Source organism: Williamsia sp., from assembly GCF_036566845.1.
Classification (GTDB): domain Bacteria; phylum Actinomycetota; class Actinomycetes; order Mycobacteriales; family Mycobacteriaceae; genus Williamsia.
Window position 1 is genome coordinate 1 of sequence record NZ_DATCVM010000132.1, and the last position, 42,369, is coordinate 42,369.

Sequence of the window (42,369 nt, forward strand, 5' to 3'; positions counted from 1 at the left end):
GCGACCGCCACTGGAACACACGGAACCGGGCTGCGGTTCGGTGGGATCAGCGCCCAGATCGTCGGGTTGAAACTGGTGACCGGCACGGGTGAACAGCTCACGGTGGGGCCGGCGCAATCGGGACTGCTCGCGGCAACCGCACTGGGCCTCGGCGCACTCGGTGTGGTCACCGAGGTGACGTTGCAGTGCGTTCCGGCGTTCGCGTTGCGGGCACAGGAGCGGCCCGAGCCGGTCGAGGAGGTGATCGAGTCGTTTCTCCACAACGTCGACACACACGACCACTACGAGTTCTTCTGGTTTCCGCACACCGGACACGCGCTGACCAAATGCAACACCCGGCTGCCGATCGACACACCGCGATCAGGCCCGGGAAGCCTGCGGCGCTACATCGACGACGAACTGATCAGCAACCAATTGTTCCGGGGGATCTGCGCGCTCGGTGCCCGGGTCCCGGCGGTGGTGCCGAAGTTGAATTCGCTGGCGGGCAACGTGTTGTCGTCGCGAACGTACACGGACAGCTCGACGAAGGTGTTCGTGTCGTCGCGCACCGTCCGGTTCCGGGAGATGGAATACGCAATCCCGCTCAACCGGGTGCCGACAGCACTGGAGGAGATCCGCCGGCTGATCGAGAAACGGCGATATCGCGTCAGCTTTCCGGTCGAGGTCCGTGCGGCCGCAGCCGATGATCTGATGTTGTCGACCGCGTCGGGCCGCGAGAGTGGCTACATCGCGGTGCATCGATACCACGCAGACCCGCCGGACGGCTACTTCGACGACGTCGAACAGATCATGGTCGATCATGGTGGCCGGCCGCATTGGGGGAAGATGCACACGCGCGACGACGCGTATCTCCGCTCGGTGTACCCGAGATTCGACGAATTCCTGGCAGTACGACAAGAACTCGATCCCGACGGAGTCTTCGAGAACCCGTATCTGGCATCGGTGCTCGGCCGGGGCGACTAACAGCGAACAAGGGGTGGGGTATGAACGGTGGTGGACCACAGCTGTCGAGGCGTCAGATGCTCGGCACGATGGCGGCGGGCACGGTTGTTGCGGGGGTGAGTGGGACGCTCGGGGCGACCGGAGCCGGTGTGGCCGGCGCCGACCCCGCCGCCGGATATCTGGTCGGGGCCGGGCGGGCCGACATGACCGGAGCCATCGCCGGACAGGGGATGATGGGTTACTCCCAGCCCCAGCAGATCGCCGAGGGTCTGCACATGCGTTATTGGGCAAGGGCTTACATCATCGTCGACAATGCGACGGGCAATCGAGTGGTGTTCGTCACCGCCGACGCCGCGTGCCTGTTCGAATCGATCCACTTCGGGGTGCTGGCGAAACTGAGGTCGCGATTCGGTGCGCTGTACACCGAGTCGAACGTCAATCTCAACGCCACACACAACCACAACTCGTGCGGTGGAACCGCCTGGGACTACGCGTACTCTCTGGCGGCGTTCGGATTCAAGAAGAATTCGTACCAGGCCGAGGTCGACGGGATCTACGACGCGATCTGCCGCGCACACGACTCGTTGGCACCCGGGACGATCAGCCTGGGCCGCGGCGAACTGCACAACGCCAGCGCACAACGGTCCCGATCGGCCTTCGACCTGAACCCCGACCCCGACAAACGCGAGTTCCCCGACGGGATCGATCCGGCGGTCACCGTCCTCCGACTCACCCAGGACGGCGGCGACATCGGCGTCATCACCTGGTTCTCCACACACGGCACGTCGATGGCCGATCACAACAAGCTGATCACCGTCGACAACAAGGGTTACGCGAGTCATCGATGGGAACTCGACGAACCGGGTGTGGTGGCGGCGTTTCCGCAGACCAACGCGGGGGACATGACACCCAACCTGAACCTGGTGCCGTTCTCGCCGTCGGGCCCCACCAAGGACAACCGGGCCAATTGCGCAATCATCGGTGAACGTCAATACCAGGCCGGACGCGCCGCATTCGCCGGCGCATCGCCGATGGCGCGGGCCGGTGTCGATTCGGTGATCCAATACGTGGACTTCGCCGATGTGGCGATCGACGGTTCGTACACCCCTGACGGCAAACCGGCCCGGACCTCTCCGGCGATGATGGGCGCTGGCGCTGTGGCCACGAGCACCGAGGACAACTTCGAGCAGCCATTGCCGTTCTTCTTCGAGGGGCAGGTCAATCCACTGGTCGCCGCGGTCGGCGGGCTCGACGCCCCGATATCGCCGTGGATGCGAGATGTGCAGGCGCCCAAGCTGATCGCCGCCCCGCTGGGACTGCTGCCCCCGGCGCCGTGGATCCCGCAGGTGATGCCGGTCCAGATCATGCGGATCGGCGATCTGGTGCTTGCCGCCGCGCCGGCTGAGTTCACGATCGTCGCCGGTCTGCGAGTGCGTCAGATCGTCGCCGGGGCGCTGCGGGTGTCGATCGACAATGTCTTGTTGCAGGGCTACGCCAACGGCTACAGCCAATACGTGACAACACCCGAAGAGTATGTGGCGCAACAGTATGAAGGCGGTGAAACCCAGTTCGGGAGGTGGACGCTGCCGGCGTACATGCAGAGCTTCGACAAGCTGGCCGGGGCGCTGGCCGCCGGGGCCGTGCACTCCCGTGGTCCGGCGCCGCTGAACGAATCGGGATTCCAGCCGGATCTGGTGCCCCCGCCCCCGCCGGATGCGCCGGTCGCCGGCCGTCGGTACGGGGATGTGCTCGCGGCACCGAGGTCCAGATACCGCGCCGGCGACACGGTTTCGGTCGAATTCGTCGGGGCGCACCCGAACAACAACCTTCGCCGGGCCGACACCTACCTGGAGGTCGAGCAATGGGTCGACGGGCAGTGGCAACGCGTTCTCGACGACAACGCGTGGTCGACGGAACTCCGATGGTCACGACCACCGGCAAGTCTGGATGCCTCGGTGATCACCACTTCGTGGAACATCGGTGCCGGAACGTCGGGGCGCTACCGGATCCGGTACCACGGCGACCACCGCACCGCCGCCGGGCAGATCCACGGGTTCACCGGCACATCGCCGGCCTTCGACGTCGACGCCTGAGCCACAGGCTCTCTGCGGTCGCGGCGTCAGGGCGCCACGGTGAACCATCCCGACACCGCAGCCGTCGGCAACGGTGTCGAGGTGGTCGGTTCGGGCTCGGGGTCGTCCAGTGGGGCAAAGGGGTTGCCGAACACCGCAGTTGTGGTGGGGCAGGAGAACGTGCCGGCCACGCCGGCCCCCGACAGCGCGCGCAGTTCCGTGCTGCAGCCCTGGCCCTGGAATGTTTGTCCATCCACCGCAACAGTCACGCGAGCATTGACCCTGGTGCTCTGGGTCAGGTCGCCGACCAGCATCTCGATCGTCACGCCGTCGGAGCCCGGTCCCTTGAACAGGAACAGCAGACTGTCGATGGGAACGGCGGGATCGACGTTGCCCCACCGTGGATAGTTGTAGCATTGGGCCTGCTGCCCCGGCAGCGTCAGCGAGACGGTGGCCGAGCCGGTGTGAAAGGCGAAGTCCTGCAAGCTGTGATCGACCGTCCCGCGCGGAGGTGACTCCTGGCATCGGGACGATGCGACTTCGGCGCTGACCGCCGCAGGTGGCGCGGCCACCGAGCCGGTGGACGCCGGCTGGTCCGCAGGTTCGGCGGGGTCGCCGCAACCGGCCAGTGCCGCCGCACAAATGACGATGACGGCGGCGGGGGCGGCAACCGACCGGTGCATCAATCTGCTGCCGCGACCAACGGTTCGAGGGTGAGGTCGGCGTGTTCCTTTTCGATGTACTGCAGGCGCCACTTGTCGCTGACGAGAGCGAGCAGAGCGCCGTCGCTGCGGGTGAACACCTCAACACCGCGCTGCCGGTTCAATTCGTCGACGCTGGTCTCGTCGGTGCGGCGGGCGAGAGTGAAAGGCAGCGGCTCGAACCGTGCATCAACACCGAACTCGGTCTTCATCCGGGCCGTCACGACCTCGAACTGCATCGGACCGACAGCGGCGAGCACCGGAGCGGCGTCACCGCGAATCTCGTTGCGCAACACCTGCACAACACCTTCGGAGTCGAGCTGGTCGATCGCCTTGCGGAACTGCTTGTACTTGCCTGCCGAATCGGCCCGGCACACCGAGAAGTGTTCTGGTGCAAACGATGGGATCGGCGGGAACTGCACTTTGACGTCGGTGAACAGCGTGTCTCCGGGCGCGAGCGCCATGGCGTTGACCAACCCGACCACATCGCCGGGATACGCGGTGTCGACCGTCGAACGGTCGCGGCCGAACACGGCCTGCGCGTACTTGGTGGCGAAGGGCTTACCCGTCTGTGCGTGCGTGACGACCATTCCACGTTCGAACTCGCCGGAGACGATGCGCATGTAGGCCAGGCGATCCCGGTGTGAGGAGTCCATACCGGCCTGCACCTTGAAGACGACGGCGCTGAACGGGTCGGTGACCTCGCGGACGGTGTCGTCGATCGCGGTGCGGCCCTCTGGCGGGGGAGCGAGCTCCACCAGAGTCTGAAGGAGCTGTCGCACACCGAAATTGAGCATCGCCGAGGCGAAGATCATCGGGGAGGTCTGTCCGGCGAGGAACAATTCCTGGTCGTGGTCCTGGCCCATCTCGCTGAGCAGTTCGCTCTCCTCGACGGCAGTGGTCCATTCGTCGCCCTCTTTGGCCATGGCGGCCTCGGCGCTGAGGAGTTCCTCGGGGGCGATGGTGGCGCCACCGGCGGTCCGGGTGAAGTGGATGTACTCACCGGACCGGCGGTCGAGCAGTCCCCGGAAGTCTCCGGCGATGCCCACCGGGACGTACAGAGGAGTGGGGGTCAGGCCGATGCGCTCGGTGATCTCGTCGATGAGTTCGAGCGGTGTCTGGCCCGGACGGTCCCACTTGTTGATGATGGTGATGATCGGGATTCCCCGGTGACGACAGACCTGGAACAGCTTGAGTGTCTGCGGCTCGAGGCCCTTGGCGGCATCGATCAACATGACCGCGGCATCGACGGCGGTCAGGACGCGGTAGGTGTCCTCGGAGAAATCGGCGTGGCCCGGGGTGTCGACGAGGTTGATCACGTTGACCACGTCGTCGCCCTCGAGGCGGTAGTTGAACTGCAGCGCGGTCGAGCTCACCGAGATACCGCGGGCCTTCTCCATCTCCATCCAGTCGGAGACGGTGGAGCGGCGGCCGGCCTTGCCGTGAATGGCTCCGGCCTCGCTGATCATCCGGGCATGCAGAGCCAGTGCCTCGGTCATCGTCGACTTACCGGCGTCGGGATGGGAGATGATCGCAAAGGTGCGGCGACGCGCCACCTCACGCGCCACCGTGGCCCGGACTGGTGCAGAACCGCTGGTACCGGACGACGTGCTGGCTTCAGAACTCACGTGGAAAGGTTACAGACCTCGCCCTGCGCAGGACCAATCGCCGCATACCCACCAACCCCGAGCGTGCCAAACCGACCATCGAGCGTGCCGAACCGACCATCGAGCGTGCCAAACCGACCATCGAGCGTGCCGACATCACGTCACGGGCGGGCACTGCCATGCATCTTCGGCACGGTCGGCGGTGATATCGGCACGGTCGACGGGTCGTGTGGGGGGGGGTGCCGGGTGGTGGCGGTGTGGCGACGGGCTACTCGAAGGGGACTGGCGGGAGCTTGACCACCTGTGCGGCGTAGCTCAGGCCGGCGCCGTAGCCGAGGAGGAGCGCGGTGTCGCCGGGCTTGGCCTTGCCGGTCGACAACAGGTCTTCCATCGCCAGCGGGATCGAGGCCGCCGAGGTGTTGCCGGTGTGCTCGATGTCGTTGGCGACCACTGCGCCCTCGCGGAGTTTGAGGCCGCGGGCCAGCAGGTCGTTGATGCGGGAGTTGGCCTGGTGCGGCACGAACACGTCGAGTTCCTGCGCGTCGATCTTGGCGGCGTCGAGCGCCCGCTGACCGGCCTTGCCCATCTCGAACGCGGCCCAGCGGAACACGCTGGTGCCCTCCATACGCAGGTAGGGACGCTGAACGCGGTCGCCGTCGAGGAAGGTCAGCCAGTCGATGTCCTGGCGGATGGCGTCGTACTGCGAACCGTCGCTGCCCCAGATGACCGGGCCGACACCCTGCTCCTTGGTGGCGCCGAGCACCACTGCGCCCGCACCGTCGCCGAAGATGAAGCAATTGCCGCGGTCGGTCATGTCGAGGGCAACCGAGAGCTGCTCCGAGCCGATGACGAGCACGCTCGACGCGCTGCCGGCGCGGATCATGTCGGCGCCGATGCCCATGGCGTAGCCGAAGCCGGCGCAACCGACGGTCACGTCGAAGGCCGGTACGCCGTTGGCGCCGAGCGCGGTGGCTACGGCGGTGGCCGCACCGGGGGTCAGCAGCAGGTGCGTGTTGGTCGCCACGATCACCGCGTCGATGTCCGAGCCACTGAGCAGGGCATTGGCGATGGCCTTGCGACCCGAGTCGATCGCCATCGTGGTGACGGATTCGTTCGGTGAACAGAAACGACGGGTCTTGATGCCGGTGCGGGTGTAGATCCACTCATCGCTGGAATCGATGTGCTCGCAGATCTCCTCGTTGGTGACCACGCGATCCGGTCGATAGGCGCCGATACCGAGAATCCCGACGTTGTTGATTCCGGTCTGGTCAGCGATGACTGGCATTCGATTCCTCTTTTCAGTGCGGCCTTGATCTGTGTATCGGCCAGCAGGTGATGCTTGTAACAGGCTAGTTCAATCCGATGTTGATGACCGCAGCCACCTCACCAGGCGTGGACGCGGTTCTGGGCGTCCTCCAGGCTGTACTCAATCAGCAACTCGATGGCATCGGCCGCGTTTTCGAGCAGAAGGGGCACTTCGGCCCGCTCGGTGGTGGCAAAGGGTTTGAGGACGAAGTCGGCGGGGTCCTGGCGACCGGGCGGACGACCGACACCGAGCCGAACCCGCAGGTAGTCCCTGGTGCCGATGACCGAGGAGATCGACCGCAGCCCGTTGTGGCCACCCTCGCCACCGCCGCGTTTGAGCCGGACCGCACCGAAGTCGATGTCGAGTTCGTCGTGCACCACGATCAGGGACTGCGGCGCGGCGGAATAGAACGCGGCCAGCGGTCCGACCTGACGTCCGGATTCGTTCATGAAGCAGGTGGGTTTGGCCAGGACCACCTGGTGACCTGCCAGGCGCCCGGCCGCCACGGCGGCCCCGGACTTCTTGTGGGCTCTGAACTTCTCGCCGAGTTTGCCTGCCAGATGGTCGACGGCCATCGCGCCCACGTTGTGGCGGGTCTTCTCATAGCGGCTGCCGGGATTGCCCAGCCCGACAATCACGATGGGATCTGTCACCGGGCCATTCTGTCATCCGGTGCCAGCAGTGCCTCGGCGGTCCGGCGTGCGAGCGACGAGGCATCACTCTGGGCGCCTGCCGTGCGCGTGACGATGCTGCCCTCGTGGAGCAGTGTCAGTTGTCCGGCGAGAAAGTGGGGATCGTCGTATCCGCCTGCGATGCAGATATATTCGAAGAGTTCTCGCACCCAGCTCTTCTCTTCGACGATCACTTCGACGCCGGGATGTTCGGTTCCGCCGAGTTCGGCGTAGGCGTTGATGAACCCGCAACCGCGGACCCAGGAATCCATCCATTCGTCGGTGGCATCGAATACCGCCAGGGCCTGGTCGTGCCCGGGGGACTGCTCTTCGATGCGGCCGATCACCAGCGATCTCCACTGCATGCTCCGACGGCGTAGGTACGCGACGATCAGGCCGTTCTTGGATCCGAAGCGGTCGTAGATCGTCTTCTTGGTGGTGCCGGCGGCCTCGGCGATCGAGTCCACGCCGACGGCGTGGATACCGCGGTTGTAGAACAGCGTGGTGGCGGCGGTCAGGATGCGATCGGCGGCCGGCGTCATCGGGGCCTCGACCGGTACGTGCAACGCGACGACTGGACTCATCATGAGGTCCTCTCGATCGGTGTGGGTAGACCTTCGGTCCGAACTACACTGTAAGTATACCGACCGGTGTGTTTATCTGTCGGCATGATCAAGATGTCCACCCTGCTGGTGTTCATGTGGAGTTCGGGATACCTCGGGGCCGAACTCGCCGCGCGGTATTCGTCCTGGCACATGTTGCTCGCCTGCCGGTTCGTGCTGGCCGCGGCCTTGCTGGTCGGGTTCTGCGTGATCCGGAATCGATGGAGACGCAGCGCAGCAGAACTCGAGCCCTGGCGGTTGACCCGGACAGGGCTGGCCCGGCAGGTGGCGCTCGGTGTGGTCATGCAGGGCATGTACCTGGGCGCGATCGGCGCCGCCGTGCAAGCCGGGCTCAGCGCCGGGATCACCGCGCTGATCTGTTCCTTGCAGCCGCTCGTGGTTGCGGCGGGCGCTCTGCCGATCCTCGGGGAGCGGATCGGGAAGCGCGAGTGGGGTGGACTTGTTGTCGGCATCCTCGGCGTCGGGCTGGTCGTCGGCGGAAAACTCGCCGTCGGTGACGCGCCGTGGTGGGCCTACCTGCTGTGCGTCTTCGGAATGCTGTCGCTGGTCGGCGGGACACTGGCGCAACGGAAAATGGTCGCCCCCGAGCCCGTGGTGGTGGCGCTCGCCATCCAATGCACGGTGGGCGCGGTCGTCTTCTGGGCCCTGAACGTGACGCTCGGTGACGTGATCCCGCCGCTGACAATCGAATTCGGGGGTTCGCTGCTATGGGTTGTCGCGTTGTCCACTTTCGGCGGATGGGGAGCCTACATGTGGGTGAACCGTGAGGCCGGCCCGATGCACGTGAGCACCCTGCTGTTGCTGGTCCCGCCCACGACCATGCTCATCGCCTGGCCGATGTTCGGTGATGCGATCGGGCCCTGGGAGATCGTCGGTGTGGTGGTGAGCACGGTCGGGGTCGCGGTCAAACTGGCCGGGGCCGGGGGTACTGAAAAAACTCCGGCCCGCAACACCGAAGTGTGCGGGCCGGAGCCGGTGGAACGGGTGGGGTAATGCTCTACTCTGCTGCCGGAGCTTCTTCGGCGGGCTCGGCCGGAACATCGGTGTCCGACTCGGTGTCGGCCTTCTGTGCCTCGTTGATGGCGACGATCAGGGTCTCGGGGTCCGAGATCAGGGTGACACCCTCGGGCAGCTCGATGTCGCCGGCGGTGATGGTGGTGCCGGTCTCGGCGCCCTCGACCGACACGGTGAGGGACTCGGGGATCGACAGGGCGTCGGCCTCGATCTCGATGACGCTGGCGTCGTTGGTGACCAGGCTGCCGGAGACGGCGTCGCCCTCGACCACGATCGCGACCTCGACGGTGACCTTCTCACCCTTGCGGATGATGACGAAGTCGGTGTGCTCGATGTAGTTGCGGATCGGGTGGACGTCGACCTGCTTGGGCAGAGCCAGCTGCGTCTTGCCGTCGATGTCGAGCTCGATGATGGCGTTGAGGCCGTTGTTACGCAGGATGGCTGCGAACTCACGGGCCGGGACGCTCAGGTGCTGGGGGTCGGCGCCGTGGCCGTACAGAACGGCGGGGACGTTGCCGGCGCGGCGCGCACGACGAGCGGCGCCCTTGCCCTTTTCGGTGCGGACGGTGACAGCAAGCTTGCTGGCGGTATTGGCGGTTGCCATGGGATGACTCCTCGATCGGGTACTGGGTTCGGGCCCGACAAGTTACCGAGGACAGCCACAGTGCACCCAAGAGGGAGAACTACGCCGCGCCGATTACGGTGACTCTGGTTCACCCTCGCCGAGACAACGGCGCAAACTATACCGCAGCGTCCGGGAAAATCCCGATTCGGGCGTTCTACCTGCGGTTACACCGCAGTGCCGGACCATCGCGGGTACCCTCGGGCGGCATGACGGGGAACACAGAAGCAGAAATCACTCAGGCGGGGAGCATTCCGGAGGCGATCACGCCACCGGACACGGTCCGGAGCTTCCTCCACGCCTTTGCGCTGGGCGACCACGTGTCGGCGCTGGCGCTGGTACATCCGAGCATCGAATACGCGAATGTCGGCTACACGTTCACGCGCAAGAAGAAGCGCATCGCCGGTATGTTCCGGGCGATGGACAAGGCGCACATCGGTTTCGGGGTGAAGTTGGTCAACGTCACGTCCGATGGCCCGGTGGTACTGACCGAGCGTGTCGATGAGATCTCTGTCGGCAGGTTCCGGATGCAGTTCTGGGTCTGCGGCCGGTTCGAGGTCGAGGGCGGTCTGATCACCGTGTGGCGCGACTACTTCGACCTCATCGACACGTTCAGGGGTGCGCTGCGGGGTCTGGTGGCGATGGCGTTGCCGCGTATTCAGAAACCGTTGCCGAAGCCGGCCGCGCAGTAATCGCGGCCGGATAGACAAAACCACCCGCTTCAGTCATCTCCACATGTTGCAACATGTGGAAACGACTGGAACGGGTGGTTTTGTCGTAGGTCAGAGAATCTCGTCGACCGACTCGACCGGGCGGGTCAGCCGGGTGCCCTTGTCGGTCACCACAAACGGCCGCTCGATCAGGATCGGGTTCGCGGCCATCGCGTCGAGAAGCTGATCGTCGGACGCGTCGGCGAGGTCGAGTTCTTTGTACAGCGACTCGCGCTTGCGGACCGCTGCCCGGACCTCGATGCCGGCGTCGGAGATCATCTTCTCGAGTTCGGCGCGCGTCGGCGGCAGGTCGAGATACTTCACGATGGTCGGTTCGACCCCGGCATCACGCAAGTGCTGCAACGTCTTTCGTGACGTCGAGCATTTGGGATTGTGATAGATCGTAGCTGCCATCGCTGAGCTTCTCCTATGCGCTTCCGTTGAAAAGACTTGTCACCGAGCCGTTTTCGAATACCTCGCGGATAGTACGTCCCAGGAGCGGGGCGATTGAGAGCACGGTGAGGTTGTCGAAACGTTTCTCGGGGCCGATCGGCAGGGTGTCGGTGGCGATGACCTCGCGGGCGCCGCAATTGGCGAGCCGTTCGGCAGCGGGGTCGGAGAACACGCCGTGCGTGGTGGCGATGACAACGTCACCCGCACCGGCATCCTTGAGGATCCGCACCGCGCCGGCGATGGTGCCACCGGTATCGATCATGTCGTCGATCAGCACGCAGGTGCGGCCACTGACGTCACCGACAACCCGGTTCGACTTGACCTGGTTGGGAACCAGGGGATCGCGGGTCTTGTGGATGAACGCCAGCGGTGCGCCGTTGAGCGAATCGGCCCACTTCTCGGCGACACGCACGCGTCCGGAGTCCGGGGAGACGACGGTGATGTTGTCGGTGCCGTACTTGTCCTTGACGTACTCCGACAACTGGCCCTGCGCATGCATGTGGTCGACGGGGCCGTCGAAGAAACCCTGGATCTGGTCGGTGTGCAGGTCGACCGTGATGATGCGGTCGGCGCCGGCGGTCTTGAGCAGGTCGGCGACGAGGCGGGCCGAGATGGGCTCGCGGCCGCGGTGCTTCTTGTCCTGGCGGGCGTAGGGGTAGAACGGCAGGATCGCGGTGATGCGCTTGGCCGATCCGCGCTTGAGCGCGTCGATCATGATCAGCTGTTCCATCAGGTGCTTGTTGAGCGGGAACGGGCAGCTCTGCAGGACAAACGCGTCCGAGCCACGCACCGACTCCTCGAAGCGCACGAAGATCTCGCCGTTGGCAAAATCACGCGCGGTCTGGGGGGTCACCTTGATGTCGAGCTCTTGTGCGACCGCTTCGGCCAGCTCGGGATGTGCACGACCAGAGAACAGCATGAGGCTCTTCTGGTTGTCGGTGGTGGTCCAGGTCACAGCAAGTCACTTTCTGGTTGCACGTTCTTGGCGGCGGTCAGCGCGTTGGCAGCGGCCCGGGCTGAGGGCGTGCCAGGCCTTCTGGCCTGCACCCAACCGTCGATATTTCTTTGTTTCCCACCGGAGACCGCGAGGGCTCCGGGGGGCACATCCTGCGTCAAGACGGTACCCGCTCCCGTGTAGACCCCATCACCGACGTTGAGAGGCGCCACGAACATCGTGTCGGATCCCGTTCGGCAATGTGCCCCGATTGTGGTACGCGTCTTGTTCACGCCGTCGTAGTTCACGAACACGCTCGAAGCACCGATGTTGGTGCCTTCGCCGATCGTCGCGTCACCGACGTAGGTCAGGTGCGGCACCTTGGCGCCCTTGCCGATGTCCGAGTTCTTCGTCTCGACAAACGTCCCGATCTTGCCGGACTCACCGAGAACCGAGCCGGGACGCAGGTATGCAAAGGGCCCGACCTGCGTGTTTGCGCCGATGACCGATTCTGATGCGTGGGTCCGGATGATCGATGCGCCGGCGCCCACGGTGACGTCGGACAGAGTGGTGTCCGGTCCGATCTCGGCGCCGGTGTCGACGCTCGTCCGGCCCAGCAGTTGTGTTCCGGGCGCGATCGTCACGTCGGCGGCCAGGGTCACGTCGACATCGACCCAGGTGGTCGCCGGGTCGATGATCGTGACGCCGCCCAGCATGTGGCGGGCCAGGATTCGCCGGTTCAATTCCGCGCCGAGCGTCGCCAACTGCAGCCGGTCGTTGCAGCCGGCCACCAGGGCGGCATCGTCGATGTGCTTGGCGCGCACCACTTTCGAGTGCCGGTTGGCGATCTCGATGACGTCGGTGAGGTACAGCTCGTGCTGGGCGTTGTCGGGGGAGAGTTCGGCGAGCGCACCGCGCAACGTGGTGGCGTCGAAGGCGTAGACACCGGAGTTGACCTCGGTGATGCGGCGTTGCTGTTCCGTCGCGTCTTTCTGCTCGACGATCGCGGTGACGGCACCGTCCTGGGTGCGCAGAACCCGGCCGTACCCGGTTGGGTCGGGGGCCGTGGACGTGAGAACTGTCACTGATGCGGCAGGCGCGCTGGTGTGATCTGCGATGAGATCACGCAGCGTGGGGCCGTCCAGGAGCGGGACATCGGCGGCGGTGACGAGCACGGTGCCGTCGAAGTTGTCGGGTAGTGCGGCCAGGCCGGCGCGGACCGCGTCGCCGGTGCCGTTCTGCTGCTCCTGGACCGCGGTGTGGATGTCGCGGCCGAGGGTGCCGGCGACATCGGCGCAGGCAGCGGTGACCTTCTCGCGGTCGTGTCCGACGACGACCACCAGGTGGTCGGGTTCGATATCGGATGCGGCGTGCAACGCGTGGGACAGCAGTGAACGCCCGCCGATCGCGTGCAGGACCTTCGGAGTAGCCGACTTCATGCGGGTGCCGGCGCCCGCGGCGAGGACCAGTACGGCGGTCGGCCCCGAGGCGGTGCGCTCGGATTCAGGTGCCACGGACATGGGACTCCCTTGGCGGTTGGAAGCGGGGAACGGCCCGATCCTACGCACCTTTGGAGGGCACTTGATACAACTGGTGGACCATCGGCAGGGCGTTTGAACCGTGGTTGTGGGTCACCTGGCGATCGTCATCCGAAAATCTTCGACAAGGGAGTTGTTGTGAGCGAGCAGAGAACAGCGATCGTCACCGGTGCGGCGCGCGGTATCGGCGCAGCGGTTGCGAAGCGTCTGTCGGCCGACGGGCACGCAGTTGCGGTCCTGGACCTCGACGAGTCGAGCTGTACCGACACCGTCAAGGCGATCACCGACGCCGGTGGCAAGGCGATCGCGGTGGGCGCCAACGTCGCCGACGAGGCAGCTGTCGCCGCAGCGGTCGAGAAGGTCACCGGCGAACTGGACGCGCCGACGATCCTGGTCAACAACGCCGGCATCACCCGCGACAACATGCTTTTCAAGATGACGGTCGACGACTGGGATTCGGTCATGAACGTTCACCTGCGTGGTGCGTTCCTGATGTCGCGGGCTGTGCAGCAGCACATGGTCGCGGCCAAGTTCGGCCGGATCGTCAACCTGTCGAGCGTGTCGGCCCTCGGTAACCGTGGACAGTCCAACTACTCGGCCGCCAAGGCCGGCATGCAGGGATTCACCAAGACCCTGTCGATCGAGCTCGGCAAGTTCGGTGTGACGGCCAACGCCATCGGACCGGGATTCATCGAGACCGAGATGACCGCCGCGACCGCCGAGCGTGTCGGCGTGCCGTTCGAGGACTACAAAGCCGCCGCCGCGTCGCAGATCCCGGTTGCCCGCGTCGGTCAGCCCGACGACATCGCCCACACCGTCTCGTTCCTGGCGAGCGAAGGTGCCGGGTTCGTCTCCGGTCAGGTCATCTACGTCGCCGGTGGCCCGCGCGACTGATCACCCTGCCGCACACGCTCCGTTTCTGCGAGGACGCTCCACATACATGTGGAGCGTCCTCGTATTTCCGGAGCGTTTGGGCAGGCGCCGCACAGGCGTCATGAGCCCGTTGTGGAATCCCGGTGGGCTCATGGCACAATCGTGAGCGCAATCCGCCATGGTGTAATCGGCAACACTCCTGATTTTGGTTCAGGCATTCTAGGTTCGAGTCCTGGTGGCGGAGCAAAGTATTGACGATATCCCGGATTCTGTGCACCGGCGTTGGCCCGGATCGTTCGCGGATCCGCCTATAGTTGATCAGCGATGGTGATCACGGCGAGGGAGATGCGGCAATGACGGTCGATCGCCCGACCACCAAAGCCGACCAGGTTCAGCGGGTACCCCGAGCGCGGATGACCGGTCCACAGCGGCGTCATCAGCTGATCGAGGTGGCTCGCGGACTGTTCGCGGAGAAGGGGTTCGAGGCCACCGCGGTCGAGGAGATCGCGCAGCGTGCCGGCGTTTCCAAACCCGTTGTGTATGAACATTTCGGTGGCAAAGAGGGCCTCTACGCGGTGATCGTCGACCGCGAGATGGAAACCCTGCTGGAGATGATCACGTCCTCGTTGAGCAAGAACCGGTCGCGGTATCGCGTGCAGCAGGTGGCGCTGGCGCTGCTGACCTACATGGAAGACCGCACCGACGGTTTTCAGATCCTGATGCGCGGTCCGTCCACCGCGGGCGGCGACGCAGGCAAGTATTCGAGTCTGCTCAATGATGCGATCAGCCAGGTCGAACACATACTGGGCAGCGACTTCGAGCGTCGCGGCCGTGACCCGGCACTCGCGCCGTTGTACGCGCAGGCGTTGGTCGGGATGGTGACCTCCACGGCGCAGTGGTGGCTCGACGTGCGCGAACCCTCGAAAGAGGTGGTCGCGGCGCATCTGGTCAACCTGTGCTGGAACGGTCTGGTCAACCTCGAGGACGACCCCCACCTCGTCGGACCGAACGAACCGTCCGAGTCCGAGAAGAAACGACAGACCTAGTGCGGCACTAGGTCAGTTGCAGGCTGCGCTTGCTCAGGCCCATCCAGAATCCGTCGATCACCTGATCGCCCTTCTGTTCGGGGTCGTCGCTGGCGCCGAGGGCCACGAACAACGGTGACCAGTGTTCGATCGTCGGATGGGCGTACGGCATACCGGGCGCGAGGTCGCGGAACCGGATCAGTGATTCCACGTCACCGGCGGCAAAGCGTTCGCCGGCCCATGCGTCGAACTCCTTCGACCACGTCGGTGCGATGGCGTCCGGGCGTGGGTCGCGCAGGAACGGCAGGCCGTGGGTGGTGAATCCCGATCCGATGATCAGCACGCCATCGTCGCGCAGCGGCCGGAGCCGTCGGCCGAGATCGAGTAGCTTCTCGGGATCGAGTGTCGGCAGGGAGATCTGCAGCACCGGGACCCGGGCCTCGGGGTACATGACGGTCAACGGCACGTAGGCACCGTGGTCGAGGCGTCGATGGGGGTCGTGCCGGACGCCCTCCGTGTCGGGCATCAGTGCCTCGATCTTGGCCGCGAGGTCGGCGGCGCCGGGGGCGTCGTAGCGCACGCGGTAGTAGTGCTCGTCGAAGCCGCCAAAATCGTAGGTCAGCGGCACGGTGGGGTCGGTGGCGCCGATGGTGAGCGGCGCCGACTCCCAGTGGGCGGACACCATCAGGATGGCGGTCGGTGTCGGCAGGTCTTTCGACCACTTCTCGAGCTCACCGACCCAGCGGACATCGTCGACCAGCGGGGGAGCTCCGTGGCTCAGGAACAGGGCGGGCATACGTGTCACGGACATGATCTTACCAACCGGACCTCGGTCCGCTTTGTTCCTGCCCCGAATTTCGGCAGTTCAGATGGGCGGTTGGTCGGAATCGACAACGTCGTACTGCATGACGATGCAGTCGACCCAGGATCCGTGTTTGAAGCCGACCCGTCGTAGCCGGCCGACCTCGTAGAACCCGGCTTTGGCGTGCAGCGGGACCGACCCCGAATCCGGAATGGCCGAGATCACCGACACGATCCGGTGGGCCGGTGACTCCTTCACCGAGTCCAGGAGGCCGGTCATCAGTGCTGACCCGTAGCCCTTTCCGGTGTGATCCGGGCTTAAGTAGATGGTGTTCTCCACTGTCCAGGCATATGCCTGCTTCTCCCGATAGTGGGTGACATACGCGAATCCGACCACCCTCCGATGCTCGTCTTCCGCGACGAGGAAGGGAAGTCTGTGCGATATCAGATTGGCGCGCTTGATCTTCCACTCCGCGGCAGTGGGTGAGACATAGTCGAAGGTGATGACCGTGTTGTCGACGTAATGCTTGTAGATGGCTGCGACGTCGACGCAGTCGGGCGCGGTTGCCGGCCGGATGGTCACGGTCATAGCGGATACCTCGTATCGGTTGCGAACTCGGCCAGCTCCCAGAGCAACCCGGCCGTTCGGGTGTCACAGGCGGCCGCCGACCTCCCGACGAGCACCGGACCGCCGCGCAGCCCGAACGGACCACCCGGACCCACATAGGAGCCGGACGGGATGTCCGGGGTGCAGGCGCGCAGGGTGATGGCGGCGCCGTCGGTCGGGGTGTTGGCCAGGACTCTGCCCGCGGCGGTGATCACGGCATCGATCGCGCGGATTCCGGTGACACCGAGAATTCCGGTGGTCGCCCATCCCGGGTGCGCGATGGCCGTGCCGGCGTTCGATCCGGACTTGCGCAGGCGGCGGTCGAGTTCCAGACCCCAGAGCATGTCCGCGAGTTTGGATTGTGAATACGCCGCCGGCCGGCTCCAGTGCCGGCGTTCGAAATGGGGGTCGTCCAGCCGGATCTGCCCAGCTTTGTGAGAACTCGACCCGACGATCACGACGCGGTCGCGGATCTGCGGCAACAGCAGGTTGGTCAGCGCGAACGGGCCGAGAAAGTTTGTGCCGAAAGAGGTTTCGAAGCCGTCGACGGTGAACGTGTGCTCGCGGGCCATGACGCCGGCGTTGTTGACGAGGATGTCGATGTCGCCGAGGCCGTCGGCGCACCGCCGCACAGACGACAGGTCGGCCAGGTCGAGCTGGACGACTTCGGCGTGCGAACCGCCTGTTTCGGCGGCGATCTCGGCTGCGCGCTGTTTGCCGCGGTCGACATCCCGAACAGCCAGAACCACGTGGGCACCAACCCGGGCCAGCCCGCGAGTGGTCTCCCAGCCGAGGCCGTTCGTGGCGCCGGTGACCACGATCCGCTTGCCGTCCAGGCGCGGTAGGTTGGCTGCCGACCAGCGTGATGTCATGCAGCCACAGTAAACGGCCGTCCGCGGTCGAGCGCTGGTCCCGGGATGATCAACCGGTCACACCATTCCGGTGGGGGCCCGGCGCGACCCCGGTTCCTGCGACGGCATCCTGTTCGGCGGCACCGGATAGGGCGCGCCGCGTCCGACGAACCCGGCCGCGACATTGGGCCCGCACTGGGCCGCCGCCAATTGGACGCGCTGTATCGGGTCCATCAGCCGGGGTGTGGTGGAGTTCGGCGGGAACCGAAGTCGAAGGCCGAGGTCATGTCGCCGGTGACGCTGCGTCGCCATGGCGTCAGGTTGGGGACCTCGACACGAACCGGGTTTCGAGCAGACGTAGTTGTGACGTGTGGTCGAATGTTTCGGAGGCCACCGGGCCACCGCGGCTGTACGGCGAAATGACCAGTCCAGGAACGCGATAGCCGAGTCCGATGGGCCGCGGATGCCTTGCGACGAGACACCGGCGGTCGGCCCGACTCCCGGCGCCCAGCCCCGCTGCTTCCACGCATCGGAAGGGTCGTCGAAGCCGCGGACACCCTGCAAGGTGCCGAAGTAGTGGTCGAACGATCGGTTCTCCTGCATGAAGAACACGAAGTGTTCGATGTCGTTCAGGGATCCCGTTCCGGTTCATGCCGGCGAATGGGCTGGTCGCCGTGCGGATCTCCTTGTCCTCGACTCGCTCACTGTAGGGGCGTTCGGACAGCCTTGGTCGGCGTTCGACCCGAACATCGGGTGCTACCGGTCACCACCGCGCAAGGCACCCGTAAACTGTTCCTGTGACTGGGCCCTCTGCTGCATTTTTCACCGGACAGCTATCTGGTTTGGCCCAGATCGCGGCCTCTGACGCGGCGCTGGCAGAGGTGAGCGCGCAACTCGGAACACCCGAACTCGAACTGGTCGGACCCCCGGCGGCGCGGCCGTTCCTCGTCGCCGCGCTGGCCGCGACCGCATCGAAACCGCTGCTGGTGGTCGCCGCCACGGGTCGCGAATCCGATGAACTGACCGCGCAGCTGCGCGACATCATCGGCAAACGCGTGACGCAGTTCCCGTCCTGGGAGACGTTGCCGCACGAGCGGTTGTCGCCGTCCGTCGACACCGTCGGCCAGCGGCTGCGGGTTCTGCACCGGCTGCGCAGTCCCGACGACGACAGCTACGGCCCACCGCTCAAGGTTGTGGTGACCACCGTTCGCTCGCTGGTGCAACCGCTCGCACCGGGGCTCGGTGAGCTCGACTCCATCACGCTGCGGGAGGGTGCCGAGACCGACTTCGACGAGGTGATCGCGAAGCTGGTCGAATTGGCGTACACCCGGGTCGACATGGTCGGCAAACGTGGTGAATTCGCAGTTCGTGGCGGCATTCTCGATGTCTTCCCGACCACCACCGACTACCCGGTCCGCGTCGAGTTCTGGGGCGACGAGATCACCGAGCAGCGGGCGTTCTCGGTGGCAGATCAGCGAAGTCAGCCCGAAGTCGACATGAAGCTGGTGCACGTTCACCCCTGCCGCGAACTCTTGTTGACCGACGGTGTGCGGGCGCGGGCCGCGGATCTGGCCGTGGACATGGCCGCCGATTCGTCGGTGGTCGAGATGCTGACAAAACTCTCGGAAGGCGTCGCCACCGAGGGGATGGAAGCGCTCATTCCCGCGTTGGTCCCCGGCCAGCTGCAGCTGCTCACCGAGGTGATGCCGGTGGGCACCCATGTGGTGATCCTCGATCCGGAAAAGGTCCGAACGCGGGCATCGGACCTCGCCCGTACCGGGGCCGAGTTCCTCGAGGCGTCGTGGACCGCCGCCGGCGGGGGTGGGCTGGCTCCGATCGACCTCGGATTGCTGCACCTCGACGACAGCTCCTATCGCTCCCTCGACGACGTACACCAACAAACCCTTGCGGCGCAGCGTACGTGGTGGACGTACAGCTCGATCGGTATCGGGACGGAGCTCAAACTCACGCCGGGTCCGGCACCTCGCGGTGATGAGGGGGAGATCGCCAAGACCTTCGCCGGACTGCGGGCACACGTCAGCTCCGGGGGACGGGCCGCAGTCGTTTCGGCCGGCGCCGGCACCGCCGAACGTATCGTCGAGCGGCTCGGAGATGCCGAAGTGCCAGTGCGCCTTGCCGATTCGGGCAGCACACCGGAAGCGGGTGTGGTCACCGTCCTGCGAGGCTCGCTGTCGTCGGGTCTGGTCCTGCCTGATGCGGCGTTGGTGATCATCACCGAATCCGACCTCACCGGCGCGCGGATCACCGGAGCGCAGGACGGGCGCAGGCTCCCGGCCAAACGCCGCAATCAGGTCGACCCGCTGGCCTTGAGCGCCGGCGACATGGTGGTCCACGACCAACACGGCATCGGCAAGTTCGTCGAGATGATCGAACGCACCGTCGGTGGTGCACGGCGCGAATACCTGGTCATCGAATACGCCCCGAGCAAGCGCGGTCACCCCGGCGACCGGTTGTTCGTTCCGATGGATTCACTCGATCAGCTGTCCCGGTATGTCGGTGGCGAGGCCCCGTCGTTGTCGAAACTCGGCGGCTCCGACTGGCAGAACACAAAGCGTAAGGCGCGCAAGGCTGTTCGTGAGATCGCCGGCGAGTTGGTGCAGCTCTATGCGGCCCGGCACGCCGCGCCCGGCTATGCGTTCTCGCCCGATACACCGTGGCAGCGGGAGATGGAAGACGCCTTCGGGTTCACCGAGACCATGGATCAGCTGACCGTCATCGGCGAGGTGAAGTCGGACATGGAACGGCCGGTCCCGATGGATCGTGTCGTGGTCGGCGATGTGGGTTACGGCAAGACCGAGATCGCGGTCCGGGCGGCGTTCAAGGCTGTGCAGAGCGGCAAGCAGGTTGCCGTGCTGGTGCCCACAACCATTCTGGCGCAACAACATCTGCAGACCTTCGCCGAACGCATGCAGGGCTTTCCGGTGACGGTGGCCGGCTTGTCCCGGTTCACCGACGCCGGTGACTCCCGCAAGGTCATCGACGGGATGGCCGACGGCAGTGTCGACATCGTGATCGGGACCCATCGTCTACTGGCCACCGGAATCCGCTGGAAAGACCTGGGATTGGTGGTCGTCGACGAGGAACAGCGTTTCGGCGTCGAGCACAAGGAACACATCAAATCGTTGCGGACCCACGTCGACGTCCTGACCATGTCGGCCACCCCGATCCCGCGAACGCTGGAGATGTCGATGGCGGGCATCCGGGAGATGTCGACGATCCTGACCCCGCCCGAAGAGCGGCATCCGGTCCTCACCTATGTGGGTGCCTACCAGGAGAAGCAGGTGGCGGCGTCGATCCGGCGTGAGCTGCTGCGTGACGGTCAGGTCTTCTACGTCCACAACCGGGTCAGCACCATCGACAAGACCGCCGCCGCGATCAAGGAGATGGTCCCCGAGGCGCGGGTTGTGGTGGCACACGGGCAGATGGGTGAGGATCTCCTCGAACGCACGGTCACCGGATTCTGGGATCGCGAATACGACGTCTTGGTGTGTACCACCATCATCGAGACCGGCCTCGACATCTCGAACGCCAACACCCTGATCGTCGACCGGGCCGAGGTGCTGGGCCTGTCGCAGCTGCATCAGCTGCGCGGACGAGTCGGTCGAAGCCGGGAACGCGGGTACGCCTACTTCCTCTACAACGGCGATAAGCCGCTCACCGAGACCGCGTATGACCGGCTGGCGACCATCGCGCAGAACAACGACCTCGGTGCGGGTATGGCCGTGGCGCTCAAGGACCTTGAACTCCGCGGTGCGGGCAACGTGCTCGGTGCCGAGCAGTCCGGACATGTGGCCGGTGTCGGTTTCGACCTCTACGTGCGGCTGGTCGGTGAGGCCGTCGAGGCCTACCGAGCCGCCGCCGATGGACGTCCGATCGCGATGGAAGAGGAGAAAGAGGTGCGGGTCGATCTCCCGGTCGACGCGCACATCCCCGCCGACTACGTCGATTCCGACCGTCTGCGGCTCGAGGCCTACCGCAAGTTCGCGTCGGCGAGCACCGACGACGAGATCTCCGGAGTGGTCGAGGAACTGATCGACCGTTACGGCCCGCTGCCCGAAGAGGTGTTGCGGTTGGTGTCGGTGGCGAAGCTGCGCCTGCTGGCGCGGCAGATCGGCGTGACCGAGGTCGGGGTCGCGGGCAACCAGTTCAAGGTGTCCCCACTGAAACTGCTCGATTCACAACAGGTCCGGCTCAAACGCCTGTATCCGTCTGCGACATACCGGGGCACCACCGGTGTCGTGGGCATCCCGATCCCGCGGACCGGTGGAGTCGGCAGCGACCGGGTGCGCGACGTCGAACTCGTCCAGGTTGTCGCGGATCTGCTGCTGGTCATCGACGGCCGCAATCCGGGCAGCGTCAACATGCGGGTCGATGCCGGTCAGAGTGCCGATGCCTGATCAGCCGAGCGGATGGGAGTTGCTGGCGTCCGTCGAGTTGATGGACCGGCTGCGCCGCGACGGTCCGTGGGAACGGGATCAGACACACGAGTCGTTGCGTCGGTACCTGGTGGAGGAGACGTACGAACTCCTCGATGCGATTGATTCCGGAGACCGGGACCATCTGCTCGAAGAACTCGGCGACATTTTGCTGCAAGTGCTGTTCCACGCCCGGATCGCGGCCGATCGCGACGACGACCCCTTCGACATCGATGATGTGGCACGGGCTTTCACCACGAAGGTCTCCGCGCGAACCCAGGGTGTGCTGAGCGGCGACAACATCGATCTGCAGACCCAGCTCGACGAATGGGAAACGCGTAAGGCCGCGGAGAAGGCGCGGGGGTCGGTGCTCGACGGTATCGCCACGAACCAGCCATCGCTGGCGTTGACGCAGAAAGTGCTGGAACGTCTTGCCGCAGCGGACTTCCCGGCCGATCTCATTCCGGCGGCCGTCACCGGGGTACGGATCACCGCGGACGGCCCCAGCGTCGAGGATCAGCTGCGCCGGGATGTGTTGGCCTTCATGGCCGATGTCCGCGTCGCCGAGTTGGCGAAGCCCGCCACCGCCGGCGATTGGCGCGCCGCCTACCCCCACTGACCGATCTTGGTGGGTTGTGGTGAGGCTGACCTGGGGTTTTGCTCGCCAGAACCCACCAAAATCGGGGGTGGCGGGGGGTCACTCAAACAGGCGCTGGCCCCAATACTCACCCTCGGCAAGACCGGGGGGACAGGCGTAGAGGGCACTGCCGGTGTGCATGAGGTACTCCATCATCGCGTCCTTCGTCGCCAGGGCGCGCTGCATCGGGACGAACTGGGTGTGGGCGTCACGGCAATAGGCGATGAAGAACAGTCCGGCGTCGAGGTGCCCGAACCCGTCAGAACCGTCGGTGAAGTTGTATCCACGACGCAGGATCCGGACGCCCCCGAGATTGTCCGGATGTGCCAGGCGCACATGGGCGTTGTTGGCGATCATCGGCCCGGAGCCGTCGCCGATGTTGAAATCGGGTTCATCGAATTCGTGGACCTTGCCCAGCGGGGCGCCATTTCCCTTGAACCGTCCGACGATCTGTTCCTGTTCGAGCAGCATCGCCCGGTCCCAGGGTTCGATGTCCATCCGGATCCGGCGGGCCACCAGATACGAACCGCCCGTCATCCACTGCGCGGCCGGCGGGTTGTCGCTCTCGGCAACCCAGACGTGGGCGTCGAGGGCCGCGGCGTCGTTCGACTTGATGTTCGCGGTTCCGTCCTTGAACCCGAACATGTTTCGCGGGGTCGCCTGGGTGGTGGTGGTGGACGAGGTGCGTCCGAATCCCAGCTGGGACCAGCGAACGCTGACAACCCCGAATCCCATCCGCGCCAGGTTGCGGATGGCATGGACGGCGACCTGAGGGTCGTCGGAGCAGGCCTGCACCCCGATGTCGCCGAAGCTGCGGGATCGTTCGATGGCATCGGCCACAAACGGCGGTAGGTCGGTGAGCGCCGCCGGCTTCTTGTCGGCGATACCGAATCGGTCTGTGCCGGTGTTGTTCGCAGCATTGGGTCCGAACAGACCGGGACCGAATCCGATCGTGATCGTGAGCGACGACGCCGACAGTCCCAGGGCCTCACCGGTGTCGGCGGGTGGTGTGTAGTCGCCCATTTCGAGCGCCCCACCCTCGACGGTGTCGAGGCCCTTGGTCATGCGTTCGGCGGCCGCGGTCCAGCGTTTCAGCATGTCGATCAGGTCGTCGCGGTTGTCGGTGATGACGTCGAACGACGCGAAATGGAGGCGGTCCTGGGCCTCGGTTGTGATGCCGGCCTGACGCGGACCGCGGAAGGGGACGATGTGGTCGGCCGGATCAGGGCGTGACTCCGGCGCGGTGACGCGGCCGACGGCGAAGCCCCCGGCGGCCACCGCGGCTGCCGCCCCCACACCCGCGGTCCCGAGCAGCACACGGCGACTGACGCCGGTGCGCTCGGTGCTCGTATCGGGTGTGGGTGCGGTGCCGTCTGGTTCGGTCATTACTGCGTCATCACCAGCCCGGGAACGAGTGACAGTGACTGCGAGAGCGCGTCGATCTGATCGGAGAAGGCTTTACGGGCCTCTTCGGGGACCTGGTCGTAGGACTGGTATCCGTCTGCGGTCTGGTACTGGTCGATGGAGGCGCGCACGGCGGCGAACTGTTCGGTGATCTTGTCCATCAGTTCGGGGTTCTTGGCCGAGATGATGGGTTCCATGGCCGCGATCAGGGTTTCCGATCCGTCGACGTTGGCCGCGAAGTCCCACAGGTCGGTGTGGCTGTAGCGGTCTTCCTCGCCGCCGACCTTGGTGGCCGCGACCTCGTCGATGAGGGCTTGGGGGCCCTTGACAAACGAACCGGTCTCGAACACGAAGTCGGGTTTGTCGACCTCGGTCTTGAGCGAGTTGACGTCGACCAGCAGCTGATCGGCGGCCGTGTCGGCGGCGGCCTTGTTGTCGGTGGCGACGGCGTTGTCGTAGTCGGCCTGGGTCACATCGCCCGGGTTCTCGCCGATGTCGGTGGTCTGCGGAGGCCACAGGAATCGCTCGAGGCGGTGGAATCCGGTGAACGGCGCGGCGCCGTCCTCGGTGTCGTCCCAGCGCATGTCGATGGCGGGGTCGAGGTCGGGGAACGACTCGGCGACCGGCTCGATGCGCTCGTAGAAGGTACGGGTCTGCCCGAACTGGGCCTTGGCGGCCTCGAGGTCACCGGCCTTGATGGCGGCGACGAAGACCGCGGTCTGGGCGGCGAATCCGTTGACCTGGCCGCGTACGTAGTCCAGGTAGGAGGCCTTGGCCTGTTCGACGTCGGCCGGGGCCTTGGCTTTTTCCTTGGTCTCGCCGGTGACGGTGAGGTCCTGGCGGATGCCGGTGCCGACCATGCCCGGTTTGCACGCGGTCTGGTAGGTGCCCGGCTCGACGATCTCGACCGTCAGCTTGCCGGTCAGTCCGGGGCCGATGTTCTCGACCTCACCGAGCACACGATTGTTGTTGCCGTAGACGTAGAACTCGGTGATCTTGTCGCCGTTGTTGGTGACGTTGAACGACACGTTGCCCGTCTGAGCATCGGCGGTCGCCAGATCGCAACTGTCGTCGGTCGAGGTCACTGCGATGTCGCCTTCGGAGGCCTCGGTCTTGTCGGTACACGCCGACAGGACCAGCGGGCCGGCCAGCGCCGCGCACAGCAGGACCGCAGCCTTGGCGGATCGGGTGGGGTTCATGGGATGGGTGGTGCCTTTCTCGAAAGGTGATGATTCAAACGGGTGCGGGAGTTGTCCTCGCCGCGGCGGGTGCGGGTGTGCGCGGCCACAGGAAGTACGTCATCACGATGAGGAGATAGGCCGACCAGCCGATCACCTGCAGCACGGTGGGGTCGGGACGGAAGTTGAAGATGCCGGCCAGAATCGTTCCGTACCAGGACGACTGGTCGTAGTGCGCGGTGATGTCGAAGGCGGTGTTCGACAGACCGGGCAACCAGCCGACGGTTTGCAGCGCCCGGATCGCGTAGGCCAGCATCCCGGCGGCGACCACGATCAGGAACATTCCGGTGTATTTGAAGAACTTCTGGAAGTTGATCCGGACGGTGCCCTGGTACAGCAACACGGTGACCGCCACGGCTCCGACGACGCCGAGGATCAGTCCGACCAGGGGCCAGTTGCTGCCCGAGGTGTTCTCGGCGTATCCCACCATCAGCAGCGCGGTCTCGACACCTTCGCGGCCGACCGCGAGGAACGACAACAGCACCACCGCACCGGCACCGACCTCGAGGGCTCGAGCCATCGACTCCTTGAGTTCGCCGGAGATCGAGGCGGCCGCGGTGCGCATCCACAGCACCATGAACGTCACGATGGCCACCGCGGCCAGCGAGCTGACCCCGGCAATGGCTTCGGCGGTCAGTCCGGTCACCGTCGACGTGCCGTAGTGGATCACGGCGAAGATGACGAGCACCATCGCGATCGCTGCACCGACCCCGAGCCAGACCCACTTGAGGGCGTCGCGCCGGTCCGACTTCACCAGGAAAGCGACCAGGATCATGACGACGATCCCGGCCTCGAGTCCTTCGCGGAGTCCGATCAGTCCACTCCCGAACAGTTGTGTCGCCACCGAGGGTGCCGAACTGCCGTCAGCGACGTTCACCTGAGCTCCTTCGATATACCTGGATCCGGAAGGCCTGACGGTAAGGATCGGGTTACCTAAATGCCTGTCCAGAGGCCGACTGTACAACGGAATCCCGGGAACTCAGAAGGGCTCTTGGAGAGTTGGGACATGTTGGGGACTTGGTTCACGAACCGGCCGCGACCTGCGCATTCGGTCATATCGGACAAATGCGAACGATCTTCGGTGTGTCGTGCGGCGTTTCGATTCGGGGAAGTCGGCGAGGTTCGGGCACAGTGGAGCAGTGGCCGCATACTTGGCGCCATTGTCGAAGATGACGAAGTGAGGATTACGGTGGTGTCTGGGCGCGGGCGAGAGTCGCGGAGTGGCCGGCGATCGATCGCCCGACGGGCGGCGCTCGCGGGTATCGCCGCCGGCGTCTTGGTCATGACGGCCGGATGCCTCGATCTGCCCTCCAAACCGGACGTTGTCATCCCGGAGGGGATTCCGCCCAATCCCGGTGCGCCGGTCCCATATTTCGACATCAACGCACCCGGCCGAACCGCCGAGCTCGTTCGCGAATGGGCGACCCCGATCTCCGAACAGACCAGCATCCCGCTCGTCGCGGTCGAGGCCTACGGCAACGCCGCGGAGATCCAGCGTCAGCAGCACCCCGAATGCGGTATCGCCTGGACAACTCTCGCCGGCATCGCCGGTGTCGAGAGCAAGCACGGGCAGTACCGCGGGGCGCAGGTGGCCGCCAACGGCGACGTCTCACCGGAGATCCGCGGGGTACCCCTGGACGGGACCGCGGGGAACGCCAAGATCCACGACACCGACGGCGGTCTGCTCGACGGCGACGATCAGCTCGACCGGGCGATGGGACCGTTCCAGTTCATCCCGGCGACATGGGAACGTTTCGGGGTCGACGCGAACGGAGACGGCGTGGTCGATGTCGACAACATCGACGACGCAGCGCTGTCGGCCGCGCGTTATCTCTGCGTCTCCGGTGGCGACCTGACCACGCCGGAAGGGTGGGAGAAGGCGGTCAAGGTCTACAACAACTCGATGCAATACGTCCTCGACGTCCGGGACCACGCAAACGCCTATTCGGTGAACGTCGCCTACTGAGCAGATCGATATCTCGCCGGCATCGGTGCGTCAATCGATGTCTGGCCCGGTTGGGCACTACTCTCTAAAGCGATACGCGCCACCTCCTCGGTGCGGGCGTGAACGTGCAGTGATCAACAGCTGAAGGAGATGAGCCGTGGCCAGCATCGATCAGGTCGGAGCCCGCGAAATTCTGGACTCGCGGGGCAACCCGACAGTCGAGGTCGAAGTTGTACTGGACGACGGGACATTCACCCGCGCGGCCGTGCCCTCGGGCGCGTCGACCGGAGAGCACGAGGCAGTGGAACTCCGGGACGGTGGCGATCGTTACGGCGGCAAAGGTGTCCTGAAGGCCGTGGAGGCCGTTCTCGGTGAGATCGCCCCCGCCGTGATCGGTATCGAGGCCGACGACCAGCGACTGGTCGACCAGGCGCTGCTCGATCTCGACGGAACCCCCGACAAGTCCCGTCTGGGTGCCAACGCACTCCTGGGTGTCTCCCTGGCCGTGGCCAAGGGCGCTGCGGAATCGGCCGGACTCCCGTTGTTCCGCTACGTGGGCGGACCGAACGCACACATCCTGCCGGTCCCGATGATGAACATCGTCAACGGTGGTGCCCACGCCGACACCGGCGTCGATGTCCAGGAGTTCATGGTCGCTCCCATCGGTGCGCCCACGTTCAAGGAGTCCCTGCGCTGGGGCGCCGAGGTGTACCACTCACTGCGGTCCGTCCTCAAGTCCAAGGGTCTGTCGACCGGTCTCGGTGACGAGGGTGGCTTCGCGCCGGACATCGCCGGAACCCGCGCAGCGCTGGAGCTGATCAGCGAGGCCATCGGCAACACCGGCCTGAAGCTGGGAACCGATGTCGCGCTCGCACTCGACGTCGCGGCCACGGAGTTCCACACCGAGGGCAAGGGTTACGCATTCGAGGGCAGCACCCGCACGGCCGCGGAGATGGCCGAGTTCTACGCACAGCTGCTCACCGAGTTCCCGCTGGTGTCAATCGAGGACCCACTGTCTGAAGATGACTGGGACGGCTGGATCGCGCTCACCGAGGCCATCGGCGACAAGATCCAGCTGGTCGGCGACGATCTGTTCGTCACCAACCCCGAGCGTCTCGAGGACGGCATCAATCGTGGCGCCGCCAACGCCCTTCTGGTGAAGGTCAACCAGATCGGCACCCTCACCGAGACTCTCGACGCGGTGGCTCTGGCACACAACAGTGGCTACAAGACGATGATGAGCCACCGTTCGGGTGAGACCGAAGACACCACCATCGCCGACCTGGCTGTGGCGTGTGGTTGTGGCCAGATCAAGACCGGCGCGCCGGCTCGCAGCGAGCGTGTGGCCAAGTACAACCAGCTGCTCCGCATCGAAGAGGGCTTGGGAGATGCCGCCCGGTACGCCGGTGATCTTGCCTTCCCGCGCTTTTCGTTCGAGGGCTGAGCGGACCCTTCCGAGAAGTTGACGAAACGCGCAAGCCATGGCTGAAAGACGAAGTCGCCGAACGGGATCTCCAGAGGGACCCCGTCGTGGACGTGGACCGGCCGACGGCGGAGCGGGCCCGACCCGGTCGGGGACACGCAGTCGCGGTGTCCTCGGCCCCACCCGGGCTCGTGAGAGCACGCGTACCTCTGCATCGCCGACGATGACGTTGCCGCGTACCGCGGCAGCGTTGTCGTCGCGGTGGGAGGCGATCAACCCTAAGCGTGCTGTGGTGCTCGCGGCCGTTCTCAGCCTGCTGGCGCTGTCACTGGCCGTTCCCATGCGGACGTACCTGTCGCAGCAGACCGAGTTCGACCAGGTGCGGGCGAGCAACGCGCAACTCGAACAAGAGGTTCGGGATTACGAAGAGAAGGTCGCAGAACAGAGCGACCCGGCGTACATCGAAGCGCAGGCGCGCGAACGGCTGCAGTTTGTGATGCCAGGGGAGAATGCCCTGCTGATGCAGTACCCGGTACCGCCGGGCAAGACGGACGAAGAGCGTGAGGCGGAGAAGCAGGCCGCGAACCCCTGGTACACAAACCTGTGGGATTCGGTATCGGTGCCCGAGAAAAAATGAGCAATACAGAAGCCAATCAGTCAGTCTCCCAAGGTGACCTGGACGTCATCGCCAAGCAGCTCGGACGGTTGCCGCGCGGAGTCCTCGAGGTCAGCTACCGCACCCCCGACGGACGGCCGGCGGTGGTCAAGACCGCGCCCCGGTTGCCGGACGGCACACCGTTTCCCACGCTCTTCTACTTGACCGATCCACGGCTGACCGCGGAGGCGAGTCGCCAGGAATCGGCCGGTGTGATGCGGGAGATGACCGCCCGTCTCGCGGCCGATCCGGACCTGGCGGCGCAGTACCGCCGCGCACACGAGTCGTACCTGGCCGAACGCGACGCCATCGAATCGCTGGGCACCGACTTCACCGGCGGCGGCATGCCGGACCGGGTGAAGTGCCTGCACGTGCTGATCGCGCACTCGCTCGCGAAGGGGCCCGGCGTCAATCCCTTTGGCGACGAGGCGGTGTCGCTGGCGGCCGCGGCCGGCCTGCGCGGCAGTGCCATCCCGGCGGATTGGCCGGAACTGGCTCCGCGCGAAGAGGATTCATGACCGACATTGTCGCGGCGGTTGATTGCGGCACCAACTCGATCCGACTGCTGGTCGCCCGTGCCGGCGATGGCGGGCTGATCGATCTGCACCGCGAGATGCGTGTTGTCCGGCTCGGGCAGGGTGTGGATGCGACGGGCTCGTTTGCCGAGGAGGCCATCGAACGGACCCGCGTCGCGCTGGCCGACTATGTGACGATCATGCAGTCCCACGGCGTCGGTGCGGTTCGGATGGTCGCCACATCGGCGACCCGCGATGCCGCCAATCGCGACGAGTTCTTCGCGATGACCCGCGAGCTGCTCGGCGCCCTCGTCCCGGGTGCGATGGCCGAAGTCATCTCCGGTGACGAGGAGGCACGGTTGTCGTTTGCCGGTGCTGTCGGTGATCTCGACCCCGCAGAGGGTCCCTTTGTGGTTGTCGACCTCGGCGGTGGATCCACCGAGGTGGTGATGGGCGATGCCGACGGCGTGCATGCCGCGTATTCGGCCAATGTCGGCTGTGTCCGGTTGACCGAACGATGCCTGCACAGCGATCCGCCTACCGATGCGGAGATCGACGATGCCACCGACATGATCAAAGATCTTCTCGGCGAGGCATTTTCACACGTCGACATCAACGGCGCGAAGACATTTGTGGGTGTTGCCGGAACGATGACCACGTTGGCCGCACTGGCCGCAGAGATGCCGGAATACGACTCCGAGTTGATCCATCTGTCGCGGATCAGCTTCGAGGACTTGTCGAAGGTGTGCTCGGATCTGGTCCGGATGCCGCGCGTGCAGCGTGCGGCTCTCGGCCCGATGCATCCCGGACGCGTCGACGTCATCGGCGGTGGATCGCTCGTCACCCTCGAACTCGCCCACATGATCGGCGCACGGACCGGTATCACCGATCTGGTTGTCTCCGAACACGACATCCTCGACGGAATCGCGCTCTCCCTGCTCGATTGACCTCGACCGGGTTCGCGTCAGGATTGCTGGCCGACCGGCGGGCGCAGCGGGATGTTATTGCACGCCTCGCACACACTCTCCGGGATCACACCGGCGCGCTGCAAGAATCCGAAGATGGTGCAGCCCAGGCAAAATCCGAATACAGCTTCCAGCAGCGCCGCGACCACGAGCAGTCCGGTCACGATCTGCGCGGCGAGTCCGAAGCCGAGGAGCGAGAGGACCAACGCGGAACCGCTGAACACCAGCCCGATCGTCTGGGCGAAGCGTTTCGGCGGCCCGGGGACCAGCTTTGTCTTCTTGATGAGGTGCGGGACGATGACGCGCACCGACAGTTGCCCGAACGGTGAGAGCGTGGGACCCGACGCCACCCGCAGGGCGAAACCGATCGCCAGCAGCGAGTAGACAACGGGATTGTTGATCACGATCGCCACGATGGCGAGCACCACCACCAGGCCCGCGGTCGACCGTGCGGCGTAGTCGTTGACCGGGTTCGGAAAAGTCAGCACGATCCCTAGGCTACCCATCGGTCAGCGGCACCCCAACACTTGGACCCACCGCGCCCCAAACCCGATGATGTGCCGTTTTGGCGAACAAAAGGCCAGGTCGGCGCCGCCAAAAGACCACATCATCGGGTTTGGGAGGGGATCAGGCGGGGGTGGGTTCTTCGAGTTCGGCGAGGCGTTCTTGTTCTTCGGCGTGCTTCTTGACGGCACCGAGTCCGGGGAGCAAGAAGCTGGCCGCGGCACAGAGTGCGTAACCACAGATCGGGACCCAGGCTGCGACCGTCAGCGCGTGCAGAAGTTCTGGCTGGGTGTAGGTTCCGGCCTCCCCGAAGAAGAGGACGCCGGTGACGGCCACCCCCACGGCTCCGCCGACCTGGGCAAACGTGTTCAACGTGCCCGATGCCGCGCCGGAATCGGACACGTCGACCGTGGACAAAGCGATATCGAGAAGGGGGACCAGCATGATGGTCAGGCCAAGGCCGGCCAGGGCCATCGGCACCACCGTGTCCCAGCTCGAGAAGTCTGCGTCGGCGGACCGGATCACCAAGATCGTCCACGCGGTGCCCGAACTCATCATGATGCCGCCGATCAACGGCAGCGTCCGTCCGAGTTTGGTGGTCAGAGCCGCGCCGATGCCGGCGGCGATCACCGCACCGATACTGAACGGCAACGTCATCGCGCCGGCCGTGATCGCCTCGAAACCGAGTCCGACCTGTACGTAGAGCGCCAGGATCAGGAAGAAGGACGTGATGGAGCCCTGGAACAGAAATTGGATGGCGGAACCACCAACAAATCCACGGTTGCCGAACAGTCGCAACGGGATGAGCGCGCTGCCTTCGGCCGTTCGCTGGCGTTGCTGGAAAACAAAGGCCGTCAACACCACCGGAGACAGTGCCATCAACACAAACGACCAGGCGGGCCAGCCCAGCTGACGTCCCTCGACCAATGGATAGACGAGCAACAGGACACCGCCTACGGCAAGCACAACACCCACGAGATCAAGATCGGTGACCGACTCGGACTTGGTGTCGGGGATCAGGAGCCATCCGGCCACTGCGATGATCACACCGATCGGCACATTGATGAAGAAGATCGCGCGCCACTCACCACCCAGCGGATTCTCGGTGACAAGCCAGCCACCCAGGACCGGACCGATGACGGCCGCCATGGCGGTGATGGTCCCGAGGATCGCAAACACTGGTGCGCGCTCTTTGGGACGGTAGAGCACCTGGACGTTGGCGAGTACCTGCGGCACCATCAGCCCGGCGAAGAACCCCTGGAGTACCCGCGACGCCACCAGGATGTCAGCGGTCTGCGCGGTGGAGGCCAGGACCGACGCCAGGGTGAAACCGATGATGCCGACAAGGAAAACCTTCTGGCGCCCGTAGCGGTCGCCGAGGCGTCCGGCCGTGATGAGGACTGCCGCGAACGCGAGCACATAGCCCCCGACCAGCCATTCGATCTGCGCCGGTGACGCGTCGAGGTCGTCACGGATCGAAGGGATCGCAACATTGACGATCGTGACGTCCATGAGATCCATGAACATTGCGAAGGCCAGGATCGCCATCGCAAGATTGCGCCGAGCGTATACCGGCGCGTTCACTATGTGACCGGACGGTCTGTGGGGTCGACCTCGTCGAGGCGAGCCCGCTTGGCGGCCTCGCGCATCTCGAAACCGTCTGTGACCAGGTCTCCGATCTCCCGGGTCACGTCGATGACGGCTCCGGTGATGATCGACGCGATCCGGCCGACCCGATGGGCGGTCTGCTCGATCAGCTCCTGGGCCATGTCTTTGTTGCGTTCGAATTGCGAGACCATGAGGGCCTTCCGTGGCGATGTCGGGATTGTCCCGATTCATCGGATTATGCGGTGTCAGGCGGCAACTTTCGCTTCGACTTTAACACTGAACTGCGCGTCGTCAGAGACCCAGGAGTTGGGGAGTGAGAGCCGGGCGATCTTCCGCCAGGTCGACCCGATCTGGTGGCTGAAACTGCCCGTGTTGTAAGGCAATCCGTAACGTTCGCACAGCTCACGAACCTCCCCGGAGATCTGCGGGTAGCGATTGGCCGGGATGTCCGGGAACAGGTGATGTTCGATCTGGTGGGAGAGGTTGCCGCTCATGATGTGGAACAGCGGGGTGCCGGTGATGTTCGCCGAACCCAGCATCTGTCGCAGGTACCACTGGCCACGGGTCTCGTCCTTGGTCTCCTCCTGAGTGAAAGTCTGTACACCAGAAGGGAAATGGCCGCAGAAGATGATCGAGAACGTCCACAGGTTGCGGGCGATGTTGGCGCCGGCATTGCCCACCAGGGTGCTGACGAAGAACGGTCCGGTGAGCGCGGGGAAGATCACGTAATCCTTGAGCACCTGTCGGCTGGCCTTGCGCCACATGCCCTTCACCAGTCCTTTGACGTCGGTCCACTTGCGTTTGCCGCTCAGGAGGTTCTCGGTCTCGAGGTCGTGCAGCATCACGCCCCATTCGAACAACATCATCAGGGCACTGGCCCAGGCGAGGTTGCCGAGGTAGTAGGGGTTCCACTTCTGGTCGCGGTCCATGCGCAGGATGCCGTAGCCGATGTCGCGGTCCTGGCCGAGGATGTTGGTGAAGGTGTGGTGCATGTAGTTGTGGCTGTGTCGCCACTGATCTGCGGGGCACACTGTGTCCCATTCGAATTCCCGTGAGTTCAGGTCGGGTTCGCGCATCCAGTCGTATTGGCCGTGCATGACGTTGTGCCCGATTTCCATGTTGTCGAGGATCTTCGAGACACTCAGTGCCCCAACGCCTGCGAGCCAAGCCGGTGGGACGAACGGGAAGTACATCAGCGCGCGGCCGGCGACTTCGAGGGCCCGCTGCGTCTTGATGATGGAGTAGATGTATTCGCGATCGGCATCGCCGAGATCGGCAACGACCCGGGCGCGCAGTGCATCGAGTTCGCGGCCGAGTTCTTCGACCTGGTCGTGGGTGAGTACGAGTTCTTTGGTCATGGTGACTCCTGAGGGTGTCGAGGGAGAAGGCAAGGCCGGCGTCGCGGCGTCAGATGTCGATGACGCAGTCGCCGACCGGCTTGCTGATGCAGAGCTGGATGTGTTGGTCGGATTCGGCGTCGGTGTCGCCGGTGAGGATGTTCTTGGTCAGACCGGATCGTTTGACCGCGGTGCACGAGAAGCAGATGCCCATCCGGCAGCCGAACTCCGGCTGAAGGCCCACACTCTCGGCCTGCTCGAGAATGGAACCGCCGCTGTTGGGGGTGTCCTTCCCGCTGGCCGCGAAGCTGAGCTGTCCGTGTGCCGGTGCGTCGTCGTCGGCAGCCGGTGGGATCAGCACGAACTGCTCGGTGTGCAGGTTGTCGAGCGCGCCGATCTCGGTCAGGTGCTCGCGCACGCTGCTGTGGAGGGCGGATGGGCCACACAGGAAGATCGGGATGGCCGGCGTCAACGGGCTGGGGAGGTGATCGGGACGGAAGTGTTCCGACAACGAGGCGTCGCCGGCCGGGCGCGTGAAGCGGGTGTCGATGTTCCATTCGGGGTGGTCGGCGGCGATCGCCTCGAGCTCACGCGCGTACGGATGATCGGTGGTGTCGCGGGCGTAGTGGATGAAATCGACGTGGCCGCGGTAATTTTCCGCTACAAGTGTTCGCAGCATTGAGAGCACAGGTGTGATGCCGCTTCCGCCACTGATGAACGTCATCTGCGAGGGTCGCGTGGCTGGCATCGTGAACGTTCCGGCTGCGGGGGACAGTCCGACGACCTGTCCCGGACGCGCATGGTTGCGCAGGTGCCGGGACACGAAGCCGTCGTCGTGTGCGGTCACTGTCAGTTCGATGTGATCGCGATGGGTGGCACTGCCCGCGGGCGAGTAGCACCGGGTGTGTCGAACGCCGTCGATCACGACGCTGAGCTGGATGAACTGCCCGGCGTCGAATCCGGTCCACTGTCGGGTCGGCCGCAGCAGCAGTGTCACCGACCGATCGGAGCGATGTTGGACGGCGATCACCTGCGCGCGCAGTTCGGACCAGGTGATGCGAGGGTCGACCAACTCGAGGTAGCGATCGACGGGGTGAGGGGTCAGGGCGGCTTCGAGTACGGAGCCGAGGAGCTTGGAAATAGTTCTCGACATGCTCGCGTCCTTTCATTCAGTGCACGACTGTTCACCAATAGTGTGGCACCACCGCACCCCCTGCAGTCAAGAGGTGTTTGTGTAACGCCCAGCACGTTCCGGGCAGGTGTCGCCGAAGTTGCTGGTGTACGGACGTACACTCAACTGCGTGTCACGGAGTTCCAAACATCACAGCCCGAGCGTCCATGCCGGAGCCCGGCGAGGTGCTGCGTCATCCGAGCGTGTTGCCGAGGTGACCCGGACCCGCGCGGAGCAGAAGAGCCGGACACGGCAGGCGTTGCTCGACGAGACGCTCGAACTGGTGGGTGAACGCAGCTTCGCGTCGATCAGCCTGCGAGAGGTGACCAAGCGGGCCGGCATCGTCCCGACCGCCTTCTACCGGCACTTCGCCTCGATGGAAGAGGTCGGCGTCACACTCGTCGAAGACGCGATGCGGACCCTGCGGCGCATGTTGCGTGACGGTCGCCGCGACCTCGCCGCCCGCGCCGCCGTTCCCACCGCGAAGGAATCGCTGGCCGTGGTGGTCCGTCAGGCCCGCGCCAACGAATCGCAGTTCCGGTTCCTGGTTCGCGAGCAGTACGGCGGGATCACCGAGGTCCGCCGCGCCATCGACACCGAGCTGAAGCTGCTGTCCCGTGAGCTGGCCATCGACCTCTCCCGTATACCCGAACTGGCTGACTGGCCGGCCGACGACCTCGAGATCGCCGGCGACCTGATCGTCACGGTGATGCTCCACGCCGTTGCCGAGCTCGTCGAACTGGATCCACGGAACACCCGCGAAGAAGAAGAGCTGATCCGCCGGACGGAGAAACAGATCGTGATCACGTTCCTGGGAATGGGAGTGTGGCGTCCGTCCGAAGGATGAGATCAGGGTCATTCGTCGACCCGGGCACGATGGACACCTGCCAAACGCCGTCGATTTCGACGTCGCCGCGACAATCCTCGGTACAGTCGCCACGTGAATATCAGAAAACCTCGACCAGTTGCCCGCGGGCGCGTGCTGAACCTTCGCCGACACCGCCGCCAGGCCGTCCTCGCCGTTGCCGGTTCGGCCGTGTTGATGCTCGGGCTCGCGGCGTGCGGTGACGACAAGCCGTCGGATCCGGTGAATCAACGGTCGGTGACGGTGGTCGGCAGCGGAGAGGTCAAGGGCGCCCCCGACACACTGCGCGTGGACATCGGTGTGGAGGCAACCGGAGACGACGTCTCGAGCGCGATCAACGCGGCCAACTCCCAGATCACAGCCGTGACCGATGCGGTGGTCAATGCCGGTGTGCCGCGGGAAGATGTTCAGACCCAACAGGTCACGGTCTCACCCGACTTCACCAATCCGGCTCCGGGTGGTTCGAGCCAGATCTCGGGTTACCGGGCCACCAATTCGATCCGGGTGAACATCCACGAACTGGCGAAGGGCTCTGACGTGCTCAAGGTTGCGGTGGAGGCCGGCGGGGATGCCGTGCGGATCAGCAACGTGTCGTTTGTGATCGAGGATGATTCCCAGCTTGTCTCGAACGCCAGGGAAGAGGCCTTCAACGACGCCCGTGGCCGTGCCGAGCAATACGCGAATCTCTCGGGTGACGACCTCGGCGCGGTGCTCACCATCGACGAGACAACATCAGGACAGGCGGTGCAGGCGTCCGAGCAACAGCGATCAATGCTCGACAGCTCGGTTCCACTCGAACCCGGCCAACAGACAGTCAGTTTCTCGGTCACGGTGAAGTTCCAGTTGAAGTAGCGCCTAAATCGGCGATCCGGGCACCCAGGCGCCGTGTAGTCCGGCCGGCACCCTGATCGGGAGTTCCACCGAGCACAACGGACCGGAGGCCGGATCGTCGGTGGGGAAGACGTAGAACGCCGACGTCATGGTGGCCCGGTCGGTGCCGATGGTGCCCCAGTAACCGTGCGCGTCACCTGACATGAAAATCGGCTCACCCACGCACACTGTCCCTGAGTCCCAATGGGTTTGGCGACCGGCGGCCAGGTCGTGGACAAACAGAGTGTCGGTGCCGGGCAGCCCGCCGGGGAGTTGTCCGGAGCAGGCGATGGCGTTGTGCGGCCGCGTCAGCGCCCGGTCGTCGATGCGGGGGAACTCGACCATCGAGTCGCTGAGCGTGGTGTGGCTGATCCGGCCGGTGGCCGGATCGAGCACGGTCCGGGTGATGTTGGCGACCGCCGGTGCGGCCGTGAAACCGAGGTGCGTCGGCTCGTTCCAGCGAACGTAATCGACTGCCACCTCGCCGTTTTCGGTGTCGAATGCGTTCGCGAAGTGCCATACCCAGAACGGGTCGGCGTCCACCCACTTCACGGGCGAACCGTCGCGGGGGACCAGGGCGATCCTGGTTCCCCGCTCGGGAAGCCATTCCAGGGGCGACGCGCCGGTGGTGAACGAGGCGATGATGTCGAACTTGAGCGGGCACACAAAGATCACCACGTAGCGCGAAGTCAGGGCCATGTCGTGGATCATCATCGGCATGTCGACACCGCTGATCGCGGTGGGCGGGCGCGTGCACCGACCGTCCGGGCCGACCACAGACCACGTCAGGTACGGGGCTTCGAACGCATAGTTGAACAGCAACATCTCGCCCGTTGCGGGATCGATCTTCGGGTGCGCGGTGCTGCCGCCGAGCATTGCGCCATCGCAGGATTCGGCACCGATGGTCGACAGATCGGACGGATCGAGCGCATAGGGCCGCGCGGCTTCGGCCATCGCCAGCAGTCGGCCGCCGTGTCTGACGACGTGGATGTCGGGGAGGTCGCGGCCGGTGTTCTCGGCGCCGTCGAGGTCGTCTTCGTTCGGGAAGTACGGATCGAACAATCCCGACCACAACGCCCGCCCGACCTCCTCCTCCGCGATCACGGCCGGTGTGCGGACGAACCGGTTACGGTACGACACCGTGGAGCCGTCGAAGTCGATCTGATGGATCATGCCGTCACCGTCGATCGGATAGGTGTAGCTGCCGACCGGATCGAACCGGGGATTGGGGCCGTTGCGCAGATAACTGCCGACCAGGTCTGCCGGCAGGTCGCCGACGACTCTGAGCCCGGTGACGTCGACCTCTTGCCGTTGGGGCGCAAACACTCCCGACAGGAATGGGTGCTCGGCCATGTCGACGGGCGCCGGTTGGGTGGGCTGTGAAGGGGTCATGGTCGGCTCCGAAAGTCAGCTGTCCAGGCTTCTCAGCGACGTTACTCTTCCTCGCGCGGACGTGGCAGACCCGGCAGTCGCCAGGGAAATGGTGCAGAACGGGGTGATAGGTGGAACCGTGGGAGGGATGAGCACACAAACCCCCGAGCTCGTTCTCGGGCCGATCCTCCGATACGTCGACACCAGCCGCGCCACCATCTGGGTAGAAACCGATGGCGAATGCACCGTCGAGGTCCGGACGTCCACCGGCCACAGCGGAGTGGAAAGCACATGGGCCGTGCACGACCACCACTTCGCCATCGTGCGGTTGGTCGACCTTCCGTCCGGCACCGCCATCGACTACAGGGTCTCGCTGACGACCTCCGACACCTCGGCCTCGACGGAATCCGCCGAGGCCGGCGGAACGCTGCGGACCGCCGCACGCGACGACGCATTGACCGTGGCCTTCGGTTCGTGCCGTCGGGGCGACACGTATGACACCGACCGACTCGATGCGATCGGTGCCGACGGGCTCGCCGGGTTGGCTGCACGGGTGAAGGAGCAAGACGCCGAGTTGTGGCCGCAACTGCTCCTACTCCTCGGAGATCAGGTGTACGCCGATGACCCCTCGCCGGAGATCAAGGAGAAGCTGCGACAGCGGCGGGAGTCGCAGAACGATCCCGAACTCGGGGAGGAAGTCTTCGAGGAGATCTGCGATTTCGAGGAGTACACGTGGCTCTACCGGGAGTCGTGGGGAGCCGAGCAGGTGAGCGGGCTGATGGCAACCATCCCTAGCTGCATGATCCTCGACGACCACGACCTGCGCGACGACTGGAACTCGTCGCTGGACTGGCGGGAGGACATGGAGCAGAAGTCCTGGTGGCCCAGACGCATAGTCGGTGCATTCTCGTCGTACTGGATCTATCAACATCTGGGCAACTTGTCCCCGGACGAACTGGAGAAGGACGAGCTGTACCGTGATGTCCGATCGGCGAAGACCCCGCAGGATCGGGAAAAGCTGCTGGCCGACTTCTCACTTCGGGCCGACAGCGAACCGAGTTCGGCCCGCTGGAGTTACGTCCGGGATCTGGCCAACACCCGAATCATCATGATCGATTCCCGGTGCTCACGCGATCTGACCCCGGAGCGGCGAACGATGCTCGATGAGTCCGAATGGACGTGGTTGCGTGAGCAGGCCCTGACCACGGAGGCGCGGCACATCGTATTCGGAACGTCACTGCCGTACCTGATGCTGCCTGCGCTTCATCACCTCGAACAATGGAATGAAGCTGTGGCACAAGGTGCTTGGGGTCGCCGCTGGGGCAAGATCGGGGAAAAGTTGCGCCTCACGCTCGATCTCGAGCACTGGGCTGCGTTCGGAAAGTCATTCGAGGACATGGCTGGTCTGGTCGGTGAGGTCGTCAGCCGTCCGCGACCGCCGGCGACAGCGATGTGGTTGTCCGGCGATGTGCATTGTTCCTACGTCGCCGAAGCGGATCTGGGGGAGGGCGTCCCGAAGACCACCAGGTTGTATCAATTGACGATGTCGCCGTTCCGAAACCCACTGGACCTGCCGATCCGCGTGGTCAATCGCCTTGCGATCAGGCGGCCTGTGGTGAAGTTCCTGCATTTCCTCGCGCACCGGGCGGGCCTCGACGACCACGCGATCTCTTGGCAGACAAAAGCCGGGCCGTGGTTCGACAACGGCGTCATGTTGTTGCGGCTGGAAGGTGAGACCGCGTCAGTACAGATCGAACATGCTCGGACAGGCCCGGGTGGTTCTCAGGAACTCTTGCAGACACACGAGATGGCGCTCACCGGCGATTGACATCAGTTAGGTCAATGCCTGTGCGGGCGAACCACTTTGGGTGGTGCGTGCGGCGAGGTCGGTAGTCACGCTACCGACCTCGCAGATGCAAAAAAAGTGGGCGACCGGCGATTTCTCGCTGGTCGACCCACTTCTTTGAAGTCTGGCGATCTTAGATCGCGGTCACTCCGGTGGCCTGGGGGCCCTTGGCGCCCTGGCCGATCTCGAACTCGACTCGCTGGTTCTCCTCGAGGGTGCGGAAGCCGCCGCCCTGAATCTCGGAGTAGTGAACGAAGACGTCATCCGAACCGCCGTCGGGGGCGATGAAGCCGAAGCCTTTTTCGCCGTTGAACCATTTCACAGTTCCCTGTGCCATATTAAAGTACTTCTCTCTTTTTTCCTGCAGAACGCATTAACACGCCCCTGCACATAGTGTTGCACGGATTGGCTGAAACCGATAGCGCAACGGCGAATTTTGATCCGAAACTATTCGTGCGGTGCGCTGACCTGCGGTTATGCGCGAAGTTTCTGGTGGTCGAAGCCTTGGGCGAACGTGCAAGTTCTTTGTTCGGACCTGGCCGTGACGCGAATCGGCCGGTGCATCGGCTCCGACCTATGCGCTCGGCCGGGATACGTCGACCGCCGGAGGGCTGTCACGCGCGCGACTGAACACCCGATGTTCGGGTTGCTGATCATGATGTGTGACAAGGATTTTCGAATGGCCGACCAACTTTGCGTGCCTCGCCGGCCATCCGCTTCGTTCAGATGACGGTGCCGACGTCCTCGCGGACCAGGTAGTCCATCGCGCGTTCGGCGACAGCCGCGATGGTCATCGACGGGTTGCACGCTCCGGAGTTGCCCGGCATCAGTGCGCCGTCGAGGACGTAGAGACCCTTCTGGCCGTGGACCCGGCCCTCGAGGTCGCAGACCGAACCCATGCTCGCGCCGCCGAGTGGATGCCACGTCGACGGGAAGACGAGGTTGGTGTCGGTCAGCACGCTTCCGGGGCCGGCGATCTTTTGTACCGCCGGTCCGATGTGACCGTTCTGGATGGCGGAGTCACCGTCCCTGGGCCAGTGCAGTGTCGCGTTGTCCGTTGCCGCGTCGTAGGCGAAGCGCCCACGGGAGCTGCTGACGCCGAAGCCGACCATCACCGTGGTGCGTGCGTCGATCCCCAGATTGGGAATCGATGCCTGGATGACCGTGAACGCGGATGTCGGGCTGTCCCAGTTACGGCTGCCGTAGACCACCGGGCCGCCCTGCGGGGTGCCGAAACCGGACGCCGGTTTGGTCCACAGGTAGATGCGGTCCGCATTGGAGCCCCAGTTTCCGCCGAGTTCGTCGGGCATGTCGCCGATCGCTCCCTTGCCGGCGGCCCTCATCAGCAGGTTTGTTGTGTTCATGCTGCCTGCCGCCATCACCAGTGCGGTTGTCGTCAGGATTTTCGTCTCGAGCACGGTGCCGTCGGTGTCGGTCCGTTCGACGTGCAGTCTCCACCGGCCATCAGTGGTCTTTTCGATGTCGATGACCTCATGGAGGGTGTGCAGGGTCGCCAGGCCCGTTGCCTCGGCAGCGGCGATGTACGTGACATCAACCGAGTGTTTGCCGCCGTTGTTGACGCCCAGTGCGCCGTCGCCGTTGGTGTACGACGGCTTCATCTTGCCGCGGAGCTCGTCGAGTGCGTAGTTCCAGTCGATCGGCATCGGGATCTTCGACACCGGGAGGCCCGCGCGTCGTGCGCTCTCGGCAAACATCCTGGGAGCTTGGTAGTTGGGGGTGGCGATCAACTCATCAGGCGCCACCTGGAGCTTCAGCATCTGCGCCACACGCGGATAGTGGATCCGATCCATTGTCTTCCAGTCGAGGGCCTCGGGGAAGTTGGCATTGAACACGGATTCGGCGGGCTGCAGTGTCATTCCTTGGTACACAAGGGATCCGCCGCCGACGCCGGCGGCGCACAAGGTGGTCATGTTCTCGCCGATCACCGCCTCGATCAATCCGGTGTACGGCTCGAAGACGGCCGGTTTGCCGAACAGTTGTGGTGCGCCTTTGTGCCAGAGAATGCGTTTGTCGGGCGCCGTCGCAACTGGGAACGTCGTGGAGTTCGGCCCAGTCGGCCACCGCCGGCCGCGCTCGAGAATGGTCACCGGTACGCCCGCTTCGGTCAGACGTAGGGCGGCCACACCGCCGCCGAAGCCCGAACCGATCACGATGACCCGGTGGTCTTCGCGGGTCACGGGTGTGCGGGCGACCGGGGTGCGTGGTAGC

The 42,369-nt window shown here is 65.0% G+C and carries 39 protein-coding genes, 1 tRNA gene and 2 pseudogenes; 17 read left to right on the forward strand and 25 right to left on the reverse strand.

Features of this window, described 5'->3' with window-relative positions:
• Together VIQ49_RS12390 and VIQ49_RS12395 are read left to right on the forward strand one after the other, a co-directional pair.
• A partial coding sequence (locus VIQ49_RS12390) for a D-arabinono-1,4-lactone oxidase (RefSeq protein ID WP_331884935.1) occupies positions 1 to 963 on the forward strand: 963 nt, incomplete at its 5' end.
• A gap of 20 nt (positions 964 to 983) precedes the next feature.
• Positions 984 to 3,035 (forward strand): neutral/alkaline ceramidase, encoded by a 2,052-nt coding sequence (locus VIQ49_RS12395; protein ID WP_331884937.1) that lies wholly within the window; start codon positions 984 to 986, stop codon positions 3,033 to 3,035.
• Between the two features lie 26 nt (positions 3,036 to 3,061).
• Here the strand turns inward: VIQ49_RS12395 and VIQ49_RS12400 are convergent, their stop codons facing one another.
• The 5 genes from VIQ49_RS12400 to VIQ49_RS12420 all read right to left on the reverse strand — a co-directional run bounded on the left by VIQ49_RS12400 (position 3,062) and on the right by VIQ49_RS12420 (position 7,883).
• A complete protein-coding gene (locus VIQ49_RS12400; protein ID WP_331884939.1) occupies positions 3,062 to 3,697 on the reverse strand; it encodes a hypothetical protein in 636 nt (211 codons plus the stop codon).
• The gene (locus tag VIQ49_RS12405) at positions 3,697 to 5,283 is read right to left on the reverse strand and encodes a peptide chain release factor 3 (RefSeq protein WP_331885016.1); all 1,587 of its coding nucleotides are present in this window, start codon (positions 5,281 to 5,283) and stop codon (positions 3,697 to 3,699) included. The genes VIQ49_RS12400 and VIQ49_RS12405 overlap by 1 nt, the downstream gene beginning before the upstream one ends.
• 307 nt (positions 5,284 to 5,590) lie before the next feature.
• Positions 5,591 to 6,607, reverse strand: a complete 1,017-nt coding sequence (locus VIQ49_RS12410) for a beta-ketoacyl-ACP synthase III (protein ID WP_331884941.1) — start codon at positions 6,605 to 6,607, stop codon at positions 5,591 to 5,593.
• A 98-nt stretch (positions 6,608 to 6,705) separates the two neighbouring features.
• Complete coding sequence (pth, locus tag VIQ49_RS12415) at positions 6,706 to 7,281, reverse strand: aminoacyl-tRNA hydrolase (RefSeq protein ID WP_331884943.1); 576 nt, start codon at positions 7,279 to 7,281, stop codon at positions 6,706 to 6,708.
• Positions 7,278 to 7,883, reverse strand: a complete 606-nt coding sequence (locus VIQ49_RS12420) for a TetR/AcrR family transcriptional regulator (protein ID WP_331884945.1) — start codon at positions 7,881 to 7,883, stop codon at positions 7,278 to 7,280. Before VIQ49_RS12420 ends, pth begins: the two co-directional genes overlap by 4 nt.
• Before the next feature lie 84 nt (positions 7,884 to 7,967).
• Here VIQ49_RS12420 and VIQ49_RS12425 point away from each other — a divergent pair, with 84 nt between their 5' ends.
• Complete coding sequence (locus tag VIQ49_RS12425; protein WP_331884947.1) at positions 7,968 to 8,915, forward strand: DMT family transporter; 948 nt, start codon at positions 7,968 to 7,970, stop codon at positions 8,913 to 8,915.
• Between the two features lie 4 nt (positions 8,916 to 8,919).
• Here VIQ49_RS12425 and VIQ49_RS12430 read toward each other — a convergent pair whose 3' ends face one another.
• On the reverse strand, positions 8,920 to 9,540 hold the full coding sequence (locus tag VIQ49_RS12430) for a 50S ribosomal protein L25/general stress protein Ctc (RefSeq protein ID WP_331884949.1): 621 nt from the start codon (positions 9,538 to 9,540) through the stop codon (positions 8,920 to 8,922).
• A 227-nt stretch (positions 9,541 to 9,767) separates the two neighbouring features.
• Between VIQ49_RS12430 and VIQ49_RS12435 the strand changes: the two genes are divergently transcribed.
• Positions 9,768 to 10,250 (forward strand): limonene-1,2-epoxide hydrolase family protein, encoded by a 483-nt coding sequence (locus tag VIQ49_RS12435; RefSeq protein WP_331884951.1) that lies wholly within the window; start codon positions 9,768 to 9,770, stop codon positions 10,248 to 10,250.
• Between the two features lie 90 nt (positions 10,251 to 10,340).
• On the opposite strand, the gene arsC is transcribed toward VIQ49_RS12435, so the two are convergent.
• From arsC to glmU, 3 genes are read right to left on the reverse strand one after another with little or no spacing between them, the layout of a single operon-like run.
• Positions 10,341 to 10,682: an arsenate reductase (glutaredoxin) gene (gene arsC, locus VIQ49_RS12440; RefSeq protein WP_331884953.1), complete on the reverse strand. Its 342-nt coding sequence runs from the start codon at positions 10,680 to 10,682 to the stop codon at positions 10,341 to 10,343.
• 13 nt (positions 10,683 to 10,695) lie between these two features.
• Positions 10,696 to 11,676, reverse strand: coding sequence for a ribose-phosphate diphosphokinase (locus VIQ49_RS12445; RefSeq protein ID WP_331884955.1), 981 nt, complete (start codon positions 11,674 to 11,676; stop codon positions 10,696 to 10,698).
• A complete protein-coding gene (glmU, locus tag VIQ49_RS12450) occupies positions 11,673 to 13,175 on the reverse strand; it encodes a bifunctional UDP-N-acetylglucosamine diphosphorylase/glucosamine-1-phosphate N-acetyltransferase GlmU (protein WP_331884957.1) in 1,503 nt (500 codons plus the stop codon). The genes VIQ49_RS12445 and glmU overlap by 4 nt, the downstream gene beginning before the upstream one ends.
• A gap of 156 nt (positions 13,176 to 13,331) precedes the next feature.
• Between glmU and fabG the strand changes: the two genes are divergently transcribed.
• The 3 genes from fabG (at position 13,332) to VIQ49_RS12465 (ending at position 15,112) form a co-directional block, all read left to right on the forward strand.
• Positions 13,332 to 14,087, forward strand: coding sequence for a 3-oxoacyl-ACP reductase FabG (gene fabG, locus VIQ49_RS12455; protein ID WP_331884959.1), 756 nt, complete (start codon positions 13,332 to 13,334; stop codon positions 14,085 to 14,087).
• Positions 14,088 to 14,238: 151 nt separating this feature from the next.
• Positions 14,239 to 14,310, forward strand: a tRNA-Gln gene (locus VIQ49_RS12460).
• A 109-nt stretch (positions 14,311 to 14,419) separates the two neighbouring features.
• Positions 14,420 to 15,112 (forward strand): TetR/AcrR family transcriptional regulator, encoded by a 693-nt coding sequence (locus VIQ49_RS12465; protein WP_331884961.1) that lies wholly within the window; start codon positions 14,420 to 14,422, stop codon positions 15,110 to 15,112.
• 7 nt (positions 15,113 to 15,119) lie between these two features.
• Here the strand turns inward: VIQ49_RS12465 and VIQ49_RS12470 are convergent, their stop codons facing one another.
• The 5 genes and pseudogenes from VIQ49_RS12470 to VIQ49_RS28940 all read right to left on the reverse strand — a co-directional run.
• Positions 15,120 to 15,887, reverse strand: coding sequence for a dioxygenase (locus VIQ49_RS12470; protein ID WP_414731626.1), 768 nt, complete (start codon positions 15,885 to 15,887; stop codon positions 15,120 to 15,122).
• A gap of 69 nt (positions 15,888 to 15,956) precedes the next feature.
• On the reverse strand, positions 15,957 to 16,481 hold the full coding sequence (locus VIQ49_RS12475; protein ID WP_331884965.1) for an N-acetyltransferase family protein: 525 nt from the start codon (positions 16,479 to 16,481) through the stop codon (positions 15,957 to 15,959).
• Positions 16,478 to 17,371 carry an oxidoreductase gene (locus tag VIQ49_RS12480; RefSeq protein ID WP_331884967.1) on the reverse strand — a complete coding sequence of 298 codons (894 nt, stop codon included), beginning with the start codon at positions 17,369 to 17,371 and terminating at the stop codon, positions 16,478 to 16,480. Before VIQ49_RS12480 ends, VIQ49_RS12475 begins: the two co-directional genes overlap by 4 nt.
• A gap of 57 nt (positions 17,372 to 17,428) precedes the next feature.
• A pseudogene (locus tag VIQ49_RS12485) lies at positions 17,429 to 17,807 on the reverse strand (alkaline phosphatase family protein); the annotation flags it as partial.
• An 86-nt stretch (positions 17,808 to 17,893) separates the two neighbouring features.
• Positions 17,894 to 17,953 (reverse strand): annotated as a pseudogene (locus VIQ49_RS28940) (alkaline phosphatase family protein); the annotation flags it as partial.
• 194 nt (positions 17,954 to 18,147) lie between these two features.
• Between VIQ49_RS28940 and mfd the strand changes: the two are divergent.
• On the forward strand, positions 18,148 to 21,768 hold the full coding sequence (gene mfd / locus VIQ49_RS12495) for a transcription-repair coupling factor (RefSeq protein WP_331884969.1): 3,621 nt from the start codon (positions 18,148 to 18,150) through the stop codon (positions 21,766 to 21,768).
• Positions 21,761 to 22,405 (forward strand): MazG family protein, encoded by a 645-nt coding sequence (locus VIQ49_RS12500; protein ID WP_414731625.1) that lies wholly within the window; start codon positions 21,761 to 21,763, stop codon positions 22,403 to 22,405. Before mfd ends, VIQ49_RS12500 begins: the two co-directional genes overlap by 8 nt.
• Positions 22,406 to 22,483: 78 nt before the next feature.
• Here VIQ49_RS12500 and efeB read toward each other — a convergent pair whose 3' ends face one another.
• From efeB to efeU, 3 genes are read right to left on the reverse strand one after another with little or no spacing between them, the layout of a single operon-like run.
• Positions 22,484 to 23,809, reverse strand: coding sequence for an iron uptake transporter deferrochelatase/peroxidase subunit (efeB, locus tag VIQ49_RS12505; RefSeq protein WP_331884971.1), 1,326 nt, complete (start codon positions 23,807 to 23,809; stop codon positions 22,484 to 22,486).
• Complete coding sequence (gene efeO, locus VIQ49_RS12510; RefSeq protein ID WP_331884973.1) at positions 23,809 to 25,026, reverse strand: iron uptake system protein EfeO; 1,218 nt, start codon at positions 25,024 to 25,026, stop codon at positions 23,809 to 23,811. The genes efeB and efeO overlap by 1 nt, the downstream gene beginning before the upstream one ends.
• Before the next feature lie 34 nt (positions 25,027 to 25,060).
• On the reverse strand, positions 25,061 to 25,942 hold the full coding sequence (efeU, locus tag VIQ49_RS12515) for an iron uptake transporter permease EfeU (protein WP_331884975.1): 882 nt from the start codon (positions 25,940 to 25,942) through the stop codon (positions 25,061 to 25,063).
• Positions 25,943 to 26,347: 405 nt separating this feature from the next.
• Here efeU and VIQ49_RS12520 point away from each other — a divergent pair, with 405 nt between their 5' ends.
• The 5 genes from VIQ49_RS12520 to VIQ49_RS12540 all read left to right on the forward strand — a co-directional run bounded on the left by VIQ49_RS12520 (position 26,348) and on the right by VIQ49_RS12540 (position 30,550).
• The gene (locus tag VIQ49_RS12520) at positions 26,348 to 27,031 is read left to right on the forward strand and encodes a lytic transglycosylase domain-containing protein (protein ID WP_331885018.1); all 684 of its coding nucleotides are present in this window, start codon (positions 26,348 to 26,350) and stop codon (positions 27,029 to 27,031) included.
• Between the two features lie 136 nt (positions 27,032 to 27,167).
• A complete protein-coding gene (eno, locus tag VIQ49_RS12525) occupies positions 27,168 to 28,454 on the forward strand; it encodes a phosphopyruvate hydratase (RefSeq protein ID WP_331884977.1) in 1,287 nt (428 codons plus the stop codon).
• A gap of 202 nt (positions 28,455 to 28,656) precedes the next feature.
• Positions 28,657 to 29,070 (forward strand): septum formation initiator family protein, encoded by a 414-nt coding sequence (locus VIQ49_RS12530; protein WP_331884979.1) that lies wholly within the window; start codon positions 28,657 to 28,659, stop codon positions 29,068 to 29,070.
• Positions 29,067 to 29,606, forward strand: a complete 540-nt coding sequence (locus VIQ49_RS12535; RefSeq protein WP_331884981.1) for a DUF501 domain-containing protein — start codon at positions 29,067 to 29,069, stop codon at positions 29,604 to 29,606. Before VIQ49_RS12530 ends, VIQ49_RS12535 begins: the two co-directional genes overlap by 4 nt.
• Positions 29,603 to 30,550 (forward strand): Ppx/GppA phosphatase family protein, encoded by a 948-nt coding sequence (locus VIQ49_RS12540; protein WP_331884983.1) that lies wholly within the window; start codon positions 29,603 to 29,605, stop codon positions 30,548 to 30,550. Before VIQ49_RS12535 ends, VIQ49_RS12540 begins: the two co-directional genes overlap by 4 nt.
• Positions 30,551 to 30,567: 17 nt before the next feature.
• Here VIQ49_RS12540 and VIQ49_RS12545 read toward each other — a convergent pair whose 3' ends face one another.
• The 5 genes from VIQ49_RS12545 to VIQ49_RS12565 all read right to left on the reverse strand — a co-directional run bounded on the left by VIQ49_RS12545 (position 30,568) and on the right by VIQ49_RS12565 (position 35,170).
• The gene (locus VIQ49_RS12545) at positions 30,568 to 31,074 is read right to left on the reverse strand and encodes a DUF4395 domain-containing protein (RefSeq protein WP_331884985.1); all 507 of its coding nucleotides are present in this window, start codon (positions 31,072 to 31,074) and stop codon (positions 30,568 to 30,570) included.
• 121 nt (positions 31,075 to 31,195) lie between these two features.
• Positions 31,196 to 32,656, reverse strand: coding sequence for an MFS transporter (locus VIQ49_RS12550; RefSeq protein WP_331884987.1), 1,461 nt, complete (start codon positions 32,654 to 32,656; stop codon positions 31,196 to 31,198).
• A complete protein-coding gene (locus tag VIQ49_RS12555) occupies positions 32,656 to 32,871 on the reverse strand; it encodes a hypothetical protein (protein ID WP_331884989.1) in 216 nt (71 codons plus the stop codon). Before VIQ49_RS12555 ends, VIQ49_RS12550 begins: the two co-directional genes overlap by 1 nt.
• Positions 32,872 to 32,925: 54 nt before the next feature.
• On the reverse strand, positions 32,926 to 34,038 hold the full coding sequence (locus VIQ49_RS12560; protein ID WP_331884991.1) for an acyl-CoA desaturase: 1,113 nt from the start codon (positions 34,036 to 34,038) through the stop codon (positions 32,926 to 32,928).
• Between the two features lie 49 nt (positions 34,039 to 34,087).
• Positions 34,088 to 35,170 (reverse strand): ferredoxin reductase, encoded by a 1,083-nt coding sequence (locus tag VIQ49_RS12565; RefSeq protein ID WP_331884993.1) that lies wholly within the window; start codon positions 35,168 to 35,170, stop codon positions 34,088 to 34,090.
• 148 nt (positions 35,171 to 35,318) lie between these two features.
• On the opposite strand from VIQ49_RS12565, the gene VIQ49_RS12570 reads away from it, so the two are divergent.
• Positions 35,319 to 36,035, forward strand: a complete 717-nt coding sequence (locus VIQ49_RS12570; RefSeq protein ID WP_331884995.1) for a TetR family transcriptional regulator — start codon at positions 35,319 to 35,321, stop codon at positions 36,033 to 36,035.
• Positions 36,036 to 36,167: 132 nt separating this feature from the next.
• A complete protein-coding gene (locus tag VIQ49_RS12575) occupies positions 36,168 to 36,905 on the forward strand; it encodes an SIMPL domain-containing protein (RefSeq protein ID WP_414731627.1) in 738 nt (245 codons plus the stop codon).
• A gap of 3 nt (positions 36,906 to 36,908) precedes the next feature.
• On the opposite strand, the gene VIQ49_RS12580 is transcribed toward VIQ49_RS12575, so the two are convergent.
• Positions 36,909 to 38,315: a carotenoid oxygenase family protein gene (locus tag VIQ49_RS12580; protein ID WP_331884997.1), complete on the reverse strand. Its 1,407-nt coding sequence runs from the start codon at positions 38,313 to 38,315 to the stop codon at positions 36,909 to 36,911.
• A 127-nt stretch (positions 38,316 to 38,442) separates the two neighbouring features.
• Between VIQ49_RS12580 and VIQ49_RS12585 the strand changes: the two genes are divergently transcribed.
• Positions 38,443 to 40,122, forward strand: coding sequence for an alkaline phosphatase D family protein (locus VIQ49_RS12585; RefSeq protein WP_331884999.1), 1,680 nt, complete (start codon positions 38,443 to 38,445; stop codon positions 40,120 to 40,122).
• Between the two features lie 151 nt (positions 40,123 to 40,273).
• Here VIQ49_RS12585 and VIQ49_RS12590 read toward each other — a convergent pair whose 3' ends face one another.
• Together VIQ49_RS12590 and VIQ49_RS12595 are read right to left on the reverse strand one after the other, a co-directional pair.
• Positions 40,274 to 40,477 carry a cold-shock protein gene (locus VIQ49_RS12590; RefSeq protein ID WP_020108824.1) on the reverse strand — a complete coding sequence of 68 codons (204 nt, stop codon included), beginning with the start codon at positions 40,475 to 40,477 and terminating at the stop codon, positions 40,274 to 40,276.
• 385 nt (positions 40,478 to 40,862) lie between these two features.
• Entirely contained in the window at positions 40,863 to 42,338 is a 1,476-nt protein-coding gene (locus tag VIQ49_RS12595) for a GMC oxidoreductase (RefSeq protein WP_331885022.1), read from the reverse strand.
• Between the last annotated feature and the right edge of the window lie 31 nt (positions 42,339 to 42,369).

What these genes read in the sequence shown, in the direction of transcription:
- VIQ49_RS12395 (WP_331884937.1), top strand. Translation starts at nt 984, where the DNA reads ATGAACGGTGGTGGACCACAGCTGTCGAGGCGTCAGATGCTCGGCACG.
- VIQ49_RS12400 (WP_331884939.1), bottom strand. Translation starts at nt 3,697, where the DNA reads ATGCACCGGTCGGTTGCCGCCCCCGCCGCCGTCATCGTCATTTGTGCG.
- VIQ49_RS12410 (WP_331884941.1), bottom strand. Translation starts at nt 6,607, where the DNA reads ATGCCAGTCATCGCTGACCAGACCGGAATCAACAACGTCGGGATTCTC.
- VIQ49_RS12420 (WP_331884945.1), bottom strand. Translation starts at nt 7,883, where the DNA reads ATGAGTCCAGTCGTCGCGTTGCACGTACCGGTCGAGGCCCCGATGACG.
- VIQ49_RS12425 (WP_331884947.1), top strand. Translation starts at nt 7,968, where the DNA reads ATGATCAAGATGTCCACCCTGCTGGTGTTCATGTGGAGTTCGGGATAC.
- VIQ49_RS12430 (WP_331884949.1), bottom strand. Translation starts at nt 9,540, where the DNA reads ATGGCAACCGCCAATACCGCCAGCAAGCTTGCTGTCACCGTCCGCACC.
- VIQ49_RS12435 (WP_331884951.1), top strand. Translation starts at nt 9,768, where the DNA reads ATGACGGGGAACACAGAAGCAGAAATCACTCAGGCGGGGAGCATTCCG.
- arsC (WP_331884953.1), bottom strand. Translation starts at nt 10,682, where the DNA reads ATGGCAGCTACGATCTATCACAATCCCAAATGCTCGACGTCACGAAAG.
- glmU (WP_331884957.1), bottom strand. Translation starts at nt 13,175, where the DNA reads ATGTCCGTGGCACCTGAATCCGAGCGCACCGCCTCGGGGCCGACCGCC.
- VIQ49_RS12465 (WP_331884961.1), top strand. Translation starts at nt 14,420, where the DNA reads ATGACGGTCGATCGCCCGACCACCAAAGCCGACCAGGTTCAGCGGGTA.
- VIQ49_RS12470 (WP_414731626.1), bottom strand. Translation starts at nt 15,887, where the DNA reads ATGCCCGCCCTGTTCCTGAGCCACGGAGCTCCCCCGCTGGTCGACGAT.
- VIQ49_RS12475 (WP_331884965.1), bottom strand. Translation starts at nt 16,481, where the DNA reads ATGACCGTGACCATCCGGCCGGCAACCGCGCCCGACTGCGTCGACGTC.
- VIQ49_RS12480 (WP_331884967.1), bottom strand. Translation starts at nt 17,371, where the DNA reads ATGACATCACGCTGGTCGGCAGCCAACCTACCGCGCCTGGACGGCAAG.
- VIQ49_RS12500 (WP_414731625.1), top strand. Translation starts at nt 21,761, where the DNA reads ATGCCTGATCAGCCGAGCGGATGGGAGTTGCTGGCGTCCGTCGAGTTG.
- efeB (WP_331884971.1), bottom strand. Translation starts at nt 23,809, where the DNA reads ATGACCGAACCAGACGGCACCGCACCCACACCCGATACGAGCACCGAG.
- efeO (WP_331884973.1), bottom strand. Translation starts at nt 25,026, where the DNA reads ATGAACCCCACCCGATCCGCCAAGGCTGCGGTCCTGCTGTGCGCGGCG.
- VIQ49_RS12520 (WP_331885018.1), top strand. Translation starts at nt 26,348, where the DNA reads ATGACGGCCGGATGCCTCGATCTGCCCTCCAAACCGGACGTTGTCATC.
- VIQ49_RS12530 (WP_331884979.1), top strand. Translation starts at nt 28,657, where the DNA reads ATGACGTTGCCGCGTACCGCGGCAGCGTTGTCGTCGCGGTGGGAGGCG.
- VIQ49_RS12535 (WP_331884981.1), top strand. Translation starts at nt 29,067, where the DNA reads ATGAGCAATACAGAAGCCAATCAGTCAGTCTCCCAAGGTGACCTGGAC.
- VIQ49_RS12540 (WP_331884983.1), top strand. Translation starts at nt 29,603, where the DNA reads ATGACCGACATTGTCGCGGCGGTTGATTGCGGCACCAACTCGATCCGA.
- VIQ49_RS12545 (WP_331884985.1), bottom strand. Translation starts at nt 31,074, where the DNA reads ATGGGTAGCCTAGGGATCGTGCTGACTTTTCCGAACCCGGTCAACGAC.
- VIQ49_RS12555 (WP_331884989.1), bottom strand. Translation starts at nt 32,871, where the DNA reads ATGGTCTCGCAATTCGAACGCAACAAAGACATGGCCCAGGAGCTGATC.
- VIQ49_RS12560 (WP_331884991.1), bottom strand. Translation starts at nt 34,038, where the DNA reads ATGACCAAAGAACTCGTACTCACCCACGACCAGGTCGAAGAACTCGGC.
- VIQ49_RS12565 (WP_331884993.1), bottom strand. Translation starts at nt 35,170, where the DNA reads ATGTCGAGAACTATTTCCAAGCTCCTCGGCTCCGTACTCGAAGCCGCC.
- VIQ49_RS12580 (WP_331884997.1), bottom strand. Translation starts at nt 38,315, where the DNA reads ATGACCCCTTCACAGCCCACCCAACCGGCGCCCGTCGACATGGCCGAG.
- VIQ49_RS12585 (WP_331884999.1), top strand. Translation starts at nt 38,443, where the DNA reads ATGAGCACACAAACCCCCGAGCTCGTTCTCGGGCCGATCCTCCGATAC.
- VIQ49_RS12590 (WP_020108824.1), bottom strand. Translation starts at nt 40,477, where the DNA reads ATGGCACAGGGAACTGTGAAATGGTTCAACGGCGAAAAAGGCTTCGGC.